We start from the raw sequence: 41,273 nt of genomic DNA on the forward strand, positions 1-41,273 counted from the left end.
ACCCGACCGAACAAACATCCGGCCGAGCCGAAAAAGGCACTGGCTTTTAACACGCTGTTGAGTTCTCAAGAAACGGACACCCACCGCGCCGAACCCCGCTCCCGCAGGCCCCGGCTCCGGGGCAACCCTTCTAACTTACCTGATTCGCCACCGCTGTCAAGCCGATCAACCAAGATCTTTTCGACGGACGGTCAACTCACCAAGCCCCCACACAACGACACACCAACAGGCCGAAGCCCCATCAGAAGATCGTTTCGCAGGAGGCGCCCTCCGGGCCGGCCACCTCGCGGCGTCCTGCATCCCGTCTCAGGCTGTCAGACCACTGTACAACAGCCCGAGCGTGACTCGAACCGTTTTCGGAAGCCTGGTTCCCCCGGGGCCGACCGCCGCTGTGGCGTCCCGCTCCCCTGGGGCAGCAGTGACGTTATGGTCCTCCGCCGACCTCGTCAAATCGGAACGTCGGCGGCCTGCGCCACGTTGCCGTCCAGGTACCCCGAACGCCTCAATGACCTCGCTGTTCACCCGCTTCGTGGGCCGGGTCACAGTGGGGTACGGTGCGCAGACCACGCGGCCCTCGGAGCCCCCGTAGCGGGCTGCGGCGGCTTCCGGCATGGGAGCCGATCACGTCGGGAGGACGCACCTCGTGAACGTGCCCGTCGCCATCCGTGCCTCGGCGGAACGCCTGATGGTCGCCGCGACCATGGGTCCGACCATTCATCACGTGCATGCTTGGCGGTTCAAGGTCGCGTCCGGACTGATCGAAGTTCATGCCGACCCCGGCAGGCTCCGGCCGGAACGCGACCCGTCGGGGCGAAGCCTGCATCTCAGCAGTGGTGCCGCGCTCGTGAACCTGCGGCTCGCCGCCGCCCAGCTGGGACGCGAGGCCGTCGTGCGGCTCCTCCCCGACGCCGGGCGTCCTACGGTGCTCGCGACGGTGCGGCTTGCGGGGCGGCATCGGATCACGCGGGAGGAGCGCCTTCTCTACGCCGCCACACTCCGGCCCTTCATCGGGGCGAAGCCGGTGGAATGCGCCCGGCCGTCCGCCTCCCTCGTCAGCCGGCTGGGCGAGCTGGCGAAGCTGGAAGGAGCCGCGCTTCACCCGCTGCCCTCCGCACCGGACGCCATGGCTCAACGCGCGGTTCTGACCACCTACGGCGACTCCCCCGCCGAGTGGCTCCGTGCGGGGCAGGCCCTTCAGCGTCTCCTGCTGAGCGGCACGGTCCACGCGGTTTCGACCTCGTTCACCTTCGACGTCGATATCCCCGGTGTGGAGTCGGTGACACAGCCGGGCGAGGTGACGCAGGTGCTCCTGGACCTCGCGCAGCACGTGGACGTACGGCGTCTACTCAAGCCGCCGGTAGCTCGACAACACGAAGGACAGCGGCGCTGGCAGAGGGTCGGGTAGCCGCACAAGCCTTTCACGCAGCTGATCGGGCGGAACGTGATGCGCGCTGGGCCCCATCCCCACGAGCGTGGTGACCTCGTCGTGGGTCAGGAGTGCCTCGGTGTCGATCTCCTCGCGCCTGTCCAGTTTGAAGTAGCCGGCGAGTGCGGCGTCCGTGCGTTCGGTCTTGCGCTTGTCGATCGAGAGCAGCCCGAGGGACTCGACGAGCGGGCCGAGGTGCCGGGGCGACGGGGTCACGGTGACGAGCAGCGCCTCGTCGCGGAGCACGCGGTGGAACTCGGCGGCGTTGCGGGGTGCGAAGACGTTCACAACGACGTCGGCGGCTCCGTCGCTCAGCGGCAGCGGGCGCCACAGGTCCGCGACGACCGCCCCGGCGCGCGGATGCGCCTTCGCCGCCCGGCGCGCGGCGTGCTTGGAGATGTCCAGGGCGAGCCCGGCCGCGTCCGGCGACCGGTCGAGGATCCGGCTCAGGTAGTACCCGGTCCCGGCGCCCGCGTCGACGACCAAGGAAGGCTCGGCGCGTGAGATGTCGCGGGCGACACGGCCTGCGAGTGCGGTGAAATGGCCCGCCCTCAGGAACTCGTCTCGCGCCCGCACCATCTGCGGGGTGTCGGCCGTGCCCGGACGGGCGTTGCCAGGCAGCAGGTTCGCGTACCCCTGGCGCGCGATGTCGAAGGCGTGCCCTCCCGGGCACCGGAGTCCGCGGTCAGCCAGTTCGAGGTCCGCTCCGCACACGGGGCACACCAGGTATTGGACGACATCGGCGAGCATCCGTCCATCATCGACCATGGGGGATGCGGAACGGGCGGTACCGTCCGCTTCTTTGCCGTCACGCCTCCGGGGCGTCAGCGGCGCTTCCCGCGCCCGCCACCTGGGACGGCGCTTCGCCCGCGGCCCGCCACGGCGGACCGGTCCGGCCCGGTGCCCTTCAGCGCACCGGGTTCACGGGTCCGGGCCGTTCAGGATTCCGCGCGACGGCGGACGTCCTCCATGTCGAGGCCGCGCACCTGCTCGATCACGTTCTCCAGGACCGACTCGGCCACCGCGCCGGGCTCCGCGAAAACGATCATGCCGTCGCGGATCGCCATCAGGGTGGGAATCGACCTGATCCCGAACCGCTGCGACAGCTCCAGCTCGGCGTCGGTGTCGACCTTGGCGAAGACGATGTCGTCGTGCTTGTTCGCCGACCTCTCGAACACGGGCGCGAACCTCTTGCACGGTCCGCACCACTCCGCCCAGAAGTCGACCATGACGATGCCGTCGCTCTGGGCGACCTGGTCGAAGTTCTCTGCGGTGAGTGTGACCGTCGCCATGTCGGTTTCTCCTCAGTCGGGGTATCAGCACGTAGAGCGGCTAACAGCCTCGCAGTATTCCCCGCCGGGAATCACAGAGCGGTAATTAGCGTTGTCCTCGTAGGGAGATCGCACCGGAGAAGGGTCAGGATGGCTGCAACCCGTACCAAGGGCGACAGGGTCGACGTTCCCGACAAGGATCTCGTCGGAGCGTACCTCGACCGGATCGGCCGTACCCTCCTGCTCGATGCGCAGGAGGAGGTCGATCTGGCCAAGGCGATCGAAGGGGGACTGTACGCCGAACAGCTTCTCGTCGAGGGGAACGTGCCCGAAGGCACGACCCTGGAGGAGCTCGAGGCGGTGGCCACGGCGGGGCTGCGTGCCAAGCAGCGCTTCGTCGAGGCCAATCTGCGCCTCGTGGTCTCGATCGCCCGGAAGTACCCGACCGACTCGTTGCCCCTCATCGACCTCATACAAGAGGGGAACCTGGGGCTGATGCGCGCGGTGGAGAAGTTCGACTACCGCCGCGGCTTCAAGTTCTCCACATACGCCACATGGTGGATCAGGCAGGCGATCGGCCGCGGGCTCAGCCACACCGCCCGCACGATCCGGCTGCCCGTACACGTCGAGGAGGAGCTCTCCCGGCTGCGCCGCGCGGAGCGGCAGCTGGGCCGCGAGCTCGGCAGGGAGCCGACCCGCGAGGAGCTCGCCCACGCGCTCGGCGCGGAGGCCGAACATGTGGACGAGCTGCTGCGCTGGCGCCGCGACCCGGCGAGCCTGGACGCGACCGTCGACGACGCGGGCGAGACCCCGATGGGCGACCTGCTGGAGGACCCGGAGGCCGTGACACCGGAGGCCGAGATCCTCGCGCTGGACGACATCGAGGGCCTCGGACGGCTCCTGGACCGGCTGCCGGAGCGCGAATCCGCGATCCTGCGCGCCAGGTTCGGCATGGACAGCGGCCAGCCCCTGTCGTACGCGCAGATCGGCGCCCGGTACGGCCTGAGCCACAACAGGGTGAGGCAGATCACCGACCGTTCGCTGCGGCGGCTGCGGCAGCTGGCGAGCGAGGCCGACCTGAGCGGCCGCCGGGCGCTGGCGGGCGGGCCGGGCGCCGCGCGGGAGCCGGTGCGCGCGACCGCCGGGAACCGCGCGGCCTGAGGCGCCGGGCCTGCGCCCCTCCGCTCTGTGATCGACCCACGGGCGGCCCCGAAACCGGGGCCGCCCGTGCGCGTCCGTGCGTCCGCCCGTTCCGGCCGACACCCGGCGGGGCCGTGGCGCGGGCGGGCTCGTCGTCCGGCAGGGCAGGGCGTGCCATAGCCTTTCAGCGTGAGTACATCCGCCTCCGGGGAGCTTGACGCCTGGCGCTCCCTCCCCGCCCTCCAGCAGCCCGATTGGGACGACCCGGATGAGGTCCGGGCGGTCGCCGCCGAACTGGCCGCGCAGCCCCCGCTCGTCTTCGCCGGTGAGTGCGACCAGCTCAAGGCCCAGCTCGCGGACGTCGCGCGGGGCAGGGCGTTCGTCCTGCAGGGCGGCGACTGCGCCGAGACGTTCGACGGGTCGAACGCCGACGCGGTGAAGAACAAGCTCAAGACGCTGCTGCAGATGGCCGTGGTGCTCACCTACGCCGCCAGCGTGCCGGTCGTGAAGATCGGCCGTATGGCGGGCCAGTTCGCCAAGCCGCGCTCGAAGCCGGTGGAGGTCCGCGGGGGCGTGGAGCTGCCCGCGTACCGGGGCGACGCGGTCAACGGGTTCGGGTTCGACGCCGCGTCCCGGCGCAACGACCCGAACCGGCTGCTGAAGGCCTACCACTGCTCGGCGGTCACGCTGAACCTGTGCCGGGCGTTCACCAAGGGCGGGTACGCCGACCTCCGCCAGGTGCACGCCTGGAACCAGGACTTCGTGGCGCAGAGCCCGGCGGGGCGCCGCTACGAGCGCCTCGCGGGCGAGATCGACCGGGCGCTGTCGTTCATGAAGGCGTGCGGGGCCGACCCCGACGAGTTCCACGGGGTGGAGTTCTTCTCCAGCCACGAGGCGCTGCTGCTGGAGTACGAGCGGGCGCTGACCCGCATCGACCACCTCAGCGGCCTGCCGTACGACGTGTCGGCGCACTTCCTGTGGATCGGTGAGCGCACACGTCAGCTGGACGGCGCGCACGTGGAGTTCCTGCGGCAGATCCGCAACCCGATCGGGGTGAAGCTCGGCCCGACGACGTCCGCCGACGACGCCCTGGCACTGATCGACCGGCTGAACCCCGACGGTGAGGAGGGCCGGCTGACGTTCATCACCCGGATGGGCGCGGGCCGGGTCCGGGACTCGCTTCCGCCGCTGATCGAGAAGGTGCACCAGAGCGGCGCCCCGGTCGCCTGGATCTGCGACCCGATGCACGGCAACACGTTCGAGGCGCCGAGCGGGCACAAGACCCGGCGGCTGGACGACGTCCTGGACGAGGTGGCCGGCTTCTTCGAGGTCCACCGGGCGCTCGGGACGCACCCTGGAGGCATCCACATCGAGTTCACCGGCGACGACGTCACCGAGTGCGTCGGCGGCGCCCAGGGGCTGGCGGAGACCGACCTCCACCAGCGCTACGAGACGGCGTGCGACCCGCGGCTCAACCGGAGCCAGTCGCTGGACCTGGCGTTCATGGTCGCCGAGCTGTACCGCAAGTCCACCTGATCGACTCGCCCGGCGCGGCGCGCCCCCGACCGCGGGGCGCGTCCGGCGCGTGTGATCCCTCGGAAGGCTCCGGGCGGAGGCACCTTCCGGATCCGCGCGGGGGTACGTTCGGGCGGAGCCCGACGTCAGATGTCCACCTCGGCCCAGACGACCTTGCCGCCGGTCACGGGGTCGGCGCCCCAGGAGTTCGAGAAGCGGTCGACGATGAACAGGCCGCGATGCGACTCGTCCAGCGGTCCGGGGACGGTCAGCCGCGGCAGCTGGGCGGCGCGGTCGCGGACCTCGACGCGGATGCGCCCGCCGCCGCGGAGCAGGCGCAGCTCCAGTGCCGTCCCGGCGTGCCGGACGGCGTTGGCGACGAGCTCGGCCACGATCGCCGTGACGAGCTCCTCGCGGTCCATCAGGGCCCAGGTCCGCATGGTGCGGGCGGCGAGCCGCCGTGCGTACTCCACGGCCTCGGTCTGCGGCGCCGCGCGCAATGTCGTCTCGGTCATCGGGTCGGTCACTCCGCCCGCTCGCCGTTCTTCATCGTGTCTCCCTCACCGTCCACCCGCCGGGCTTCCTCCGCCGGGTCCTCGATCAGGAAGCGGTCGAGGCCGGTGGTCCGCAGCACGTTCTCGACCCGGCCGTAGGCGCCGGTGACGGTGAGCGTGGCGTTCTGCGCGCGGGCGTGCTTGTACGCGCGTACGAGAACGTTGAGACCGGAGGAGTCACAGAAATCCACCGCGGCGAGGTCGACGACGACCGCCCGCTCGCCCGCGTCCACGAGCTCGGTCAGCCGGGACCGCAGCTCGTCGGACGAGTGCAGGTCGATGGAGCCGCGCGCGGCGATCGTCGCGCGGCCGTCCTGTCGTGTCGTGTGCAAGGCAAGCCCCACGCCACCCCACCTTACCGATTGTTGGTCTCCATCATGACGCCCGCAGAACGATGAGGGCAATGTCGTCGTTCGAAGGCTCGGGGCCGAAGTCGCGCACGGCGCGCTGGATGCGGGCGGCGACGGCGCCGGCGCTCAGCCCGGTGCAGTCGGCGAGCAGGTTCTCCAGCCCGTGGCCGTCGCCGAGGAGCCGGTTGCCGGAGCGCCGCTCCGTGACGCCGTCGGTGACGCAGAGCAGGACCTCGCCGCGGCGCAGGTCGACCGTGTCGGTGTGGAACTCGACGCCGTCGAACACGCCGAGCAGCGGCTGGGGCGAGGCGCCCTCGCGGACTTCGCCGTCCGGGGCGAGCACCAGCGGGGGCGGGTGCCCCGCGCTCGTCAGCCTGATCGTCACGCCGCCGTTGCGGCGCCGGGCGGCGATCTCGCCGTGCAGGAGGGTGAGCAGGCGCCCGCGCTCGCCCTCGCCGAGGATGAGCCGGTTGAGGCGGGCGAGCACGGCGGGCACGGACATCTCCTCGGCGGCGAGGATGCGCAGCGCGTGCCGGGCGAGCCCGGTGACCGCGGCGGCCTCGGGCCCGGTGCCGCACACGTCGCCGATGGCGAACCGCCAGCGGGACGCGGACGCGGGGCCGACGGGGCGCCCCCCGCTCTCGAACACGTCGTAGAAGTCGCCGCCGACCTCACTGCCCTCACCGGCGGGCTCGTAGACGACCGCCACCTCCAGGCCGGGGATCTCGGGGATGCCCGGCGGCAGGAGGCTGCGCTGGAGCGCGCTGCTCATGGCGGTCTGCGCGGAGAACAGCCGCGCGTTGTCGACGGCGAGGGCGGCGCGGCGGCTCAGCTCCTCGGCGAGCTCGATCGCGCTGCGGGGGAACCGGTCGCCGGGCGGGCGGCCGATGACGATGGTGCCGATGCGGCGACCGCGGGCGATCAGCGGAAACGCGTAGACCTGGTCGGCGGCGGTGCCGCCGGCGGCGGCGCGGACCTCCTCGGGGGCCGTGGCGAGCCCGTTCCAGGCGCCGGGGACGTCCATCGGCGGCGCCGCGCCCGCGTGCTCGAGCAGTTCGCGGAGGCCGTCGGCGCGGTTCTCGTCGGCGTGCCACACGTAGGCGAGCCGGTCGGGCTCGGACTCGGTGACGGTGTAGACGGCGCACCAGGTGGCGAGGCGGGGGACGACGAGCTGGGCGACCAGCGCCATCGTGCGTTCCTGGTCGAGCGTTCCGGCGAGCAGGTCGCTGGCCTCGGCGACGAAGCTGAGCCAGCCGCGCCAGGACCGTTCCAACTCTCCGACCCTGGCCTTCTCCAGAGAGAGCGACATCTCGTCGGCGAGCCGGCCGATGCGGACGCCGTCGGCCTCGGCGAACCGGTCGGAACCGGACGACACGGCCACGAGGAGCCCGGTGAGGCGCCCCTGGGACTCCAGCGGAGCGGCGGCGAGGGACCCCGCCTGGAGGGCGGCGGCGGTCGGATCGGAGGCGTCGGCGGCCACCCAGGGCGAGCCGGAGCGGGCGGCGGGGGCCAGCCCGGCCACCGACAGCTCGCCGAGCGCGACGTCGGTGGCGGTTCCGGCGGAGGCGCCCATGATCAGGCGCCCGTCGCGCTCGGTCAGCAGCACGGCCGCGCCCTCGGCGGCGAGGACCTCGCGCACGTTGGCGATGCCGTCCTCCATGGACTCCACGGCCGCCGGGGACCGCAGGAGCCGGTCGCCGGCCGCGGGGACCTCCCCGGCGCCCTCGCCGAGCCGGCCCTCCCTGGCCTGGCCGCCGGATCCGGCGGGGTCGTGCGCGCTCTCGGCGGCGCCGTCGCGCGCGGCCCGCTCACGGGCGCGCTCACGCCGCGCGGCGGCGTCTCCGGCGGCCGCGCGGGCGGTCTCGGCGGAGGGCCGGGGCTCGGCGGGCTCGCCGGTGAGCGACGCGGGCGCCGGGGCGCCGCCCGCGGCTCCCGGCCGGGGCAGCCGGAACCAGACGCCCTTCGTGCGGCGGTCGTAGGAGACGCCCCAGGACACGGCGAGGCGGGAGATGGACGGCAGGCCGCGCCCGCTGGAGGCGGTGACGCCCGGCATCTCGATCCCCCGCGTGGGGTGGCGGTCGCGGACCTCGATCTTGATGTCCCCGTCCTCGAGCCGGCAGGAGACCTCGAAGGACGTGCCGGCGTAGGCGATCGCGTTGGTGGCGAGTTCGCTGGTGGCCAGGACGGCGTCGTCGGCGGCCTCCTCCATGCCCCAGTCGGCGAGCACCTTCCGGACGAACCGGCGCGCGTCCGCCACCGCCGGGGCCGCGGACGGGAAGGTGGCCGACGCCGTCTGCCGATCCAACTGTCGTCCCTCGTTCGAAGCGTCACTACCGGGCCTGGCCATCGTGACAGAACGGCCGATCGCCCGGCCACGGGACCCGTAGCCCCGGAGACGAAGCGATCCGCCCGGCCTCGGCGATGCGATCCCCGCCATGACACGACAGACCGTAACACGAAGACTACAAGCACGGATGCACGATCATTGCCATCCGTTCACCCTCGGCGTGCGAACGGCGTCCAGTTCCGCACGGCGACGTAGAGTACAGGTGCGGCCAGGAGAAGGCCCTAGAGAAGGAGTCCGTGCCATCCGGATACCCGGTATCCGGATACCCGACAATCGCGGGCCAGGAGGATGAAAGACCATGCCGCGTACCGCGTCTCGTGCACGCCCCGGCGGCGCGTACCTCGATACCACCCCTCGCTACAGCGACGCCGATCTCGAACCGCTCCTCAAGGCGCTCATCGCCGTGCGGGACGGGAAGGCGAGGTCCGAGCTGAACGTGCCGGGCGACGGCGCCGTGGCGGAGGCCGCGGCGATCCTGGAGGAGATCCGGCAGAACGGCATGGAGCTGGCGTCGGGGCTGAGCCGCGTCCGCCGCGAGATCGGCCGGGAGGGGAAGCTGCGGGGCCGCCTGACCCCGGGGGCGATGCGCGGCACCTGGGCCGCCGCCGTGGACGACGCCAACGCGATCATCGACAAGCTGACCGATCTCGCCACCGGGATGAACCAGGTCGTGGAGGCGGTGGCCGCGGGCGACCTGAGCCAGCGGGTCGAGCTGCGGGTGCGCGGCAGGCCGATGCGCGGAGAGCTGCTCCGCATGGCCAAGTCGGTCAACGGCATGGTGGAGCTGCTCGACCAGTTCACCTGGGAGGTGACCCAGTTCGCCCGCGAGGTCGGCACCGAGGGGCGGCTCGGCGGGCAGGCCCCGGCGCGCGGCATGACGGGCCGGTGGCGGGACGTGACGGCCTCGGTGAACGTGATGGCGGCGCGGCTGACCTCCCAGGTCCGCGACATCGCGGAGGTCACCACGGCGGTGGCCAGCGGCGACCTGACGCGCAAGGTCACGGTCGAGGCGACCGGTGAGCTCCAGGAGCTGAAGCTCACCGTGAACACGATGGTCGACCAGCTGTCGGCCTTCGCCGACGAGGTCACCCGCGTCGCCCGCGAGGTCGGCACCGAGGGCCAGCTGGGCGGGCAGGCGAACGTGCCCGGCGTCAGCGGGGTGTGGAAGAAGCTCACCGACAACGTCAACGCGATGGCGAACAACCTGACCTACCAGGTCCGCAACATCGCCCAGGTCACCACCGCCGTCGCCGACGGGGACCTCGGCAAGAAGATCACCGTGGACGCGCAGGGCGAGATCCTGCAGCTGAAGCTCACCGTGAACACGATGGTGGACACGCTGTCGGCCTTCGCCGACGAGGTCACCCGCGTCGCCCGCGAGGTCGGCACCGAGGGCCGCCTCGGCGGCCAGGCCCGCGTGCCGGGTGTGAGCGGCGTCTGGAAGGACCTGACCAACAACGTCAACGGGATGGCGTCCAACCTCACCTTCCAGGTCCGCAACATCGCCCAGGTCACCACCGCCGTCGCCGAGGGAGACCTCGGCAAGAAGATCACGGTGGACGCGCAGGGCGAGATCCTGGAGCTCAAGGACACCGTGAACGCGATGGTGGACACGCTGTCGTCGTTCGCCTCCGAGGTCACCCGCGTCGCCCGCGAGGTCGGCACCGAGGGCCGCCTCGGCGGCCAGGCGCGGATGCCGGACGTCAGCGGCGTCTGGAAGGACCTGACCGACAACGTCAACTCGATGGCCAACAACCTGACCACCCAGGTCCGCGGGATCGCGCAGGTCACCACGGCGGTGGCGCAGGGCGACCTGACCCGCAAGATCGAGGTGGACGCGCAGGGCGAGATCCTGCAGCTCAAGGACACCTTGAACACGATGGTCGACACGCTGTCGGCCTTCGCCGACGAGGTCAGCCGCGTCGCCCGCGAGGTCGGCACCGAGGGCCGCCTCGGCGGCCAGGCCCGGGTGCCGGGCGCGGGCGGCATGTGGAAGGACCTGACCGACAACGTCAACTCGATGGCCAACAACCTGACCACCCAGGTCCGCAACATCGCGCAGGTCACCACGGCGGTCGCGCACGGCGACCTGACGCGGCGCATCGACGTGGACGCGCAGGGCGAGATCCTGCAGCTGAAGACCACGCTGAACACGATGGTGGACACGCTGTCGTCGTTCGCCTCCGAGGTCACGCGCGTGGCCCGCGAGGTCGGCAGCGAGGGGCGCCTGGGCGGGCAGGCCGAGGTCGAGGGCGTCTCGGGCACGTGGAAGCGGCTGACCGAGAGCGTGAACGAGCTGGCCGGCAACCTGACCACCCAGGTCCGCGCGATCGGCGCGGTCGCCAGCGCGGTCGCGACCGGCGACCTCACCCGGACGATCACCGTGGAGGCGCGCGGCGAGGTCGCCGAGCTGAGCGACAACGTCAACCTGATGGTCGCGACGCTGCGCGAGACGACCCGCGCAAACGAGGAGCAGGACTGGCTCAAGACCAACCTGGCGCGCATCGGCGGGCTCATGCAGGGCCACCGGGACCTCATGCAGGTCGCCGAGCTGATCATGCGGGAGCTGACGCCGACGGCGAGCGCCCAGTTCGGCGCGTTCTACCTCGCCGAGAGCATCGGCGAGGAGACCGAGCTGGTGATGATCGCCGGGTACGGGACGCGGCGGGGCCGGGTCGGGGCCGTGCGGTTCGCGATGGGCGAGGGCCTGGTCGGGCAGGCGGCGCAGGAGCGCCGGCCGCTGCTGATCGCCGACGCCCCCGCCGACTACGTCAAGATCGGGTCGGGGCTGGGCGAGTCGTCCCCGGTCAACATCATCGTGCTGCCGATCGTGTTCGAGGACGCGGTGCTCGGCGCGATCGAGCTGGCCTCCTTCGGCCGGTTCACCGACGTCCACCTGGCCTTCTTCAGCCAGCTGATCGAGACGATCGGGGTCACGCTGAACGCGATCAGCGCCAACACCCGCACCGAGGCGCTGCTCGGCGAGTCGCAGCGGCTCGCGCAGGAACTGCAGGAGCGCTCGGACGAGCTGCAGCGCCAGCAGGGCGAGCTGCGGCACTCCAACACCGAGCTGGAGGAGAAGGCGGCGCTGCTGGCCCAGCAGAACCGCGCGATCGAGATCCAGAACTTCCAGATCGAGCAGGCCAGGCGGACGCTGGAGGAGCGCGCCGAGCAGCTGGCGATCTCCTCGCGGTACAAGTCGGAGTTCCTGGCGAACATGTCGCACGAGCTGCGCACGCCGCTGAACAGCCTGCTCGTGCTGGCCAAGCTGCTGTCGGAGAACCAGGACGGCAACCTCACCGACAAGCAGGTGGAGTTCTCCCAGACGATCCACGAGTCCGGCACCGACCTGCTGGAGCTGATCAACGACATCCTGGACCTGGCCAAGGTCGAGGCCGGGAAGATGGAGGCGAACCCGCAGCGGATCTCGGTGTCGGCGCTGGTCGACTACGTGGACGCGACGTTCCGCCCGCTGTCGGTCGACAAGGGGCTGCAGTTCGGCGTGGAGGTCGCTCCGGACGTCCCGTCGACGCTGAACACCGACGAGCAGCGGTTGCAGCAGGTGCTCCGGAACCTGCTGTCGAACGCGGTGAAGTTCACCGCCGAGGGCGAGGTGCGGCTGCTGATCGAGCGGGCCGCCGACATCGACTTCACGCTTCCCGCGCTGTGGAACACCCCCGACGTGATCGCGTTCCGGGTGATCGACACCGGCATCGGGGTGAGCTCGGACAAGCTGCAGGAGATCTTCGAGCCGTTCCAGCAGGCGGACGGGACGACGAGCCGCCGCTACGGCGGCACCGGACTCGGCCTGTCGATCAGCCGGAACATCGCGCGGCTGCTGGGCGGAGAGATCCACGCCGAGAGCCAGCCGGGCCGCGGCAGCGTGTTCACGCTCTACCTGCCCGCCCAGTACAGCGAGCGCGACGGCAGGCGGCGCGCCGTGGCGCCGGACGAGGCGGCCCGCTCGCCGGAGGGTGTGCCGGGCCTGCTGGCCGGCGACGAGCCCGCAGGCGCCCGATCCGGCGCGGTGAACGGGCCGGCGGGGGACAACGGGCTGCCGGTGGAGCAGCGCCCGCCCGGGGAACGTCCCGGTGAGCCGGAACCGGTGCTGACCGGGCTGCTGGAGGAGCCGCCCGCGGACTTCCTCGACACCGTCCTGTCCGGCCGCAAGGTCCTGATCGTCGACGACGACGTCCGGAACGTGTTCGCCTTGACTAGCGTCCTGGAGGGCTACGGCATGGAGGTCCTCTACGCCGAGGACGGGCAGGCCGGGATCGAGGTCCTGCACCGCAACCCGGACGTGGCGGCCGTGCTGATGGACGTCATGATGCCGGGCCTGGACGGCTACGCGACGACGGCCGCGATCAGGGAGATGCCGCAGTTCGCGGAACTCCCCATTATCGTGATCACTGCGAAGGTGATGAAGGGCGACCGGGAGAAGAGCCTGGAGTCCGGCGCTTCGGACTACGTGCCCAAACCCGTGGACGTCGACCATCTCCTTGACGTCATGAGGAACTGGCTGCAACCCTCCATCGTCCGCTGAGGAGAGGAGAGGCTGAGCGAAGGGTCGCCGTGCGCGCTGGTGCGGACGGGGAGTCGGGGACCGGAATCGGAGAACGCGCGTGGACGACAAGGCGAAGATCCTGCTCGTGGACGACCGCGAGGAGAACCTGATCGCGCTGGAGGCCATCCTCAGCTCGCTCGATCAGGACCTCGTCCGGGCCCGGTCCGGGGAGGACGCGCTCAAGGCGCTCCTCACCGACGAGTACGCGGTCATCCTGCTGGACGTCGTCATGCCGGGGATGGACGGGTTCGAGACGGCCCGCGACATCAAGCGCCGCAAGAAGACCCGCGACCTGCCGATCATCTTCCTCACGGCGGTCAACAGCGATCCCGACTACGCCTTCCGCGGCTACGCGGCGGGCGCGGTCGACTTCATCTCCAAGCCGTTCGACCCGTGGGTGCTGCGGGCCAAGGTGTCGGTGTTCGTGGAACTGCACAACAAGAACAAGCAGCTCCGCGACCAGACGGCGCTCCTGCGCGACCAGGCCGCCCTGCTGCGGGAGCAGTCGACGCTCCTGCGCTCGCGTCCCGCCGAGGAGGCGCCGGACCGGGTCGCCGAGCGGCTGGCGGCGGTGGAGAGGCAGGCCGAGTTGGTAGGCAAGCACGTCCCGCCGGAAGCCCGCACCGAGTTCGATGAACTGACCCGACGCCTCACGGACCTACGCCAAACCCTGAACGGCGAAACCCCGGGGGCCCGCTGAGCGGGCACTTGGTCATGCAAGCCGCGCGCACGCGGCGGCTATGCGGGTGAGGGTGCGGTCGCGGCCGAGGATCTCCAGGGACTCGAACAGCGGCAGGCCCACGGTGCGGCCGGTGACGGCCACGCGGACCGGGGCCTGGGTCTTGCCGAGCTTGAGGCCGTGCTCGGCGCCGATCCGCTCCAGCCGGTCCTTGAGCTCGCCGGCGTTCCACGGCGCGTCCCGGTAGGCGGCCTCGGTCGCGGCGAGGATGGCGGCGGCGGGCTCCTTCATGGCCTTGTTCCAGGACCTCTCGTCGGACGGCGGCTCGTCCAGGAACGCGAAGTCGATCATCGGGACGATCTCCGACAGCAGCGCGACACGGGTCTGCGCCAGCGGCGCCAGCTCGGCGAACACCGCGACGTCCGCGTCGAAGGGCGCCTCCTGGAGGAACGGCAGGCACTCGGCGATGAACTTCTCCACGGGCAGCGCGCGGATGTACTCGCCGTTGAACGCCCGCAGCTTCTTCTCGTCGAAGAACGCCGGCGAGGTGTTGACGTCCTCGATGCGGAACTCGTCGACGACCACGTCCCACGGGACGATCTCGCGGTCGCCCGACGGGGCCCAGCCGAGGAGCATCAGGTAGTTGCGCATGGCCTCGGGGAGGTAGCCCTCGGCGCGGTAGTCCTCCAGCGCGACCTTGTCGCGGCGCTTGGACAGCTTCTGCCGCTTCTCGTTCACGATGACGGGGACGTGCGCCCACACGGGCGGCTCGCCGCCGAGCGCCTCCCACAGCAGCTGCTGCTTGGGCGCGTTGGACAGGTGCTCCTCGCCGCGCACCACGTGGGTGATGCCCTGGCTCATGTCGTCGACGGCGTTGGCCAGCAGGAACGTCACCGAGCCGTCGGCGCGGGCGATGACGAAGTCCTCCAGGACGGCGTTCTCGAAGACGGGCTTGCCGCGCAGCAGGTCCACGACCGTGGTCTGGCCCTCGTCGGGGGTGCGGAAGCGGAGGGCGCGGCCGGGGCCGGCCTCCAGGCCGCGGTCGCGGCAGAACCCGTCGTAGCCCTTGTGCTGGTCGCCGGTGCGGGCCGTCACGGCCTCGCGGGTGCAGTCGCAGTAGTAGGCGCGGCCGGCGCTCCTGAGCGTCTGGACGGCCTCGGCGTGCCGGTCGGCGTTGGCCGACTGGAAGTAGGGGCCCTCGTACTGCTCGCCGTCCATCCCGAGCCAGGCCAGGGCGCGGATGATGCCCTCGGTCCACTCCGGGCTGTTGCGGGAGGCGTCGGTGTCCTCGATCCGCAGGACGAGCGTCCCGCCCGACTGCGCGGCCATCACCCAGTTGAACAGCGCGGACCGGGCGCCGCCGACATGGAACATGCCGGTCGGGGACGGGGCGAAGCGGACACGGATCGAAGAGGTCGAAGACATGCTTCAAGGGTAGGGCGCGCGGGGCCCCCTCGCGCCCGGGACCCGCGCGCCCTCGCGTCCGTTACGCCTCCGATGCGGGACGCCAGTGCGGGTCGCGCCCGGACAGCCCGACGAGCCGGTCGAGCAGCGGCGCGTCCTCCGGCACGGGCACCTCGGCGCCGAACGCCCCGTACTCGCGGCCGACCTCCGCCGTCGGCACGAGCCGCTCCCACGCGGCCCGCACGACCTCGTCCGGGAAGGCGGGCTCCCGTCCCGTGGCGACCGCGAGGTCCCAGCCGTGGGTGACCCACTCGCCATAGAGGATCCCGCCGATGAACCCGGCCGGCATCCCTTCCTTGTTGCCGGTGAGGCTGGTGCTGCCCTCCCAGGCGGCCGGGTCCTGCCAGGCCTCGGCGGTCTTGCGGACCTGCTCCTCGCACCGTTGCGCCCAGCGCGGCTCGGCGGTGAAGTCGTGGTCCTCCCCCGGCCCGGTGACCGGCTGCTTGTGCGCGGCGGCCTCGCCCCGCGCGCTCCACAGGATCAGGTGGTTGACCAGGTCCCGGACGTCCCAGCCCGCGCACGGGGTCGGGGCGTCCAGCCTCACCTCGGGAATCTCCAGGACGATCCGCGCCGCGGCCTCCGCGGCGGGAAGCATCCGGCTCCGGATGTCCACGGCCTCTCCTTCGCTCATTCGTTCGAACACGCCGTCCACGCTAGAGACCGCCGAGGGAACCGGTCTTGAACAAACGCGACACGGCTAGCCTGGGGCGATGGAACGTGCCCTACCCGGTGGAACGCGCGGCATCCTGCACGCGCGGGCGGGTCTGGAGCGCTTCCACGCCGAGCGGACCGCGCCACCGCCGCCGCTCGCCCCGTTCGTCGGCTTCTTCTGGGTGCTCCACTGGGATCTGCGCGGGAGGGCTCCGCACCGGCAGCGGCTGCTCACGCTGCCGTCCGTCCACATGACCTTCACCAGCTATCTGACCGGCGGGGCGACGAGGGCGCGGATCGTGGGCGTGGTACGCGACGAGTTCGTCGAGGAGATCGCCGACGAGGGACGTGTGGTGAGCGTGGGCTTCCGCCCCGGGGGCTTCCGGCCGTTCCTCGGCGGCGACGTGCCGGTCGCGGCGCTCACCGGGCGCTTCGCCGGGGTCGACGAGGTGTTCGGCGCGGACGGGCTCGCGCTCGCCGCCGAGATCTTCGCCGCGCCCGGCGCCGAGGAGGGGCTCGGGCTGCTGCGGGAGTTCCTGCTCGCGCGGCGGCCCGCGCCCGACCCGTCCGCGGAGCGGGCCGCGTCCATCGTCGAGCGGATCTCGGCGCGGCCGGGACTGCTGCGGGTGGACGAGCTGGCCGAGGACGTGGGGCTGAGCCCGCGCGGCCTGCAGCGGCTGTTCCACGAGTATGTGGGCATCGGCCCGAAGTGGGTCATCCGGCGGTTCCGGATGCAGGAGGCCCACGAGCGGGCCGCGTCCGGCTCGGAGGTCGACTGGGCGGAGCTCGCCGCCGAGCTGGGCTACGCCGACCAGGCGCACTTCACCCGCGACTTCACCGCGGCCGTCGGGACGTCACCCGCGAGATACGCGCGGGAGGCGGGCGCGGACCGGGAGGCGGGAGCCTGACCGCGGAGGCGGGCCTGGCACCATCGATCCATGACCGACCCCCTCGATCCGCCCGGCGCCCCTCGCGGCCCGCTCGACGACCTCGCCGCGTTCCGGAGCGTCGCCGCCGGGCGGCTCGGCCCGTTCGAGCACACGACGGTTCCGGACGCGCCCGGCCTGCGCCGCGCCGGCGTCGTCCTGTGCGCGGTGGAGCACGAGGGCGTCCCCTCCGTGATCCTGATCAAGCGCGCCTACCGGGGGCGGAACGCGGGCCAGTGGGGGCTGCCCGGTGGCGGGCTGGAGGACGGCGAGACGCCCGAGGAGGCGGCGCTGCGGGAGCTGAACGAGGAGATCGGCCTGACCGCCGGGCCCGGCGACGTCCTCGGGCGGCTCGACGACTTCCCCGCCGCCTCCGGCTTCTCGATCACCCCGATCGTGGTGGTGCTGGAGGATCCGGGGCCGCTCACGCCGAGCCCGGACGAGGTCCACTCCGTCCACCACACGAGCCTGCGGAGGCTCGCCGACGACGACACGCCGAAATGGGTCCCGCAGCCCGGCGGAGGGTATCTGCTGCAGATGTGGCTGGGGCCCCGATGGCGTGTCCACGCCCCGACCGGCGCGATGCTGTGGCAGTTCCGCGAGGTGGTGCTGCTCGGGCGGAACGTCAGGGTCGCCGACTTCGTCCAGCCCGACTGGACCCGCGACTGAACCCGGCACCGGGACGGGCGGGCGTCAGAACGTCCCGCCGTCGATGACGACGCGCTGGGCGGTGACGTAGGACGCGGCGTCGGAGACGAGGAACCGGACGACGTCTGCGACCTCCTCGGGCGTGCACACGTGCCCGTAGGGGGACGAGGCGTCCGCCTGCCGGATGTCCTCGATGCCCGCGGTGGCGCGCACCAGCCGCCGCCCCATGTCGGTGTCGACCACCCCGGGAGCGACGACGTTGACGTGCATGCCGTGGCGGCGCTCCTCCTTGGCGATGGTCTGCGCGAGCGCCTCCATCGCGGCCTTGCCCATCGAGTAGGGGCCGCTGAACGGCGGCATGCCGTCGGTGATCACGCTGGAGACGAACACCATGTCGCTGCGTTCGGCGCGGCGCATCAGCGGCAGCAGCGCCTGGCTCAGGTGGTGCGGGCCGAACGCGTGCACCCGCAGGACCCGCTCCAGCTCGGCGGGGTCGGTGTCGGCGACGCTGTGGCCGCGGCTGGCGATCCCGGCGCTGTGCACCAGGATGTCGAGGGCGCCGAGGTCCGACTCGACCCGGCGTGCCAGGGCGCGGCACTCCTCCAGGTCGTCGACCGACGCGCGGAAGGCGTGGCCGCGCACGCCCTCGGCCTCGACGGCGGCGGCGGTCTTGTGCGCGGCGTCCTCGTCCCTCCGGTAGGCGACGGCCACGTCGGCGCCGTCCGCGGCCAGGGCCAGGGCGATCGCCCGGCCGATGCCCCGGCCGCCCCCGGTGACCAGGGCGGTACGACCGGCGAGAGAACCCATGGGACGCTCCTTCGTCAGGGGCCTACGGCAGTGGCCCCATCTTGCCCGTTCGCGGCCCGCCGCGGTAAGCGGCCCCTGACGAAGGATGCCGGAGACAGGCTGCCGGAGACTACGCCGGCCGCGCCTCGATGACGTGGTACGCGGACGGCGGCAGCGGCCCGGTCAGCGAGACCGCGGTGAGCCCGGCGCCCTCCAGCAGCTCCCGGAACTCGGCCTCGGTGCGTTCGCGCCCGCCGGTCGAGACGAGCATGTTGAGGTCGTTGTGGACGACGCCCCGGGTCTCCGGCGTGACGATCTCCGGCATGACCTGCTCCAGCACGAGCACCCGGGCGTCGGGGCGCATCGCCGCGCGGACGTTCCGCAGGATCGCGGTGGCCTTCTCGTCGTGCCAGTCGTGGATGACGCTCTTGAGGACGTAGGCGTCCGCGCCTTCGGGGACGGCCTCGAAGAAGTCGCCGGGGACGGTCTCGGCCCGGTCCGCGACGTCCTCCAGCGGACCGGACGCGGCGGCGAGGCCGGCGGGCAGGTCGAAGAGCATTCCGCGCAGTCCGGGGTTGGCGCGCAGGATCGCGGCGAGCAGCGTCCCGTCACCGCCGCCGAGATCCGCGACCGTCCCGTAGCGGCCGAAGTCGTGGGCCTCGATGATCCCGGGTGCGACGGCCCGGGTGTGCTCGGCCATGGCCTCGTTGAACGTCGCCGACAGCTCCTCGTTCGATTCGAAGTACTCGAAGGACGTCGTCCCCGTGACCCGTTTCCACGCGTACTCCCCCGTGCGCAGCGTCTCGGTCATGTCGCCCCACGTCCGCCACACGTCCGGGCCGCAGAACAGCCTGACCAGCGCCCGGATGGAGTCCGGGGCGTCGGTGCGGAGCCGCTGCCCCTCGGCGGTGAGCGCGAACAGGTCGCGCTCCTTCTGCTCCACGACGCCCAGCCCGGTGAGGCCGCGCAGCAACCGGTACAAGGAAGGCGCGTGGGTACCGGTCTCCCTCGCCAGTTCGGCGCTCGGCCTCGGCCCGTCCGCGAGGGCGTCGGCCAGCCCGATCTCCGCGGCCACGTGAAGCATCTGCGCCGGCATGTATCCGAAGGCCAGGTCCAGCAGTGGTGATCTCGACATCGTCGGCTCCCTTCGTCGTCATCCCGACGCTATGGAGCCGTATCCCCCGCCGTATTGGACGAATGCAACCACCGGCCGGGACAGGTCAGCGGCCGAGGGCGCGCAGCCAGGTCGCGGCGGCCGCGATGTGCTCGTCGGTCAGCCCGCTCACCGGGTCGATCTCCACGAGCAGGTGCTCGGCGACGTCCGGTTCGCCGGCGATGCACTCGGTGGCGTCCGGCTCGTCCTCGAACCAGACGAACGGCCTGCCCTCGGTCCAGGCGGCGACGTGGCGGGCCTTCCACGCGCCGAGTGAGCGCGCCTCCTCGGTACCGGGGAACTGCGGGATCGGGACGAACGGCAGCTCCGGCAGCCCGATCCTCGGCGCGATCCACTCGTTGGCGTTGTCGCACCAGTAGCTCGCCCAGGCCAGCTCGGCGCCGGACGACTCGGCCAGCTCCAGGAGGGACCGGCCGTGAGAGGCGTTGAGCCAGAGCTCGAAACTCACGCCGTTCGGCGAGCAGCGATGGCGTTTGTAGCCCCGATGGGGCCTTTCGAATGGGTTGAGAACCCCGTCCACGTCCAGAAGAACCACCGGCGACCCCATACTCCGGACCGTACGGCATGGAGGCCCGCCCGTCTAAGGCCCCTCCTCCGGCCCGCGCCCGCCACCGATCGGGGGACGAGGCGGCGCGCGGATCGGTGTCGGAGGGCCCGCGTAAAGTGGGCGGCCGGACAACGAGGAGCACGGATGACCCACGAACTCACGCTGATGGCCGTGCACGCCCACCCCGACGACGAGGTGCTGGGAACCGGCGGCCTGCTCGCCCGCTGCGCCGCCGAGGGCATCCGCACGGTGCTGGTGACCTGCACCAACGGGGAGCAGGGCGACGACTCCGGCGGCGTGAAGCCCGGCGAGCCGGGCCACGACGCCGCCGAGGTCGCCGAGCGGCGCCTCGCCGAGCTGCGCGAGTCGGCGGGCCTGCTCGGCATCGGGCACCTGGAACCGCTCGGCTACCGCGACTCAGGCATGGAGGGCTGGTCGGCCAACGACGACCCCGAGGCGTTCGCGAACGTCCCGACGGCCGAGGCCGCCGGCCGGCTCGCCGAGCTGATGGAGCGCTACCGGCCGCAGGTCGTCGTCACCTACGACGAGAACGGCGGCTACGGGCACCCCGACCACATCCAGGCCCACCGCATCGCGCTGGCCGCGGCCGAGAAGAGCGGCGTGCCGGACAAGCTGTACTACACCGCCATTCCCCGCTCGGGCATCAAGCAGATGTTCGAGAGCGTCCGGGAGGCGGGCGTGGAGATCGATTTCGACCCGCCCGAGGACTTCGGCACGCCCGACGAGCTGATCACCAGCGTGGTCGACGTGTCCGCGCACGTGGAGGCCAAGCGAAAGGCCCTCCAGGCGCACGCGAGCCAGGGCGAGAACATCTTCCTGCTGCGGCTGCCGGAGGAGATGCAGCAGGCGGCGTTCTCGTTCGAGACCTTCGTCCGCCACTACTGCCGCGTCGCGGCGCCCGAGAAGGAGGAGGACCTGTTCGAAGGCCTCAGGTGACCCGTGCCTGGGCCCGGTAGTGGTCGAGGACGTCCTGGCGCAGCAGGTAGCCGAACCCGGTGCGCTCAAGCCTGAGCGCCAGCGTCGCCTCGTCGGTGCCCAGGGAGGCCGCCGCGGCGTCCAGCCGCCACTGGTGCGCGGCAAGCCGCTTGAGGAGGAAGCCGCGCTTGACCTGCGCGTCGGAGAGCCGGAATGTCTTCATGTAGGCGACGCGGCCGTCGGCGCCGGTGATGGTCTCGCCGATGTGGTTCTCCTTGCGCAGGCCGAACGACGGCAGGAACCGCGACAGCTCGAAGCCGTTCAGGTACTGGACCACCTGCCGGGACCCGTCCTCGTCGAAGAGCTGCCCGGCCATGAGGTCGTCGTGGAAGGCGGCCCGCTCCGCCCGCCGCCTCCGCGCCGCCGCCCGCAGGTCCCCGAGCGAGCGGACCTCCGTGTCGTCGATTCCCGCCGACAGGTCGGCCGCGGGCGCCCGCAGCAGCCCGAACATGTAGATCAGCTCGCCGAAGAGGTCCTCGACCAGCGTCGGGTGCAGCGCCCGGTAGTCGTCGGGATGCGGCACGACGAACGCGCTCGCCAGCGCGTCCGCGACGTACACCAGCACGCCGCACTGCCCCGGATGGATCTCGAAGAGCCGCAGGGCGTCCTCCAGCCCCCGCACCTGGAGCCCGAGGTAGGTCTCCTCGTACCGGGGCGACAGACCGTGTGCGACGGCCCGGTGCGACCACTCCTCCCAGGCGATCTCCGGGCCGCCGAAGTGCAGCGCGAGGTAGCCCTCGACGGCCAGGTGCAGCGGCAGGAAGCGGAGCCGGTCCTTGCCCGTCCTGCGCGCCATCCGCTTCATGCGCCGCGTCGCCCGTACCGGCATGCACGGCAGGACGGCGGCGCCGTCGTGCTCCAGCAGCCGCGTGCCGTAGGAGGCCGCGGGCATCAGGGCGTTCTCACTCCAGGTCGCCACGAACGCGTGCGGGACGTAGGCGGTGTACAGCGTCCCGTCGCCGACCTCGACCACCGACACCGGCTCGTCGTGGACCTTCCGGTGCAGGCGCAGATGCGGGACTGGCTCGTCCCGGACGAGCGGGACGAGCCGCACGCCGCCCCACGTCTGCGCGGGCCTGGTCTCCAGCCCCTCCAGGCGGAAGGTCATCAGCGATCCCCCAGGAATCGGGCGGTCCGGTCGTCCAGATGGGACCGCAGCTGCTCCAGGCCGACCCGTCCCTCGGCGAACCGGCCCAGCTCGACCAGCGTCGGCAGGTCCTCGGCGTCCCGGATGCCCGCTGTCGGCACGGTCGGCGCCAGCCGCCGCACGTCGAAGTCGTCGGCGTCGTACACCGGGTTCAGGTGGGCGATCAGCACGCGCTGCCCGGCCGCCCGCCGGTGCCCGGGGTCGAGCCTCGTCCGCCAGATCCGCAGGACGTCACCGGCGAGGCCGGGCGGCGCGTTGTCCACGCCGTCCGAGACGATGATGAGCCGCTCGGGCCCGGTCTCCAGCGCGTCGATGATCCGCTCCCCCAGCGGCGTCGGGCCGAACGGGTACAGCAGAAGCTCGTCGGTGCGTCCCGACGTCCACAGCGGCGTGTACTTCTTCGCGAGCGCCTCCAGCAGGTAGTGCGAGGCGAGGGCGACCGCCAGCGGGCGCCGCCGCTTCTGCCCCGACCCCATCGCCGAGTAGCTGTCGTCCAGGACCGCGGCGACCCTCCCCCACGATCCGCGCGCCGCTCCCGCCACCCGCCGCGCGGCGGTGCGCAGCGCGCCGGTCAGCTCCGCCCGCCGCTCCGCCCTCGCGTCCAGCGGCAGGGACAGCACGTACGAGGCGAGCCGCGTCAGGGGCATCGCTCCCAGGTCCGTGCGGACCGCCTCTCCGCCGCGCGCCTGCAGGCGGAGCCGCTCCAGCCGGGTCATCCTCGGCTCGATGCGCTCCAGGAACACTTCGCGCGGAATCCCGTGCTTGGCCGCGAACCCCTCCGCGACGGTGTAGGGCAGCTCGTAGACCGCGGCCCGCTCGTAGTGCGCCCGGCGCCACTGCTCGAAGATCGGCGTCGTGTACGCCTTGACGCTGAACGGGGCGAACAGGAAGGTGCCCTGCTCCCCGCGGAGCCGCAGATGCGCGTGCCGCGCCGCGATCTTCACCGCTCCCCTGTACTTGACGGAGTCGAACGCCGGGTCACGGCGCCCGGCCATCCAGTCCCGGATGATGGCGCGGGTCCGCCGGTTGTTGACGCCGTGCCGCCGCAGCTCCCGGAACACCCGGTAGACCCGGTGCTGCGGCATCGTCTCCAGCCGCCGCGCGATCAGCCGCCCCTCGTACCGGCGCGCGTCGATCCCGACGTCCCCCGCCCGCACCAGCAGGTTCCGGATGATGATCGCCGCATTGTGATCGTTGACGTCCAATGCGAGGGCGGCCGCGTACACCTCGCGGTAATTCACGAGCATGTATTCGTGCAGGAAATCGAGGCTGAGCCGCTGATCACCGGCATGGCGCTGGAATTCCCGCTGCCCGGTCGACGTGATCGCCGCGTTGACGAACATCAGCGCGTCCTCGCACGCGACGAGTTCCGCGAACGTGTCGATCATGTTCTTTTCCAGGTCGGGAGGCAAGGGGGCCGGCCGGGGAAGGAGGGCGCGAACAGCGAATCATCACTACCAAAGTGGGTTCCGGAAGTCGCGCCGGAGTCCCGCGGCCGGCCCCCGAACCGTAACACCGCGCCGGAGCCGCCTTCCTCCCGATAAACCGGCCGCCGGCGCTCCCGGATCAGCGAACGGACTCCCCGGGGCCCACCGCCGGGCCGTGGTCGAAGGTGCGGCGGGGTCCGGGCAGGCCGCTGGGAACGGCCGGGGAGCGCCGCTCGACGCGCCGCACGCCGAGGCTGCCGGCGACCTCGTTGCGCAGCTGCGGCAGCCGTGCGTACAGGACGTCGCCCGGGCAGGCGGTGGCGTTGTAGTCGCGGTGCCCGACGATGGCCGCGTGCGGGTCCAGCCGGTAGACGTCGCACAGCCACGCGCAGGTCTCGACGAGCCGGCCCCAGAGCGAGCCGGTGGGCCCGGCGGTCATGTAGATGCCCTCGTTCTCGATGCCGATCGTGTGGCTGTTGTGGTCCGCGGTGTGCGCCCCGACGACGTGCCGGCCCGCGCTGATGGCCTCGGCGCTGCGGTTGCGTCCCTCCATCAGGTGGCCGCCGCGGCTGATGGTGAGCTGCTGGCCTGTGTCGGCCCAGCCGTTGCCGTCCATGTGGAAGTCCTGGATCGAGCGCGACAGCGAGAAGGCGTGCTCCAGCGAGTAGTCGGTGGAGTTCGCCGTGGCGGTGTGGTGGACGACGATGTGGTCGGGGGGCTGGTCCAGCACCGTCGCCGCCGACGTGGGCGGCCGCGCCCCCCACTCGGCGCGTGTGTACAGCCGGGGCGCGTCCTGCGCCGAAGCCGCCGGCGGCGCACCGGCGACCGGTCCCAGCAGGGCCCCGCCGAGCACCGCGCCGGTGCCCCCGAGAAGGCCCCGGCGGGTGAGCCTGATTTCCGCGTCCATGCGCAACTCCCTCCGTTGATGTTGATCAACCAGAGCCATGGTCGCGACAATGGACAACTGAGACAATAGGGACTGATGCCCCTATCTCGAATTCGAGTGAACCGTGTGATTTTGTGCCAATTCACCGGTCGCCCGCCTGTGGGGTTGTCGGAGGCGCCCTGGAGAGAGCCGCAGCCGCCCGCTCCGCACGGCAGGCATCCCGCACGTGCCGGACGTCAGGGGCGGTAGGTGCCGAAGTACCACTCGTTGCCGTCCGGGTCCCGCGCCGCGTAGTCGCGGGAGCCGTAGTCCTGGTCGGTGAGCTCGCGGAAGATCTCGGCGCCGGCGGCCTTGGCGCGGTCGTGGTGGGCGTCGGGGTCGTCGACGGCGACGTAGAGGGCCGACCTCCCGGGTTCGCCGTTGCCGAACATGATGATGCCGGTGTCGTAGCTCATCTCGGCGTGGGCGATGTTCCCCTCGTCGTCCCTGTGGACGTCGGCGGGCTTGAAACCGAACGCCTTCTCCAGCCATTCCATGGACTCGGCCACGTCGGCGCAGTTGATGAGCGGGTAGAAGGTGCGGCGGATCTCGCTTGTCATGTCATCCTCCCTGGTCGTGGCTGACATGCCCAGTCTGGGAGGGCGGATCCCCGGCGTCTTGGACGAATGTGACCTCAGCGGCGGGCGGCGTCCCGTTCGGCGGCGAGGCGGCGGGTCTCGGGTGAGACGGGGGCGCCGAGGATCGCGGTCACGACGTCGATCAGGTAGCTGGTGAACAGGCGGTCGTCGGTGTGGGGGCCGGAGCGGGCGCGGCGGGCCAGCTCGATCGAGGCGTACAGGATGGCGGTGAAGCGGCGGTGCAGGCGGGCGGCGTCCTCTTCGAGGAGGGGTTCGACGAGGGTGCGCCAGCGGCAGAGGCTGTCCTGCGCCTTCTGGGGGGACGACCCCCCGGCCCCTTCGGCGACCGCCTCGGAGGGGTCGTCCCGCACGGCGGCGGGGACCAGAGGGTTCGGGCGGTTGACGACGTCCGCCCAGATCTGGAGGTAGGCGCGGCCCGACTCGTCGGCGAGGCGGGCCGCCAGCGGGCGGACGAGGGCCGCGGCCAGGGGGCGCACGCCCTGCTCGCCGTCCTCGTAGGCGTCGAGCAGGGCGTGCCGCCGGGCCTCCACGTCGGGGGCGTGGCGGGCGAGGATCGCGCCGACGACACCGGCGCGGTCGCCGAAGTGGTACTGGACGGCCGTGGCGTTGCGGGCGCCGGCCTCCTGGATGATCTCCCGGAGGCTCACGGCGTCCACGCCGCGCGCGGCGTAGAGGGCCTCGGCGGCGTCCAGCAGGCGTTCCCGGGTGTCATTCATTGCCGATGGCGTGCTCCAGGGCAGCGGCGAACCGCTCGCGGGCGGCCTCCCGGCGGGTGGGCAGGTGGCCGGACGGCCACAGGCCCTCGGCGGGCTCGACGTCGCGCAGCAGCTGGCGGGCGAGGGTGATCTTGTGGACCTCGGTGGGGCCGTCGGCGATGGCCATCGCCTGCGCCCCCATCATCATGGCGGTGAACGGCATCTCGTTCGACACGCCGAGGGCGCCGTGCAGGTGCATCGCGCGCTGGACGACGTCGTGGTACACCTTCGGCATCGCGGCCTTGACGGCGGCGATGTCCTTGCGGACCAGCTTGTAGTCCTTGTGCTTGTCGATCAGCCAGGCGGTGCGCAGGACGAGCAGCCGGAACTGCTCGATCTCGATCCAGCTGTCGGCGATCTTCTCCCGGGTCATCTGCATCTTGGCGAGCTTGCCGAACCGGGTCTCGCGGGAGACGGCGCGTTCGAGCATCATGTCGAACGCCTTGCGGACCTGCGCGATCGTGCGCATGGCGTGGTGGATGCGGCCGCCGCCGAGGCGGGTCTGGGCGATGACGAACGCGCCGCCCTCGTCGCCGAGGAGGTTCTCGGCGGGGACCCGGACGTCCTCGTAGCGCAGGTAGCCGTGGGAGCCCTCGCGCTCTCCGCCGACGCCCACGTTCCGGACGGTGATCAGGCCGGGCGCGTCGGCCGGGACGATGAACATCGACATGCCCTCGTACGCGGACACGTCGGGGTTCGTCACGGCCATCACGATCAGGAACGTGGCGTGCCGGGCGTTGGAGGAGAACCACTTCTCGCCGTTGATGACCCAGCCGTCCCCGTCGCGGACGGCCCGGGTGGTGAACAGGGTGGGGTCGGCGCCGCCGTGCGGCTCGGTCATCGAATAGGACGAGGAGATGTCGCCGTCCAAAAGGGGGCGCAGGTAGCACTCCTTCTGCACGGGCGTGCCGAAGTGGGCGATAATCTCCGCGTTGCCCGAGTCGGGGGCCTGGCAGCCGAACACCGAGGGCGCCCAGCGGGAGCGCCCGAGGATCTCGTTGAGCAGCGCCAGCTTCACCTGGCCGTAGCCCTGGCCGCCGAGTTCCGGGCCGAGGTGGCAGGCCCACAGCCCCTTCTCGCGCACACGGTCCTGGAGGGGGCGCACGAGTTCCTTGTAGCGGGGATCGGTCTTGTCGTACGGGTCGCCGAGGACGAGGTCGAGCGGCTCGACCTCGTCCCGGACGAAGGCGTCGGCCCAGTCGAGCAGTTCCTGGTAGGCGGGGTCGGTCTCGAAGTCCCATGCCATCGCGAGCCTCCTGGCGTCGTTTCCCTGAATAATCCATCTACCTCAACAGGTAATGCAAGTGCATGACTGTTACCCTCCGTTGTCTCGTGTCGGCAGGTGATCCGCGCCCGGGAAGGGACCCGCCAGTGCAGCCTGAGCAGATCGACCGCGCGCTCGTCGACTTCGACGTCCTGGCCGGCTGGATGGACGCCCGGGACCTGCCGGGCGGCCCGTTCGAGGACGTCGACACGCTGGCCGGGGGCACGCAGAACACCCTGGTGCGGTTCCGCCGGGGCGGCCGCGACTACGTGCTCCGGCGCGGCCCGACCCATCTGCGCCCGAGGACGAACGACGTCCTGCGCCGCGAGGCCCGCGTCCTGGCGGCCCTGGACGGCACCGACGTTCCCGCACCCCGCCTCATCGCCGCCTGCCCGGACGAATCCGTCATGGGCGGCGCGGTCTTCTACCTGATGACACCGGTCGAGGGCTTCAACGCCTCGGTCACGCTGCCCGCCCTGCACGCCCGGGACGAGTCCGTCCGGCACGAGATGGGGCTGAACGCGGCGCGGGCCCTGTCGGCCCTGGGCGCGGTCGACCACGAGGCCGTCGGCCTGGGCGACTTCGGCAAGCCGGAAGGGTTCCTGGAGCGCCAGGTGGGCCGCTGGCTGTCGGAGCTCGACTCCTACAGCGCGCTCGACGGCTACCCGGGGCCGGACATCCCGGGCCTGGACGGCGTCGCCCGCTGGCTGGGCGAGCACCCTCCGGCGGCGTGGCGGCCGGGCATCCTGCACGGGGACTACCACCTCGCCAACCTGATGTACGCGTTCGACGGCCCCGAGGTCGCCGCGATCGTCGACTGGGAGATGTGCACGATCGGCGACCCGCTGCTGGACCTCGGCTGGCTGCTGGCCACCTGGCCCTACCGCGCCGACCAGAGCGCGGCGCTCGCCGGCCCGCTCGGCGAGGCGGGCGGCCTGCCGGCGGCGGACGACCTGGTCGCGGCCTACGCCGAGCGCGCGGACGCCGCCGCCGGACGCGACCTGTCGTCCATCACCTGGTACGCGGTGCTCGCGTGCTTCAAGCTCGGCATCGTCCTGGAGGGCACCAACGCCCGCGCGTTCGCCGGGAAGGCGCCCCGGGAGACGGGCGACCTGCTGCACTCGATCACGCTCGGCCTGTTCCGCCGCGCCCGGGATTTCATCGGCTCCTGACGCGCCGCGCTCCCTCCGCACTTCGTGCCCCGTCCCGCTCGCGCCGGTGATCAAGAGCGTGTCACGATCGTCGCCAGGAGGTGGCGATGGAGATCCGCAGGGGCGGCGCCGGCGACGCGCCGCTGATGCTGGCGATGCTGGACGGCGCCGTGGCGTGGCTCACGGCGCAGGGCAGGACGGGGCAGTGGGGCACCGAGCCGTGGTCGGGCGATCCGCGGCGGGTGGAGCGGATCACGGCCATCGCCCGCGACGACGAGATCTGGGTGGCCGAGGTGGACGGGCGTCCGGCCGGGGTCATGGCGGTCGCGCCGGGGCCGCCGCACTATGTCGAGGCGATCGACGACCCCGAGCTCTACATCACGCTGCTGGTCACCGACCGCGCGTTCGCCGGGCAGGGGGTGGGCGGCGCGCTGATCGGCAAGGCCGAGGACGAGGCCCGCGCGAAGGGAGTCCGCGTGCTGCGCGTCGACTGCTACGGCGGCGGCGACGGGAGGCTCGTCGAGTACTACCGGCGCAACGGCTTCGAGACGGCCGCCGAGTTCACGGTCGGCGACTGGCCCGGCCGCCTGCTGTCCCGGCGCATCGGCGGTTAGGCGCCGCGCGGGTTGCAAATCCGGGCTTCGCGACGCAGCCTGGAGGTGACCGGTGAGAACGGGGCAGTCGGTGACGCCCTTGCGCCGCACGGACGGCGAATCGAGCCACTCGCCCCGTTCCACCGGTCGAGGCCCCCGGGAAGCCCGTGTCGGATTCCCGCCAGCGCGCCTCCGGCGGCGGCGGCATGCTCACCGGCATGACCAGGAACTTCCGTTTCGGTGTCGTGGGCGAGTCGATCCGTTCCGCCGCCGATCTGACCGCCACGGCCCGCCGTGCCGAGGACCTCGGCTACGACGTGCTGGTTCTGCGGGACCACTTCGTTTCCGAGCCCTTCGGGGACCAGCTCGCGCCCATGGTCGCCCTGGCGTCCGCCGCGGCCGTCACGAGCACGCTGCGGCTGGGCACCATGGTCCTGGCCAACGACTACCGGCACCCGGTGCTGCTCGCCAAGGAGGCGGCGACCCTCGATCACCTGTCGGGCGGGCGGTTCGAGCTGGGCGTCGGCGCGGGCTGGCTGCGCGACGAGTACGAGGCCGCCGGGATGCCGTTCGACGGGGCCGGGACAAGGGTGGACCGGCTGGAGGAGTCCCTGCAGATCCTGCGAAGCCTCCTCGGCGGCCGGAAGACCGATTTCGCGGGCGACCACTACCGGGTCGGCGGCCTGACGGCCTTCCCGCCGCCCGGACGCCGGCCGCCGATCGTCGTCGGCGCCGGGAGCAGGCGCATGCTCGGCATCGCCGGACGATACGCCGACACCGTCGGCGTCCTCCCGCGCGCCCTCCCGGACGGCACGATCTCCGAGGAGGTCACCGAACGCCGCCCGGCGACCATCGCCCGCAAGGTCGCCCAGGTCCGCGAGGCCGCGGGAGGACGGGACGTGGAGCTGAGCATGATGGTGACGCCCGCGTTCGGACCCGATCCCCGCCGCGCCGCCGCCCGGGTCGCCGTCCTGCGGGGCTGGGGGGCGTCGGCGGCCGGCCTCGTCCTCGGCATGCCGTCGCAGTTCGTGGGTCCGCCCGAGCACATCGCCGAGCAGATGCTCACCCGCCGCGACCGCTACGGCTTCACCTACTACCAGGTCCCGGACACGGTGATGGACGAGTTCGCCGCCGTCATCCCGCTGCTGGCCGGCTGAGCGGCCGGCCGGCCCCGGAGCCCCGGCCGGCGAGGCGTTCCGTCAGGCGTAGACCGCGTCGTGGAAGGCGATCTCGGCCTCCAGCATCCCGGTGAACCATCCCACGAGCAGGTCGTCCGGGACTTCCGCGGGGATCGCGTCGACTTCGCCGGCGAGGGCCTCCACGCCCGCGCGGAACCTCTCGTCCGTGTGGAGGGCCACCCAGTCGGCGACAGGGCCAGGAGAGACACGGCCCAGTTCACGTGCATGCGTGCACCACTCCAGGTACAGGCTTTCGGCCGCGAACATCACGGTCATGACGGCCGGATACCCGCCCTCGCGGGCCGCGGCGAGAGCGAAGTCCGACAGGACCCCGGCCCGCTGGGCCACGCCCGCGCGCGCTTGGACGGGCCAGGCGGCACGAGCGGATCGGAAATAGTCGGCCTGCTCGGTGGTCAGCGCGTGGACGGCCCGGGCGTTGCGTTCCATCGCGGTCCAGCTGGGGGCGTCCCATATCGCGACCCCGTGCAGGCGGGCCGCCGTCTCGACGAAGGACGCCTCGATCTCCAGGTAGTCGGCGTACTCCTGGTCGCCGACGGTGCCGTCGCCGACCTCCTCGGCGAACCGCATGGACACGGCCCGTTCCATGGGCTGGGCGCACGCGTCGAGAAGGCGTCGCGAGCGCGTCACCGCGCGAGCCACTCGACCAGGCCCCCGAAGACCCTGGCGTAGCCGTCCCACTCCTCGCAGAACGGCTTGGGCGCCCAGTGCGGGGAGCAGTCGGAGGTGAACACCGCCGACCGTCCCTTCCCGTGCGCGGTGACGGCGACGAGCGGGTCGCCGCCGAGGGTGGCGAGGACGTCGGCGCCGCGCCGGGGGCGGACGCGGTTGTAGCCGAGCAGGGCCGGCCAGGCGCCGGCGACGCCGCCGAGCGCCGGGTGGCCGGCGTCGGTCACCTCCGCGTGACCGCCCGCGGGGAGTTCGACGCGGTCGTCCTCGGGGAGCAGTTCGACGGGCAGCGCCTCGTGCAGCGCGGTGTTGCGGAAGGCGCCCTTGCCCTCGAACCCGGTGAAGGACAGGTAGCCGCCGACCATCAGCAGCCCGCCGCCGTCCCGCACCCAGCCGCGCAGGGCGCCGAGCCTGTCGGCTCCGGGCGCGGCCTGCTCGAAGACCTCGGGGGCGAGCTGGATGGAGTTCGCCCCGATGTCCGACAGGATGACGACGTCGTAGGCGGAGAGCGCGTCCGCGTCACCGGGGAACCCGGCGGGCACCAGATGGGCGGGCAGGTGGGTCACCTCGTGCCCGCGCCCCTCCAGGGCCCGGCGCAGCGGCTCGACGCCGGTCGCGTAGGTGCTGGTGGTGAAGGAGTCCACCCCCTTGATGTGGGTGGACTGGACGACCCAGCTCTCGCCTGCGATCAGGACGCGGCTCACTATCGATCCTCTCTCTCGTTCCAGGATGGGCCCGCCGGAGGCGGGCGGGTCAGCCCGCGGCGGCGGACTCGAACAGCCGTGCGGGGTTGGCCCGCAGGAGGCCGTCCGCGACCTCGCGGGGGACGCCGAGCCCGGCCAGCCGCCGGACGAACAGCGCGGGCGCGTACTGGAAGCCGTTGCCGCCGTACGTCGTGAGCATGCTCTTGAGGAACACGTCGTGGCTGAGCAGCAGCCGCTCGCCGTGCCCGCGCCCGATGAGGCCCGCGATCGCGCGGGCGGTCTCGTGCGGAGCCGGCGACTGCCCCTCGCCCGGGAAGGCGAACGGCATCCCGATCATGTCGAACTCCAGCCAGACGCCCCTGTCCGCGACCGAGTTCTGGTAGCCGGGATCGTCATGGGACGGGTCCATGTGGCACAGGACCACCGCCCCCGGTGGCACGCCGTAGCGGTCCAGGACGATGTCGAGCACCTCGTGCGCGCGGCGCCGCCAGCCCGGCAGGTGGACGTAGAGGGGGACGCCCGTCTCGCGCTGTGCCCGCGCCGCCGCGCCCAGGGCGGTGCGCTCGGCCGGGGTGAAGTCCGCCGAGACCCCGATCTCGCCGATCACGCCGGGCCGGATCCCGGTGCCGCCGGCGCCGCCGGCGAACTCGGCGGCCAGCTCGGCGGCCAGCCGTTCCTCGCCCGCCGACGACAGGTGCGAAGGGTGGAACGGCTCCAGGTACCAGCCGGAGCCCATCACGACGCGCAGGCCGCTGTCCTCGGCGAACGACCACAGCGCCAGCGGGTCGCGGCCGAGGCCGCCCGGGGTCACGTCGACGACGGTCCCGCCGCCGGTGGCCGCGAACGCCCGCAGGTCAGTGAGCATCGCCGCGTCGTCGTCCAGCGTGCAGTGGTCCAGGCAGGCGTACGGCTGCTCGCGCAGCAGCCACGCCAGGCCGGGGGTCGTCCGGGCGCCGCGCAGGAACGACAGCGCCGGATCGTCCGGTGTCCGCACCGCCTTGCGCACGTCGTTGCGCAGGTGCTCGTGGGTGAGGGTGAGCCCGAGATCCGCGCTGGACACCGGCCCGGTCACCGTCGTCACGGTGACCGGGCGCCGGGCCGCCTCCGCCGCGACGGTCACGATCTGCCCATGAGGTGCGCGGCCAGATCGGCGATCGACCGGCCGCGCAGGTTGATCCAGATCGCGGCGATCAGCACCAGGCCGGTGACGATCGGGGTGAGGAACGGGCTCACGCCGAGCAGGGTCAGCCCGTTGGCGATCACACCGGTGATCACCGCGCCGATGATGCTGCCGACCATCGTGCCGCGCCCGCCGAACAGGTGCGTCCCGCCGAGCACGACCGCCGCGATCACGGTGAGCTCGAAGGCCTGCCCCGAGTTCGCCGAGCCCGAGCCGAGCCGGGCCGCGGTGAGCAGCCCGGCGATGCCCGCCGCCGCCCCCGCCAGCATGAGCGTGATCATCTTGATCCGGTCGGTGTTCACCCCGGCGCGGCGGACCGACTCCTCCTGGGACCCGATCCCGTTGACGTAGCTTCCGAAGCGCGTCTTCGCCAGCAGCACACCGCCGAGCACGACGGTGACGAGCGCGATCCAGGCCAGGGCCGAGAAGCCGAGGAACTCCGCCTCCCCGATCCGGGCGACGTAGAGCCGCCGGTCGATCGGGACGGAGAAGCCCTCCGTCCACAGCTGCGCCAGCCCGCGGATCACCGACATGGTCGCCAGCGTGACGATGAACGGCGGGATCTTCTGGTAGGCCGACAGCCAGCCGTTCACCGCGCCCCAGAACAGCCCGGCGAGCACCGCGGCGATGATCACGACCGACGAGTCCCAGCCCGCCTTCAGCATCTCGGCGGTGCCGACGGCGACGAACGCGAGTGTCGAGCCCACCGACAGGTCGATCTGCCCGGTGGTGATCACGAACGTCATGGCGACCGCGACGATCAGCGTGATCGCGACCTGGGTGGCGAGGTTCGCCATGTTGTCGAAGGTCAGGAAGTTGTCCGCGGTGAGACCGAAGCCGGCGAACAGCACGAGCGTGACGCCGAGCATGGCCAGCGTCGCCTTGTTCGCGCGCTCCCACCGGCTCGGCGTCTCGGCCAGGACGGTCGGGGCGGGCGGGGCCTGGACGCTCATCAGGCGACCTCCTCGGCGGGCTCGGCGCCGGTACGGGTGATCATGGCGACCAGCCGCTCGATGTCCAGCGCGGACACCGGCTCGTCCTCGACGCTGCGGCCCTCGTACATGACGGTGATCCGGTCGCAGACCTCGAACAGGTCCTGCAGCCGGTGGGTGATCAGGATGACCCCGACGCCCTGCGCGGCGACGTCGCGGATCATCCGCAGCACCTGGCGGACCTCGGCGACGGCGAGCGCGGCCGTCGGCTCGTCCAGGATGAGCACGCGGGGCTTGAACGACACGGCCCGCGCGATCGCGACCGCCTGCCGCTGCCCGCCCGACAGCTGCCCGATCTCCTGGTAGGTGGACTTCACGCGGACGTGCAGCTCCGACAGCGTCTCGGCCGCCCGCCGGTGCATCGTGCGGCGGTCGATGAACGGGCCCCTGCGCGGCTCGCGGCCGAGGAACAGGTTGCTCGCGACGTCGAGGGTGTCGCAGAGCGCGAGGTCCTGGTACACGATCCCGATCCGCTCGCGGCGCGCGTCGGCCGGGTTGGCGAACCGGACGTCCCGCCCGTCGATGGTGATCTGCCCGGCGTCGTGCTGCAGCGCCCCGGCAAGCACCTTCATCAGCGTCGACTTGCCGGCGCCGTTGTCGCCCACGAGGCCGAGGACCTCGCCCGGCGCGAGGGTCAGGTCCACGCCGCGCAGCGACCGCACCGCGCCGAACGACTTGGTGATCCCTCTCAGCGTGACCAGCGGCTTCTCGCTCATCACTTCTCCAGGTAGTAGAGGTAGTCGCGGACGTTGGCGGGGGTCACGATCTGGGTCGGCACCGGCACGTTCCGGGGCGCGGACCGGCCGCACGCGAGATCGATCGCGGCGTTCATCGACTCGTAGCCGAAACTGAAGGTGTTCTGCTGGACGACCCCGGCGATCCAGCCGGCCCTCAGCCCGTCCATCGCCTGCGTGGACAGGTCCCAGCCGACGACCTTGAGGTCCTCGGTCCGGTTCTGGCTGACGACGGCCGCCGCGAGCCCGATGAGCGCGGGCTCTCCGGTGGCGTAGGCGTAGGGCAGGTCCGGGGCCCCGGTCAGCAGGTTCTCGGCGGCGGTCTGGGCGTTCTCCTGGACGTTGCGGCCGTCCACCACGTTCTTGATCTTCATTCCGCCGGCGGTGGCCCGGTCGGTGAAGCCCTTCTGCCGCTCGTTCTGGACCGTGCTGTTCAGCGCGCCGACGACACCGATCTCGCCGCCGCCTCCGGAGATCTTCAGCAGCGCGTCCGCGATCTGCCTGCCGCCCTCGGCGTTGGCCGTGCCGACCTGGGTGGAGACGGCCGGGTCGTCCACCGTGGCGTCCACCGCGACGACCGGGATGCCGGCGTCCTTCGCCCGGCGGATCGCCGGCTTGATGCCCTCGGTGTCCACCGCGTCCACGATGATCGCGTCGTACCGGTCCGCGACGAGGTTGTCGACGGCGTTGGCCTGCTTGGTCGAGTCGTCCTCGCCGTTGACGATCTGCACGTGCGCGCCCGCCTGGGCCGCCACCGTCTTCGCGCCGGTGATGATCTGGTTGAAGAACAGGGCCTGCAAGTTGATCGGGACGATTCCGATCTTCGGCGCGCGGCCCTCGACCTCGCAGGACTCCGCGATCCGCCGAGGCGGAGGCGGGCCCTGCTCGGTGGCCTTCTCCTCCGCCTCGATCTCGCGCCTGGCCTGCGTGTCACAGCCGATCGTCGTGAGCAGCAGGCCGAGCGCGACGACGGCGGGCACCGTCCGTCGCATCATGTCTCCTTTCCCTCGGGGCGGGTGAGCGCGCGGTCCCCGCTCGCGTCCGGACGCAGGCGGGCCTGCTCCCCGTGGACGTCGATCCGGGCCGCCTCCATGTACGACAGGACGGCCTCGCGGCGGGGCAGGCCGTCGCGCGCCCCCTGCCGGGTGCACGACAGCCCCGCCGCGACGGCCGCGACGCGGGCCGCGCCGAGGGGCGGCGCGCCCCGGTCGAGCTCGGCGCAGTAGGCGCCGGCGAAGCAGTCCCCCGCGCCGGTGGCGTCGACCACGGGCACCTTGATCGCCTCGCCGCGGTGCCGCCCGCCGTCCGGCGTGAACAGCGCCCAGCCCCGCGAACCGTCCGTGACCACCAGGTTTACCCGATGAGCGACGGCCTCGGCCGCGAGCACGCCGTCGCCGCCGAGGGCCGCGGCGGCCTGGGCGCGCCCGACCAGCGCGTGGTCGGCCACGCGCAGCGCGGCGCGCATCGCCTCCGCCCCGTCGCAGCCGTCGAGGTCGACGACGACCCCGGGGCCGCCGGGGCCGCCGAGGACGTCCGCCGCCTCGGGGAACCGGTAGCCGTCGAGGTACAGCCAGGCGGCGTTCGCGTCACGGGCGGCCCCCGCGACGCCCGTGATGTGCGCCATGGTGACCTCGTCGTCCTGGCTGATGATGGAACGTTCCCCGTCGGGGGTGAGCAGCACGACGGCCGTGGTGAGCACGCCGGTGCGCGCCGTCCAGTCCGTTCCGACCCCGTCGGCGGCCAGGGCCTCCAGGAACGCGGTGCTCGCGGCGTCGGAGCCGACGACTCCCGCGAAGCGGGCGGCGGCGCCCATCCGGGCCGCCGCGACCGCCGCGTTGGCCGCCATCCCGCCCTCGCCGCGCCGCACGCCGGTGGCCTGGACGCGGGCGGCCGGCCCGGGCAGCACCGGGACCGCCACCGTCAGGTCCACGTTGGCGTAGCCGCAGAACACGATCACGGCAGCACCGCGCCCGCCCTGGCGGCGGCGGCCGTCAGCTCGCGGACCCTGGCCCCGTCCACCCGCCCCCACCAGCGGCCGTTGTCCTTGACCGAGGACGCGACGATCACGCCGTCGCAGGCGGGCAGCAGCTCGCCGATGTTGCGGGCGGTGATCCCGGAACCGATGACCACCGGCAGCGTCGTGTGCGCGGCGATGCCCTCGACCTCGTCCCGGGCGGCGGCGTCGCCCGTGCGCGAGCCGGTGGCGATGAGCACGTCGGCGCCGAAGAACTCGGCGTCCTCGGTCTGCTCGGCGAGCGACCGGTCCGCGACGATCGCGTGGGCTCCGTGCTTGACGTGCACGTCGGCGAAGACCTTCACCGGCCCCGCGCCGATCCGGCTGCGGTAGCGGGCGGCGTGCGCCGCCTGCCCCTCGATGATGCCCTCGTTGGCCACGTAGGCGTTGGCCCACTGGTTGACCCGGACGAACCCGGCGCCGCCCGACCATCCCGCGGCGATCGAGCACTCGGCGGCGTTGGACAGGACGCTGACGCCCAGGCGCCCTCCGGTGGCGTACCGGACGCGGTCGGTCACGACGGCCATCGCGGCGGCCGTCTCATAACCGTGCTCGCCGGGCTTGAGGAACGGGATGTCCCAGTGGTTCTCGACGATGAGGCCGTGGCAGCCGCCCTCCAGATAGGCCCGGGCCTCCTCCGTGGCGAACGCGCAGATGTCGTCCAGCGGGACGCCCTCGTAGTGAGGGCTGCCGGGCAGTGGCGGCAGGTGCACGACGCCGATGACGACCTTCGGGGTGCCGAACAGCTCCTCCACGGCGTTCCGCCTGGGAGGGAACACGCCCAGCGCCCGATCGTTCCCGGTCACGCTCACCACGGCAGCTCCTGTGTAATCGATTTCAGTCCGGTTGAGCTGAACCGTAGATACGGATCCCCAGGACAGTCAAGGGGGTATAGTCATCCCGACCGTTGGTGATCGGGTGCAGAGCACTCTCGGACCTTCTGGAAAGGTAAACGATTGCAGCGGGTGACGATCGCGCAGGTCGCCGAGGCGGCCGGGGTCTCCACCGCGACCGTGTCGCGCGTGCTGTCGGGCCGCGGACCCGTCTCGCCCGGCGTCCAGCGCAAGGTCAGGCGCGCCGCCGACGAGCTCGGCTACCAGGTCAACTCCATCGCCCGCGCGCTGCGCAACAGCCGCACCGACACCGTCGGGATGGTCGTGCCGAGCATCTCCAACCCGTTCTTCACCTCGCTGGTGGAGAGCGTCGAGCACGCGCTCGGACGGGACGGCAAGGAACTGTTCCTCTGCGATGCCCGGTCCGACCCGGAGATCGAGGCCCGGCGCCTCGCCACCCTGGTCGCGCGCAACGTGGACGGCATCATCGTCAGCCCGAGCCACGGCACCCTGAGCGGCCCGGCCGTGCAGGAGACGGCCGACCGGCTGCCGCTCGTCCAGCTCGACCGGTTCGTCGGGGGGACCAGCACCGACTGGGTCGGCGTGGACGACATCGCCGCGATGCGCCAGGTCATGGACCACCTGCACGAGGGCGGGGCGCGGTCGGCCGCCTTCGTGGGCTCCCTGCTCACCAACTCCTCGACCGAGCAGCGCTTCGCCGGCTTCCGCCGCCGTGCCGAGGACCTCGGCATCACCGTCGACCCCGGCCACGTGCTGCTCGGCGACTACAGCGTCGACTGGGGCGAGACCGCCGCCGCGCGCCTGGCCGCGGCGGACGGCCCGCCACCCGACGCGATCGTCTGCGCCGACGACCTGATCGCCCTCGGCGTCACCCGGGCCTGCCGCGCCCATGGCGTCGACGTCCCGGGGCGGGTCCAGGTGACCGGGTACGACAACATCGAGTTCTCCCGCCTGGGCGAGCCCGCGCTGACGACCGTCGACCAGCCGCGGGACCGGATCGCGGAGGAGGCCGTGCGGCTCCTCGCCGCCGCGGCCGCCGCCGGGGAGGGCGGGGGCGACGGACGGGCGGCGCGCGGGCCCTCGGCGCACATCGCGCTCGTGCCGAGCCTGGTCGTCCGGGAGAGCACGCGCGCCTGAACGGGAGGGCGGACGATGGACGAGGCAGTCGACCTCGCGCGGCGGCTGGTGCGGATCGACACCAGGGGCGGCGGTGAGCGGGAGGCGGCCGGCCTCGTCGCCGACGTGCTCGACGGCGCCGGTTTCGACGTCCGGGTGGAGGAACCCGTCGAGGGGCGGGCCAATGTCGTCGCCCGGCCCCCGGCCCCCGCGGCGCGGATTCCGGTCACCCTGACGGGGCACCTGGACACGGTGCCCGCCGATCCGTCCGGCTGGTCGTTCGACCCGCTGAGCGGCGAGGTCCGGGACGGGCGGCTGCTGGGACGCGGCAGCAGCGACATGAAGGCCGGCGTCGCCTGCCAGGTCGTGGCCGCCAGACGGGCGGCCGCGGAGGGCCGCGCCTCCGTGCAGCTGGTGTTCACCTTCGGCGAGGAGACCGGCTGCGACGGCGCCGCCCTTCTCGACGCGTCCTCGCTCACCCCCACCGGCCTGCTGGTCGTCGCCGAGCCGACCGGCAACCGGACGGTCCTCGGGCACAAGGGCACGCTGTGGCTGAGGGCCACCGCCCGCGGCGTCTCCGCGCACGGGTCCCGGCCCGACCTGGGCCGCAACGCCCTCACCGCGCTCGCCGCCGCGGCGGCCCGCGTCCACGGCCACCGGGACTGGCCGGTGAGCGCGACGCACGGCCCCGCGACGGTGAACGTCGGAACCTTCCATTCGGGGTCTCAGCCGAACCTGGTGCCCGACCACGCCGAGATGCGCCTGGACGTCCGCACCGTGCCCGGGTTCGGCTCCGACGACGCGGTGGCGGTGATCTCCGAGCTGTGCGGTCCCGGGATCGAACTCCAGCGGATGGTGGACCTGCCGGGTGTGGCGACCGACCCCGCCGCCGCGGGCGTGCCCGAGGCCGTGGAGCTGCTGGCGCCCGGCTCGTCCACGGGAGCGCCCGAGTACGCGACCTACTTCACCGACGCCTCGGTGCTGGCCGCGAAGCTCGGCGGTCCCGCCGTGGTGGTCTACGGCCCCGGTGACCCGGAGCAGGCCCATGTGACGGACGAGACGTGCTCGGTGGCCCGCATCGGGGAGGCCGCGGAGGCTCTCCACCGCCTCCTGCGGGCGGTCGGCGGATGAGTACGGGGATCCCCCGGTGATCTCGCGATCCCGGGGAATCCCCGTTCTCCATGCACCGGCAGCCCTGTGCCGGGTCTGTGAGAGGCCTCACGACCGCTTGGTGCGCGGGCTCGCGTCCGCCGGCGTGAGCCGTGTCACGGACCGGTCGTGAGCTGCCTCATGCCTCCTGTCAGGGGCTGAAGGGCTTGGGCTTGCCCTTGCCCTCCCCCTTGCCCCACTTGAGGACTTCCCACTTGAGGCCGTCGAGGTGTCCTTCGCCGACACCGGCCTCGTACTTGCTCTCCGGCTTCCCGCCGTCGAGCAGGTACCGGAAGGTGTAGGTGTCGAGGTCGAGCATGATGCCCCGGTGCGAGGGCTCGCCCGGCCCGCGGTCACCGACGAAGCCGGTCACGCTGCGGCCGTTGTAGGAGACCTTGACCTTGGTGTGCATGGGCCAGCTCGGGCTGGCGAACATGCCCTTCTGCATCGGCTCCCCGCTCGCCGGCGCACCCGTGTCGCCATTGACGCCGGAGCCGTCGTCCCAGAAGTAGGACGCGGTGGTCTTGCCGCTGAGCAGGACTTCGGGGCCCTTCTCCTCACGCTTGCTGTCCGAGGACGCGGACGTCCCGGCCTCGCGCTTCTCCGCACCGCCGGAGCCCTTCTCGGCGCCCTTCTCGGCGCCGCCGGCGGTGGCCTTCTCGCCGCCGGTGGCCTTCTCGCCGCCGGGCCGGTGCTGCTGGGCGGCCACGGCCTCCTGCGTGAGGAACTGCTTCTCGCTGGGAGCGGAGTCGTCACTGGCGGCGGCGACACCGGCCACGAGCATGCCCGCGAGGGCGGTACCGGTGACACCGGTCAGGACGGCATTGATCGCTCGCTGCTGCATGAAATTCCTTCGTTCGGGGTTCAGGGCTGCCGTTCCGCGCCGGGCGGCGTACGCCGGAATCCGGGCAGGGGGGAACGGCTCCGAGACTCGGGACTCGGGAGATGCCGCCGCGAGGTTCATCCGCGTGATCCGGCCCGCGGGCATGGCGGACCGCGCTCGCACCCAATGGCGCACGCCACGTCTTCGGGCATGCCAATGAGGCGGGCTTCGGTTAAGCGGAGATTGACGCCGACCGGGGGCTCACTGGCCCCGCACGGATACGGCCGGTGCATGGGACGGCCGTGGGTTCGGCGCAGAGGATCCCGCCTGGCGGGCGGGAGGCGACGGCTAGGCGTTCGGGCAGGTCAACGGGTCTTTGACCCTGACCTGGGGCCGACTATATACGGCATTACCGTGGTTTCGCCAAACGGGCGATTTCTTTACCTTTGGTCAGGTAGATCTTTTCCGGTTCGTCCGTGGCGCGGCCGCCGGACAAAAAGATCATTATGCTCGCATGGCTCCCACGTGCAGGGCCGCTCATGGTTCAGCGTTTGCACGTCCGTGAATGTTCCCGATCCGTGATGTGGGATCCGGGCCCTGTCCAGGGCACACCATGATCCTTTATCGGCGGCGTTGACGCGGCCGGGAACCCGCTTCTTGAACGGCGCGCCTGTGCGTATCGGTCACTGGACCGTCCGCGTCCCTGATGCCCCGAGGGCCGGGCGACGTCGCGTCCGCCGCGCGCCCCGGCGAAGCGGCGGGTCAGTGCGCCGGGTAGACCGATGGCACGAGCGGAGTCGGGCCGGTTCCACCGGTGAACGCCGGCGTCCCGGGCGGCGGCGGAGCGAACCGCGGCTCCGCGTAGACGGGCCCCCCGTAGGCGGGTTCCTCGTAGGCGGGCTGCCCGAAGGCCACGGCCGCCACGGGGCCCTGGGGGCCGGAC

Annotated in this window: 38 protein-coding genes and 1 pseudogene; 13 read left to right on the top strand and 26 right to left on the bottom strand. The window is 72.3% G+C overall.

Going from position 1 to position 41,273, the window contains the following annotated elements:
• Positions 1-643: 643 nt before the first annotated feature.
• On the top strand, positions 644-1,405 hold the full coding sequence (locus tag E1281_RS07940) for a hypothetical protein (protein ID WP_131876498.1): 762 nt from the start codon (positions 644-646) through the stop codon (positions 1,403-1,405).
• Here the strand turns inward: E1281_RS07940 and E1281_RS07945 are convergent.
• Positions 1,343-2,176, bottom strand: coding sequence for a putative RNA methyltransferase (locus E1281_RS07945; protein WP_131876536.1), 834 nt, complete (start codon positions 2,174-2,176; stop codon positions 1,343-1,345). The genes E1281_RS07940 and E1281_RS07945 overlap by 63 nt on opposite strands.
• A gap of 188 nt (positions 2,177-2,364) precedes the next feature.
• Positions 2,365-2,718 (bottom strand): thioredoxin, encoded by a 354-nt coding sequence (gene trxA / locus E1281_RS07950; RefSeq protein ID WP_131876499.1) that lies wholly within the window; start codon positions 2,716-2,718, stop codon positions 2,365-2,367.
• A gap of 129 nt (positions 2,719-2,847) precedes the next feature.
• Here trxA and E1281_RS07955 point away from each other — a divergent pair, with 129 nt between their 5' ends.
• Entirely contained in the window at positions 2,848-3,858 is a 1,011-nt protein-coding gene (locus E1281_RS07955) for a sigma-70 family RNA polymerase sigma factor (RefSeq protein WP_131876500.1), read from the top strand.
• 168 nt (positions 3,859-4,026) lie between these two features.
• Positions 4,027-5,373, top strand: coding sequence for a 3-deoxy-7-phosphoheptulonate synthase class II (locus E1281_RS07960; protein ID WP_131876501.1), 1,347 nt, complete (start codon positions 4,027-4,029; stop codon positions 5,371-5,373).
• A gap of 125 nt (positions 5,374-5,498) precedes the next feature.
• On the opposite strand, the gene E1281_RS07965 is transcribed toward E1281_RS07960, so the two are convergent.
• The 3 genes from E1281_RS07965 to E1281_RS07975 are packed head-to-tail and all read right to left on the bottom strand — an operon-like array spanning position 5,499 to position 8,561.
• A complete protein-coding gene (locus tag E1281_RS07965) occupies positions 5,499-5,867 on the bottom strand; it encodes an ATP-binding protein (RefSeq protein ID WP_243716699.1) in 369 nt (122 codons plus the stop codon).
• An 8-nt stretch (positions 5,868-5,875) separates the two neighbouring features.
• On the bottom strand, positions 5,876-6,250 hold the full coding sequence (locus E1281_RS07970) for an STAS domain-containing protein (protein ID WP_131876503.1): 375 nt from the start codon (positions 6,248-6,250) through the stop codon (positions 5,876-5,878).
• 31 nt (positions 6,251-6,281) lie between these two features.
• Entirely contained in the window at positions 6,282-8,561 is a 2,280-nt protein-coding gene (locus E1281_RS07975; RefSeq protein ID WP_243716700.1) for a SpoIIE family protein phosphatase, read from the bottom strand.
• Between the two features lie 340 nt (positions 8,562-8,901).
• Between E1281_RS07975 and E1281_RS07980 the strand changes: the two genes are divergently transcribed.
• Together E1281_RS07980 and E1281_RS07985 are read left to right on the top strand one after the other, a co-directional pair.
• Entirely contained in the window at positions 8,902-13,146 is a 4,245-nt protein-coding gene (locus tag E1281_RS07980; protein ID WP_131876505.1) for a HAMP domain-containing protein, read from the top strand.
• A gap of 79 nt (positions 13,147-13,225) precedes the next feature.
• Positions 13,226-13,867 carry a response regulator gene (locus E1281_RS07985; protein WP_131876506.1) on the top strand — a complete coding sequence of 214 codons (642 nt, stop codon included), beginning with the start codon at positions 13,226-13,228 and terminating at the stop codon, positions 13,865-13,867.
• 12 nt (positions 13,868-13,879) lie between these two features.
• Here the strand turns inward: E1281_RS07985 and gltX are convergent, their stop codons facing one another.
• On the bottom strand, positions 13,880-15,271 hold the full coding sequence (gene gltX / locus E1281_RS07990) for a glutamate--tRNA ligase (RefSeq protein ID WP_131876507.1): 1,392 nt from the start codon (positions 15,269-15,271) through the stop codon (positions 13,880-13,882).
• 61 nt (positions 15,272-15,332) lie between these two features.
• Positions 15,333-15,923, bottom strand: coding sequence for a TIGR03086 family metal-binding protein (locus tag E1281_RS07995; RefSeq protein WP_243716702.1), 591 nt, complete (start codon positions 15,921-15,923; stop codon positions 15,333-15,335).
• 97 nt (positions 15,924-16,020) lie between these two features.
• Here E1281_RS07995 and E1281_RS08000 point away from each other — a divergent pair, with 97 nt between their 5' ends.
• Complete coding sequence (locus E1281_RS08000) at positions 16,021-16,869, top strand: AraC family transcriptional regulator (protein WP_131876508.1); 849 nt, start codon at positions 16,021-16,023, stop codon at positions 16,867-16,869.
• A gap of 30 nt (positions 16,870-16,899) precedes the next feature.
• Positions 16,900-17,556: a CoA pyrophosphatase gene (locus E1281_RS08005; protein WP_131876509.1), complete on the top strand. Its 657-nt coding sequence runs from the start codon at positions 16,900-16,902 to the stop codon at positions 17,554-17,556.
• 24 nt (positions 17,557-17,580) lie between these two features.
• On the opposite strand, the gene E1281_RS08010 is transcribed toward E1281_RS08005, so the two are convergent.
• The 3 genes from E1281_RS08010 to E1281_RS08020 all read right to left on the bottom strand — a co-directional run bounded on the left by E1281_RS08010 (position 17,581) and on the right by E1281_RS08020 (position 20,042).
• A complete protein-coding gene (locus tag E1281_RS08010; protein ID WP_131876510.1) occupies positions 17,581-18,342 on the bottom strand; it encodes an SDR family oxidoreductase in 762 nt (253 codons plus the stop codon).
• A 109-nt stretch (positions 18,343-18,451) separates the two neighbouring features.
• Positions 18,452-19,456 carry a methyltransferase gene (locus E1281_RS08015; protein WP_131876511.1) on the bottom strand — a complete coding sequence of 335 codons (1,005 nt, stop codon included), beginning with the start codon at positions 19,454-19,456 and terminating at the stop codon, positions 18,452-18,454.
• Positions 19,457-19,541: 85 nt separating this feature from the next.
• A complete protein-coding gene (locus E1281_RS08020) occupies positions 19,542-20,042 on the bottom strand; it encodes an HAD domain-containing protein (protein WP_131876512.1) in 501 nt (166 codons plus the stop codon).
• Positions 20,043-20,186: 144 nt separating this feature from the next.
• Here E1281_RS08020 and E1281_RS08025 point away from each other — a divergent pair, with 144 nt between their 5' ends.
• Positions 20,187-20,999 (top strand): PIG-L family deacetylase, encoded by an 813-nt coding sequence (locus tag E1281_RS08025; RefSeq protein ID WP_131876513.1) that lies wholly within the window; start codon positions 20,187-20,189, stop codon positions 20,997-20,999.
• On the opposite strand, the gene E1281_RS08030 is transcribed toward E1281_RS08025, so the two are convergent.
• The 6 genes from E1281_RS08030 to E1281_RS08055 all read right to left on the bottom strand — a co-directional run bounded on the left by E1281_RS08030 (position 20,992) and on the right by E1281_RS08055 (position 27,137).
• Positions 20,992-22,146: a hypothetical protein gene (locus tag E1281_RS08030; RefSeq protein ID WP_131876514.1), complete on the bottom strand. Its 1,155-nt coding sequence runs from the start codon at positions 22,144-22,146 to the stop codon at positions 20,992-20,994. The genes E1281_RS08025 and E1281_RS08030 overlap by 8 nt on opposite strands.
• Positions 22,146-23,573 (bottom strand): hypothetical protein, encoded by a 1,428-nt coding sequence (locus E1281_RS08035; RefSeq protein ID WP_207943171.1) that lies wholly within the window; start codon positions 23,571-23,573, stop codon positions 22,146-22,148. Before E1281_RS08035 ends, E1281_RS08030 begins: the two co-directional genes overlap by 1 nt.
• 178 nt (positions 23,574-23,751) lie before the next feature.
• Complete coding sequence (locus tag E1281_RS08040; RefSeq protein WP_131876515.1) at positions 23,752-24,519, bottom strand: peptidoglycan recognition family protein; 768 nt, start codon at positions 24,517-24,519, stop codon at positions 23,752-23,754.
• A 215-nt stretch (positions 24,520-24,734) separates the two neighbouring features.
• Positions 24,735-25,097, bottom strand: coding sequence for a VOC family protein (locus tag E1281_RS08045; protein WP_131876516.1), 363 nt, complete (start codon positions 25,095-25,097; stop codon positions 24,735-24,737).
• 74 nt (positions 25,098-25,171) lie between these two features.
• Complete coding sequence (locus E1281_RS08050) at positions 25,172-25,852, bottom strand: TetR/AcrR family transcriptional regulator (protein WP_131876517.1); 681 nt, start codon at positions 25,850-25,852, stop codon at positions 25,172-25,174.
• Positions 25,845-27,137 (bottom strand): acyl-CoA dehydrogenase family protein, encoded by a 1,293-nt coding sequence (locus tag E1281_RS08055; protein ID WP_131876518.1) that lies wholly within the window; start codon positions 27,135-27,137, stop codon positions 25,845-25,847. The genes E1281_RS08050 and E1281_RS08055 overlap by 8 nt, the downstream gene beginning before the upstream one ends.
• Before the next feature lie 125 nt (positions 27,138-27,262).
• On the opposite strand from E1281_RS08055, the gene E1281_RS08060 reads away from it, so the two are divergent.
• The 3 genes from E1281_RS08060 to E1281_RS08070 all read left to right on the top strand — a co-directional run bounded on the left by E1281_RS08060 (position 27,263) and on the right by E1281_RS08070 (position 30,056).
• Complete coding sequence (locus E1281_RS08060; protein WP_347813274.1) at positions 27,263-28,327, top strand: phosphotransferase family protein; 1,065 nt, start codon at positions 27,263-27,265, stop codon at positions 28,325-28,327.
• An 86-nt stretch (positions 28,328-28,413) separates the two neighbouring features.
• Positions 28,414-28,920 (top strand): GNAT family N-acetyltransferase, encoded by a 507-nt coding sequence (locus E1281_RS08065; RefSeq protein ID WP_131876520.1) that lies wholly within the window; start codon positions 28,414-28,416, stop codon positions 28,918-28,920.
• Positions 28,921-29,066: 146 nt separating this feature from the next.
• Entirely contained in the window at positions 29,067-30,056 is a 990-nt protein-coding gene (locus E1281_RS08070) for a TIGR03621 family F420-dependent LLM class oxidoreductase (RefSeq protein WP_131876521.1), read from the top strand.
• Positions 30,057-30,098: 42 nt separating this feature from the next.
• Here E1281_RS08070 and E1281_RS08075 read toward each other — a convergent pair whose 3' ends face one another.
• From E1281_RS08075 to E1281_RS08110, 8 genes are read right to left on the bottom strand one after another with little or no spacing between them, the layout of a single operon-like run.
• On the bottom strand, positions 30,099-30,665 hold the full coding sequence (locus E1281_RS08075) for a TenA family protein (protein ID WP_243716706.1): 567 nt from the start codon (positions 30,663-30,665) through the stop codon (positions 30,099-30,101).
• A gap of 56 nt (positions 30,666-30,721) precedes the next feature.
• Complete coding sequence (locus E1281_RS08080; protein ID WP_207943172.1) at positions 30,722-31,468, bottom strand: glutamine amidotransferase; 747 nt, start codon at positions 31,466-31,468, stop codon at positions 30,722-30,724.
• A gap of 49 nt (positions 31,469-31,517) precedes the next feature.
• Entirely contained in the window at positions 31,518-32,588 is a 1,071-nt protein-coding gene (locus E1281_RS08085; protein WP_131876524.1) for a phosphotriesterase, read from the bottom strand.
• Entirely contained in the window at positions 32,585-33,601 is a 1,017-nt protein-coding gene (locus tag E1281_RS08090) for an ABC transporter permease (RefSeq protein ID WP_131876525.1), read from the bottom strand. Before E1281_RS08090 ends, E1281_RS08085 begins: the two co-directional genes overlap by 4 nt.
• Positions 33,601-34,356: an ATP-binding cassette domain-containing protein gene (locus E1281_RS08095; protein WP_131876526.1), complete on the bottom strand. Its 756-nt coding sequence runs from the start codon at positions 34,354-34,356 to the stop codon at positions 33,601-33,603. The genes E1281_RS08090 and E1281_RS08095 overlap by 1 nt, the downstream gene beginning before the upstream one ends.
• Positions 34,356-35,369, bottom strand: coding sequence for a substrate-binding domain-containing protein (locus tag E1281_RS08100; protein WP_131876527.1), 1,014 nt, complete (start codon positions 35,367-35,369; stop codon positions 34,356-34,358). Before E1281_RS08100 ends, E1281_RS08095 begins: the two co-directional genes overlap by 1 nt.
• The gene (locus tag E1281_RS08105) at positions 35,366-36,331 is read right to left on the bottom strand and encodes a carbohydrate kinase family protein (protein ID WP_131876528.1); all 966 of its coding nucleotides are present in this window, start codon (positions 36,329-36,331) and stop codon (positions 35,366-35,368) included. Before E1281_RS08105 ends, E1281_RS08100 begins: the two co-directional genes overlap by 4 nt.
• On the bottom strand, positions 36,328-37,194 hold the full coding sequence (locus E1281_RS08110) for a BtpA/SgcQ family protein (RefSeq protein WP_207943173.1): 867 nt from the start codon (positions 37,192-37,194) through the stop codon (positions 36,328-36,330). Before E1281_RS08110 ends, E1281_RS08105 begins: the two co-directional genes overlap by 4 nt.
• A 159-nt stretch (positions 37,195-37,353) precedes the next feature.
• Between E1281_RS08110 and E1281_RS08115 the strand changes: the two genes are divergently transcribed.
• Positions 37,354-38,379: a LacI family DNA-binding transcriptional regulator gene (locus tag E1281_RS08115; protein WP_207943174.1), complete on the top strand. Its 1,026-nt coding sequence runs from the start codon at positions 37,354-37,356 to the stop codon at positions 38,377-38,379.
• Positions 38,380-38,394: 15 nt separating this feature from the next.
• Positions 38,395-39,489 (top strand): M20 family metallopeptidase, encoded by a 1,095-nt coding sequence (locus E1281_RS08120; RefSeq protein WP_131876532.1) that lies wholly within the window; start codon positions 38,395-38,397, stop codon positions 39,487-39,489.
• 169 nt (positions 39,490-39,658) lie between these two features.
• On the opposite strand, the gene E1281_RS08125 is transcribed toward E1281_RS08120, so the two are convergent.
• The gene (locus E1281_RS08125; protein WP_131876534.1) at positions 39,659-40,351 is read right to left on the bottom strand and encodes a hypothetical protein; all 693 of its coding nucleotides are present in this window, start codon (positions 40,349-40,351) and stop codon (positions 39,659-39,661) included.
• 741 nt (positions 40,352-41,092) lie between these two features.
• Positions 41,093-41,273, bottom strand: a pseudogene (locus tag E1281_RS40060) (hypothetical protein); the annotation flags it as partial.

This window comes from Actinomadura sp. KC345, from assembly GCF_004348515.1.
Taxonomy (GTDB): Bacteria; Actinomycetota; Actinomycetes; order Streptosporangiales; family Streptosporangiaceae; genus Spirillospora.

Excerpts from the sequence above, each read along its gene's own strand:
- E1281_RS08020 (WP_131876512.1), bottom strand. The coding sequence starts at position 20,042 with ATGGGGTCGCCGGTGGTTCTTCTGGACGTGGACGGGGTTCTCAACCCA.
- E1281_RS08015 (WP_131876511.1), bottom strand. The coding sequence starts at position 19,456 with ATGTCGAGATCACCACTGCTGGACCTGGCCTTCGGATACATGCCGGCG.
- E1281_RS08010 (WP_131876510.1), bottom strand. The coding sequence starts at position 18,342 with ATGGGTTCTCTCGCCGGTCGTACCGCCCTGGTCACCGGGGGCGGCCGG.
- E1281_RS08065 (WP_131876520.1), top strand. The coding sequence starts at position 28,414 with ATGGAGATCCGCAGGGGCGGCGCCGGCGACGCGCCGCTGATGCTGGCG.
- E1281_RS08120 (WP_131876532.1), top strand. The coding sequence starts at position 38,395 with ATGGACGAGGCAGTCGACCTCGCGCGGCGGCTGGTGCGGATCGACACC.
- E1281_RS08040 (WP_131876515.1), bottom strand. The coding sequence starts at position 24,519 with ATGGACGCGGAAATCAGGCTCACCCGCCGGGGCCTTCTCGGGGGCACC.
- E1281_RS07955 (WP_131876500.1), top strand. The coding sequence starts at position 2,848 with ATGGCTGCAACCCGTACCAAGGGCGACAGGGTCGACGTTCCCGACAAG.
- E1281_RS08090 (WP_131876525.1), bottom strand. The coding sequence starts at position 33,601 with ATGAGCGTCCAGGCCCCGCCCGCCCCGACCGTCCTGGCCGAGACGCCG.
- E1281_RS08005 (WP_131876509.1), top strand. The coding sequence starts at position 16,900 with ATGACCGACCCCCTCGATCCGCCCGGCGCCCCTCGCGGCCCGCTCGAC.
- trxA (WP_131876499.1), bottom strand. The coding sequence starts at position 2,718 with ATGGCGACGGTCACACTCACCGCAGAGAACTTCGACCAGGTCGCCCAG.
- E1281_RS08095 (WP_131876526.1), bottom strand. The coding sequence starts at position 34,356 with ATGAGCGAGAAGCCGCTGGTCACGCTGAGAGGGATCACCAAGTCGTTC.
- E1281_RS07945 (WP_131876536.1), bottom strand. The coding sequence starts at position 2,176 with ATGCTCGCCGATGTCGTCCAATACCTGGTGTGCCCCGTGTGCGGAGCG.
- E1281_RS08025 (WP_131876513.1), top strand. The coding sequence starts at position 20,187 with ATGACCCACGAACTCACGCTGATGGCCGTGCACGCCCACCCCGACGAC.
- E1281_RS08050 (WP_131876517.1), bottom strand. The coding sequence starts at position 25,852 with ATGAATGACACCCGGGAACGCCTGCTGGACGCCGCCGAGGCCCTCTAC.
- E1281_RS08055 (WP_131876518.1), bottom strand. The coding sequence starts at position 27,137 with ATGGCATGGGACTTCGAGACCGACCCCGCCTACCAGGAACTGCTCGAC.
- E1281_RS08045 (WP_131876516.1), bottom strand. The coding sequence starts at position 25,097 with ATGACAAGCGAGATCCGCCGCACCTTCTACCCGCTCATCAACTGCGCC.
- E1281_RS07980 (WP_131876505.1), top strand. The coding sequence starts at position 8,902 with ATGCCGCGTACCGCGTCTCGTGCACGCCCCGGCGGCGCGTACCTCGAT.
- E1281_RS07965 (WP_243716699.1), bottom strand. The coding sequence starts at position 5,867 with ATGACCGAGACGACATTGCGCGCGGCGCCGCAGACCGAGGCCGTGGAG.
- E1281_RS08100 (WP_131876527.1), bottom strand. The coding sequence starts at position 35,369 with ATGATGCGACGGACGGTGCCCGCCGTCGTCGCGCTCGGCCTGCTGCTC.
- E1281_RS08030 (WP_131876514.1), bottom strand. The coding sequence starts at position 22,146 with ATGACCTTCCGCCTGGAGGGGCTGGAGACCAGGCCCGCGCAGACGTGG.
- gltX (WP_131876507.1), bottom strand. The coding sequence starts at position 15,271 with ATGTCTTCGACCTCTTCGATCCGTGTCCGCTTCGCCCCGTCCCCGACC.
- E1281_RS08035 (WP_207943171.1), bottom strand. The coding sequence starts at position 23,573 with ATGATCGACACGTTCGCGGAACTCGTCGCGTGCGAGGACGCGCTGATG.
- E1281_RS08000 (WP_131876508.1), top strand. The coding sequence starts at position 16,021 with ATGGAACGTGCCCTACCCGGTGGAACGCGCGGCATCCTGCACGCGCGG.
- E1281_RS08075 (WP_243716706.1), bottom strand. The coding sequence starts at position 30,665 with ATGCGGTTCGCCGAGGAGGTCGGCGACGGCACCGTCGGCGACCAGGAG.
- E1281_RS08125 (WP_131876534.1), bottom strand. The coding sequence starts at position 40,351 with ATGCAGCAGCGAGCGATCAATGCCGTCCTGACCGGTGTCACCGGTACC.